Here is a 46,946-nt window from a genome sequence, read left to right as displayed (position 1 = left end):
TGTACCCAGGTGTATCAACGTGTACATGGTACAGTACAGTAATAACATTTAACGGGTATAGGTTTATTGCTGCATTTGCTTACTTCATGGGTGAACTAATTTTTATATCGAATTTAATCACTAAACGTGTTAACTTAGTGTATGAAAAAAATTATCATCCTTGTAGCTATCACCGCAAATTGCAGCATCGCATTTGCCCAGGAAACTGCCGTGGCTGCCGTTAAGCAAACCATTAATAATATGTTTGATGCTATGCGTAAAGGTGATAGTACGCTGCTGCGCTCAACATTTGCTACCGGCATTGCATTTCATGGGGTATCGAATAAAAAGGATGGCTCAGCTGTTTTGGTAGTAGATAACCCTAACGATTTTGTAAAAATGGTAGGTACACCGCATAAAGGGGTATATGATGAACGAATAGTTTTCCAGGATATAAAAATTGATGGCGATTTGGCCAGTGTTTGGGCGCCATACAAATTTTATTTAGACGATAAATTCAGTCATTGCGGGGTGGATGTTTTTCAATTAATGAAAACTGCAGCAGGATGGAAGATCATTTATATTGTTGATACCAGGCGGAAAGATAATTGTCCTGAATAAACCATGTTATAGTAATCAAAATAATATTTAGACTTGGCTTAAGCTAAATATTATCCGGCTCTAAAAGTCCACGTTGTCTGTTATAAAAGGCAATAAATAAGCCGATAATGCCTGCCGTAATACATACATCGGCAACATTAAAAATACCGGTACGTATATTTTTAATGCCCATATTCATAAAATCGGTTACGTGGCGGTCATAAATTATACGGTCTATAATATTACCTAATCCACCGGCTATTACTAACGAGAAGGAAAGCAGCTTTAACAAACTAAAATTGTTTAATTGCCGCACTACATAAGCAAATAAAAGAAGCAGTATTACTAAAGGCACTATACTTAACAGCCAAAAACTTACTTTTGGGGGCAGTGCATCGCCAACGCTTAAGGCGGCGCCGGTATTTTCTACCCGTTCAAAGCGGAAAGTATCATGAAAGTAAGAGATAGGCTCGCCAAATAACAATAAATGTTCTTTTGCCATTTGCTTGGTTATCCTGTCGCATCCTATAAATACCGTACAGCTAATACAGAATAACAATACTTTTGCCCAATTTTTCATAATAAGCTATACTAATCAGCGTAATCCATAATCAAAACAATCAGCGGTTCAAACAATTATCTTAACCTGTCTGCCGACTTTATCAGCTTCTCATCACGCTGTATAGATTTTTGCGCCAGCACAATCAATAATAAGCTAAGCGAAAGCAGAATGATACCAATGCCATAATTGCCCATATTTAAATAAGCATCGCCAATAGCGCTTTTTACCGTTTGTGATACCCAGTAACTATAAGCTATTACCACCAGCATGGCGCCATAACATAAGGCAACTTGCTGTTTGCGGTTTTTATACATAAATATAATTGCCAAGGGTATTAAAGCTACAAACGCCGTTGCCACAGTAAGTGCAGTGAAAGCCCCGGTATGGGTATGTTGGCCATTTACATCCTGGTAAATACCGGTAACCATAATAGTTACTGGTTTGCTGTTAACATATACATTATGAACCAGTGGGAAAAGAAATAGCGCAGCTATTACAAGCCCGGCAAATAATAAGTAAATACTTTGTATTCGTTGTAACATAAGTTGAATATTATGGAGCAAATATAATTGTTTTAGTACTGTTTATATAAATAACACTTTTTATTAAAGTGCAAATAATATTGTAGATTTATGTTGTTTTAATAATAACCACCCATGGCCGATACTCCTGATGCTGCTCTTTCTCCAAAGGATGTGAAGTTTGAAAATAACCATTTAAAAAAAATGTTCCTGGAACATTTAAACAGTGTTTATTTTGGCAAGCAACATTTGTTTGATTTTTTTAATGAGATTGAAACTATAGCTTCGCTGAAGCAATTAAAGCTGGCTATTGATGAACTTAGAACAGATACTAATAACCAGGTACTGCTAATGGATGAGATATATAAAGCTATCCAGAGCGTGCCAGCAAAAATTAGTATTTTAGGCATGAAAGCCATGACGTTGGAGGCTTATCTGTCGGTAATTAAAACCGGCAAAACACCTGTTGAGCGTGATGTATTTATATTGTTTTATCTTCAAATAATAGAAGGTATTGAAATAACCTACTTTAAAGTGCTTAAAAATCTGGCCAAATCAATTGGCTACAGCAATACTTTTTTAGATCAGCCTTTTGATACCGCGGTTGAGAATAAAATTTTGTTTGAGGCTATTTACAAGGAATATATTAGTTAGCGAAGATTGGGTATTAAAGATTGAAAATTGGGCTTATCATATTTGACACTAATCTTCAATCACTAATCTTTAATCTTCATTAGCTACCTTTGCCCTGTGGCAGCAAAACAACGCTATTTTATTGAACTGGCTTATGATGGTGGCAACTATCATGGCTGGCAATCGCAGCATAATGCTGTGAGTGTGCAGGAGGTGCTTAATAAAGCCTTGTCAACCATATTGCGAGAGCCAATTGAAGCGTTAGGTTGTGGGCGCACAGATACAGGCGTACATGCTAAAGAGTTTATCGCGCATTTTGATTGTAAGTCTATGGTACATCCTCCATCCTCTATCGTTAATAGTGTACGTAGTATTAATTCTGTTTTGCCGCATGACATCGCTGTAAAAAGCATCATCCCTGTTCATGCTGGTGCACATGCAAGGTTTGATGCTACTTTAAGATCTTACGAATATCATATCCACTTTAATAAAGACCCATTTAAAAATGGCTATTCGTGGTTATTGCGTGATGAGCCTGATCTGGAATTGATGAACAGAGCCGCAAAGATCATTATGGGATACATAGATTTTAGCTGTTTCAGTAAATCAAACACACAGGTTAAAACCAATAATTGTAAAATAGTTAACGCAGAGTGGGTACGCGAAGGTGATAGCATAATTTTCAAAATATCTGCCGATAGGTTTCTGCGCAATATGGTGCGCGCTATTGTAGGTACGCTGTTAATGGTGGGCCACAAAGAAATTGAGCCCGAAGCTATCCGGGATATCATTGAAAGTAAAAACCGCAGCAATGCGGGGGCATCTGTGCCGGCTTGCGGATTGTATTTAACGGAGGTGAAGTATCCTTTGCCCTACCCCCCTGAAGGGGGAACAATAGCGTAACCAGTTTTATTTTCGATCAATAATAAAGTAACTTTGAATTAGTGAGTACAGATAAAAATAACAGTCCCCAAAAAGACACTTCAAAGGCTCTCCCTTCAGGAGGCGGGGGGGGTGTAACCGGAAAAGCATTTGATTGGCAGCTGCTAAAGCGGGTAATGCATTATGTTAAGCCGTACAATACTACGTTTATCATATCGGTATTTTTAACTGTTTTTTTGGCTGTTAGCGCGTTGGGACTGCCCGTTCTTATCCAAAAAACACTCGATGAGCATATAATGCTTAATGATTATAACGGCCTGCTCTTTATGGTGGAGCTGATGATAGGATTGCTTCTTATTCAAACCATCGCCCAATATTATCAAACTTATCTTACCAATGCTTTAGGTCAATCAGTAATACGCGATCTGCGTATTGATATTTTTAACCATATCACCAAACTGCGCTTAAAGTATTTTGACCGTACGCCAATTGGGATGCTCATTACCCGTACGGTATCAGATCTGGAAACTATTGCCGATATATTTTCTGAAGGGTTAATATCTATCATGGGCGATATGTTATTAGTGGTTGCAATTGTAATAGCCATGTTGCTAAAAGATTGGAAATTGGCGCTTATTACATTAATCCCGATGCCCTTACTGTTTGCATCAACTTATGTATTTAAAGAAGCTATTAAATCATCATTCCAGGAAGTGCGCACACAGGTAGCACAGTTAAACACCTTTTTAGCCGAGCATATTTCGGGTATCAGCATAATACAAAACTTTGCACGCGAACACCAGGAAATGCGGAAGTTTAAGGCTGTTAACTTAAAATATCGCGATGCAAATATCCGGTCTAACTGGTATTATTCTATATTTTTCCCGGTTGTAGAAATTTTGTTTGCCGTTTGTATTGGTTTGCTTGTTTGGTATGGCTGCAAAAGAATACTTACCGATCAGCAATTAACAAGTATATCTGCTACAGGTAAGCCGGTAACACCGGGGGTTATATTGGCATTTATTGTGCTATTAAACTTACTCTTCCGCCCTATACGTCAATTGGCCGATAAATTTAATACGCTGCAAATGGGCATGGTAGGCGCCGATAGGATATTTAAGGTTTTAGATACTGATGAGGTAGCCGTAAACACCGGCACATTAAAACCAATTCGTTTAGCAGGCGAGCTTGAGTTTAAACATGTTTGGTTTGCTTATAATGATGAGAACTGGGTTTTAAGGGATATTAACTTCCACGTAAAACCCGGCGAAACATTGGCGCTGGTAGGAGCTACAGGCGCCGGCAAATCATCAACCATAAATATTCTGAACCGCTTTTATGAAATTGGCAAAGGCAAGGTTAGTGTTGATGGAAATGATATAAGGGAATATGATGTTGATTACCTGCGGTCGCAAATTGCTACGGTAATACAGGATGTGTTTTTGTTTACAGATACCATTGCCAACAATATCAGCCTTAATAACGAGCTGATAACCCGCGAACAAATCATTGCCGCAGCCAAAGATGTAGGCGCGCACGAGTTTATTGAACGTTTACCGGGCGGTTATGATTATAACGTAATGGAACGTGGCGCAACCCTATCAGCAGGGCAGGCGCAACTCATTTCATTTATCCGCGCCCTGGTTTATAATCCGGCTATTTTGGTATTGGACGAGGCTACGTCATCAGTTGATACAGAAACAGAGATATTGATACAAAATGCCATTAATAAGCTAATGCAGGGGCGTACGGCCATCGTTATTGCCCACCGCTTATCTACCATACAAAATGCCAATAAAATAATTGTACTTGATCACGGCGAAATAAAAGAGATTGGCACCCATCAAGAGCTGCTGCGTATTGATGATGGGTATTATCGTAAGTTGTACGATCTGCAGTTTAATTCTACCGGGATAGCGCGTTAGTCATGGGGTAAATCCACTAATGACCAATGACTATTTAACCGGATTAACCGGTTGCTCTTCCCGCTCATGTTTTTTAGCGATATCCCCGCCATGAGGCACATCAGCATTATACTGTTTGTCAGAATTGCGCACCTTGCTTTTGCCACCGTTATCATTTGGCCTGTGGGTAGGCGTATCTGCCGGTGATGGTTTGTTTGTTGAGTTTGCTGGCTTTGTCATGTTATAATAACAGTTGGAGAAAAAATTTGTTTATTATCTGAACCAGGATTTGTAAGACTTCTAAATTATAGGATGTAATACGGTGAAAATCTTATTATCCTTTAATCTTATTAATCTTAGTTAAATTCTGTTAAACAAAACTTAAAAGTCAATTAATAAAATATAAACTTTTACCTTTAGTAATGGTTTCTTAATTTCGCATAAACTAATAGTAAGCTATGGAAGAATTTGAAGCAAGCGAATCGGCACATAAAACAAAGACGATATATATATCTACTGTGTTTGGTATAGCTATGGTTTTGTTAATGATAGGTTTGCTGGGCCTTATATTAGTGCATGCTAATAATCTTTCGCGCTATGTAAAGGAAAATATTGTACTAAATATTTTTGTTGACGATGCAGCTCACGAAGCTGATGTGCGTCAGTTACAAAATCAATTGGAAACCAACCCGATGGTTAAACAAGCCATTTATGTAAGTAAAGAACTGGCCGCCCGTAACCTGCAAAAAGACCTTGGCGAAGATTTTGTGAAATTTTTGGGATACAATCCATTATCACAATCATTAGATGTTTACCTGAAAGCTGATTTTGCCAACAATACAGATATTTCAAAATTTAAAGATCAGTTGTTAAAAAACCCGCTGGTAAAAGAGGTTAAATATCAGCAATCGCTGGTCGACCAAATGAATCAGAATTTAACATCTATTACCTTAGTAATATTAGCCTTTACAGGTATATTTGTGGTAGTATCTGTAGCACTTATCAATAATACCATCAGGCTGGCTATTTACTCGCAAAGGTTTTTAATTAAATCAATGCAGCTGGTGGGTGCTACCAAAGCATTTATCCGCAAGCCATTTTTGCTATATGGTATGTGGCACGGTTTATTAGGCGGATTAATAGCTGTTATAATTTTGGTAGGTACCTTATACCTGGCTAATTTAGAAGTACCCGACCTTGTTATCCTGCAAAACAACGCAGAATTCGCGATCGTATTTTTATGCGTACTTGGTATTGGTATATTTATTTCGGCCTTTAGTACCTACCTTGCAGTAAATAAATTTTTACGTTTAAAATTATACGACCTTTATAGGTAAAAGGTGAAAGGAATAAAGGTAAAAGTGCCTTCATTCACCAATTCACTCAATCACTCATTCAATAATTAAAAAATAGATGGCAAAGACCACACAACCGGCGGCAAAAACAGCAGCTAAACCACAGGGAACTACACCTGTAAAATTTGTATTCGATAAAAGTAATTATACCTGGTTCATCATCAGTATTGCTGTAGTGGCATTTGGCTTTGTGCTTATGGCCGGCACTACTGATATTTACAGCACCACTAAAATTGTTATAGCACCTATAGTAGTTTTAGGCGGATTTGGAATTGGTTTTTACGCTATCCTTAAAAAGCCGGAAACAAAATAATTTTATACTGTAGCCAGTGTAGCGCTACATACAGTATATATTTGCTCCAATCTTTAAATCTACCCTCACCTCCATGAATATTATTCACGTTATTATACTGGCAATTATTGAAGGATTGACAGAGTTTTTACCGGTATCGTCAACCGGCCATATGGTTATTGCCAGCTCATTGATGGGCATAAGCAAGGATGAATTTGTTAAACTATTCGAGATCGTTATTCAGTTAGGTGCTATCCTCGCGGTGGTGGTGCTTTACTTTAAACGCTTTTTTCGCTCTATTGATTTCTATGTGAAATTGGTTATTGGTGTTATACCTGCGGTGATATTTGGTTTATTGTTAAAGAAAAAGATAGATATTCTTTTAGAAAGCCCGTTAGTTGTCGCAGTAGCTTTTGTACTGGGTGGCATTATTTTGCTTTTTGTTGATGAATGGTTTAACAAACCTACTGTTGATGACGAAAAGGAGATAACGCATCTTACCGCGCTTAAAATAGGTTTGTTTCAATGCCTGGCCATGATACCTGGCGTATCACGTTCGGCTGCTTCAATAGTAGGGGGTATGTCGCAAAAGCTAAGCCGCAAGGCAGCTGCCGAGTTCTCTTTCTTTTTAGCGGTGCCCACCATGTTTGGTGCAACCCTTAAGGACCTTTACGATTTTTATAAGCACGGCAACATAGCAGCAGTTGATTTGCACCAGGATATAAAATTCTTATTAATAGGCAGCGTTATCGCTTTTATTGTGGCGCTATTGGCCATAAAATCATTTATTACTTTTTTAGAGCAAAAAGGCTTTAGGCTATTTGGCTTTTACCGCATTTTGGCAGGTATAGTAATTATTGTATTGTACTATACAGGCAACGCTTTGCATACAGCTTAATACTTTTACATCATATTTTAAAAAGAGCGATGGGTTGTAAAAACCATCGCTCTTTTTATATATAAAGCCTGCGCGTGTAACAATAATGTTAAATAGTGTTAATAGTACAATAAGGTACAATTATTAATTAGGCATGGCGTTTGTATATTGTTATTAGAAACACGAATTAACGTAATGTGTTGTTTTGATGAATATTTCAAAATAGCATGTCTCTTCATATAATTGGTTTATAATTGGTTAGTTAGAGCTCCTGCCCATCAGGAGCTCTACTTGTTTATATCAGAACCATGATTTGGAGATTAAAGGATTTCATGCTTTTGCAATAATCAGGCTAATTTTAACCTAAGAATCAAGGTTCAGAGCTTTTATATTCTTAACAATCCTATTCTTCTCACCTTTGCTTTTAGCCAGCTTTAAAGCAGTTTGTAAATGCGCTGAAGCTTTTTCATTATCAATAGCAGTATATAACCACCCCAGCAAAGAATGATATATATGGCTATCGGCTAACTGTGTTAATTTCTCGGCTTCAATAATGGCTTTTTCTTTACCATCTGCTTTGGCCAAAGCATAAGTGCGGTTTAGGGCCGCCATGGGTGAGTATTCCAGTATTAGCAGTTTATTATAGAGCTGTAAAACATTTTCCCACTTTTCGGCGGTATCTGCCTTAATGGTATGCCAGTAGGCAATAGCAGCTTCCAGGTGATAGCGTGTTAACAGATCGCCATGGGCCGCCCTTATCAAATAGTTTTTGCCTCTCGAAATTAATTCCTCGTTCCACAAGCTACTGTCTTGCTCATCATAGATAATCATTTCGCCATTTTTATCTATCCTGGCCTCAAATCGCGAGGCATGAAAACACATGAGCGAAAATAACGCGTTTACAGGGGGTAAATTTGTTGGTTTGTTTTCTATCAACAAATAAGTTAAACGCATAGCTTCCAGGCAAAGATCTTTGCGCAGGTTAGTATTGCCACTGATGGAATAATAGCCTTCATTAAATAAAAGGTATAAAGTAAGCAGTACTGTTTCTAATCGTTGATTTATTTCATTAACGCCAGGGAATTCAATTTGTACATTATTTCCCCGCAATTTTTCTTTTGCGCGAAACAGGCGCTTGTTAATAGTTTCTTTATTGGTTAAAAAGGCATCGGCAATTTCGGCAATATTAAAACCGCAAAGGATACGCAATGCCAAACCTATCTGCGCTTCGGCCGGAATGATTGGCTGGCAAATAGCAAACATCATTTGCAGCTGGCTGTCATTAATGTTTTTTTCGGATAGGTCTATCTCAATTTCTTCTGCCGTGGGATTTTCGGCTTTAAGGTTTACAACAATTTTTTGTGTAAAAATTGCATTGTGTTTTAAATGGTCCTTCGCTTTATTTTTAGCTACAGTATAAAGCCATGCGGTTGGGTTTTCGGGCAGTTTGTTTTGACCCCATGTTTCTGAAGCCAACAGGAATGTATCACTTACTATATCCTCTGCTATTTGTATATGCTCAAAACCAAACAGTCTTGCCAGCACAGCCGTAAGCTTACGATACTCTGTGCGGAACAGATTAGATAAAAGCGGTTCTTCTTTCATGAAACAAAAGCCCCTCACATTAATGAGGGGCTTAATTTTACCTTACATAGATATAATTTGTCTTACCTCAACACTGCCGCCAACGGCAAGTATGGGGCAGCCTTTGGCAATTTCGGCCGCTTCATCTAATGATGTGGCTTTAATAATGGTATAGCCGCCTATTAGTTCTTTAACCTCAACATAGGCACCATTGGTAACTACATTGTTTGGTTTTACTACTTTGCCATCGCTGTTTAGACGATTGCCTTGGTTAACCAGTTTGTTTTGGGCCGCTAAACCGCCCATCCAATCCTGCCATGGTTTTGAAATTTCTTGTAACTGCTCTGGAGTTAACTGAGTGTCGAAAGAGGCTTCACGCCTGAAGATCAATAAGAAGTCGTTCATTTTAGTTGAGTTTTAATGGTTAAAAACTAATGACGATCCGGTATTTAAAAATTGGACATGCCACTGCGTTTTTTATACCTCTATTACTCAATGAAGGTAACTAAAAATGTCATTTCGACCATAGGGAGAAATGACATTGGATGTTTATTGTTACTAATTACTTCTCCAAATAATTCTTCAAGCTGGTGCCTGTAATATAGGTCCATCCACGGGCAAAGCTTTCTCTTGCAAATGAAGAGTTATCAGTTGGGAAGCTTTCTAAGCCCGTATGTGTTAGCTTAAGCCGTGTTTGTCCGCCTTCTGCAATAAGCTCAAAAGTTACCAGCGAATTGCCCGGAAAATCAAGATATCGCCAGGTATAAGCCAACTTTTTGCCGGTAATAACTTCTTTTACTACACACTCATGTACAAATTTCACGCCTTTATCCTCGCCACTAAAATAGAAGGTAAATCCTACTTCCGGTTTAAAATCATCAACGTCAAAGTACCAATCCTTCATTTTATTTTTATCGGTCAACGCGCTCCAGACCGAGTTAACGGGAGCGTTGTAAGTTTGTTCAATTATAAATGGTTCTGTATTCATAACATATGTTTTATGGTGATAGTAAATTTACTCTTTTTCCAGGAAATTTTTAAGCGTGCCGGTAAGATGGGTCCAGCCACCAACAAATTTTTCGCGCGCAAAAATAACGGACTGCCATTAAGCATATTTTCTAAATTGTTATGGGTTAACACCAGTTTGGTTCCTTCACCTTCTGCAAAAAGCTCATAAGTTACCAGATTTGACAACTTTTTAAAAGTTGTCAAATCTAAAGTGTTGCAGTTATTTTAAAATTTGTAAGTAAGTGTAGTTAAAAGTTGCCTTGGGGGTATAGGTGTAATGCTATAATTGTCATGTATAAGATAATTAAAAGTATTAGTTAAATTAGTTATGCTGGCCAGCAAAGAAATTTTTTGACAGGTATATCCTGCGGTTAAGTTAAGTGTTGCAAAACCACCTATTGGTAATAACCGGCTATAAGGTTGTGCTTGCCCAACGGTATTATTATAACCTGCCAGGCGTGACCCGGTATAAAATGCAGACGCGCCTAATTTAAAACCCTGTAATGCAGCCGAATTAAACGTATAAAACAGAGATGCATTAGCAGTATGCCTGGGGTTAATTACTACTTGCTCACCCTCAATGTTTGAACCTTTTAATCCTGATGTTTTAGTATACCGCATAAAATTATAGCCATATCCTGCTATAAAATAAAGATTTTTTGAAAGATTTCCTGTCAAATCAACATCCAGGCCATCACTTGTGGTTTGCCCGCTGAGTTGTTTTTTGGTAGCATCATTATTTATAGTAACTCCGTCGGCTAAAAACGGGGCCGTTACGGCAAGGTTATTATTAACTATACGGTAAATACTAAAATTTGCAGAGAGTTTACCATCAAAAAACTCATTCTTAATACCGGCTTCGTATTGATCAACAATGGATGGTTTAAGTCCCTGGCCAGTGTAAATATCAGTACCCGTATTAACCTGAAAATTATTGCTATAACTAACATAGATAGAACTTGTTGTTACCGGCTGATAGATCAATGCCAGCTTTGGCGTAAAAGCGCGATCATATCTGGTTATAGCTGTGCCCGTGACTATTGTATTTTTAAGCAGGTTTTGTATAGTAGTTTGATAAGTTTGCTGCCATGACCAACGTATACCCGCTAAAAATTTCAGTTTGTCGGTAAGGCTCATCATGTCTTGAATGTAAGCGCCGAAACGATATACCGGCGCGGTTGTTAAAGCGGTATCAACAGCGTTGGGTATATCTGTTCGCTGTGTATACTTGTTCAGATCAATAATATTTATTTTGTCATACGCATAACGGCTTATTGGCGAAGCACCATTATTAATTCCATAGGCCCGGCTTTTATTTAATATTTTAACAGCATCAGCTCCCACTAATAATTGATGTGTGATTGAGCCGGTTTTAAATTTCCCGTTTATATTAAGCTGTCCTGTATAATCACCTTCAAATGTATTTGCCCTGGCCAGGCCACGGTTCCAATCGCCTGTGGCGTTTACTGTATTGGGTAAATTTGAGCCGTAAGAATCAATCTTAGTGCCTTGTGAAGAAATTATGGCGTTTATGTGCCAGTTAGTATTAAATTGATGGTTTAATGTTGCCGTGCCCGAATATTGATTCATGTGGCTATACGCCCAAACTGTATTTATAAATTGCGAACGCGGGACCATGGAAGGTATAGCCTGTCCGTTATTTAATGAACCAACACCCCAATCAGGTGTTAAATTCAATTTTAAATAATCGCCCTCAATTAATAATGTTGTTTTTTTGTCGAGGTTAAAAAGCAGTGACGGATTAATATAAGCATGTTCGCTATAAACATGGTTACGGTAACTGCCGGCATTTTCATAAGTGCCCACTAATCTATACGCTACATCACCGCTCAGGGGGCCATATATATCAATTGAGGGTTTAAACAGGTTATAACTTCCATAGCGCATAGAAATTTCGCCGCCATTTTCAAATCTTGGCTTTTTAGTTATCAAATTAATAACCATGCCGCCTGATACATTGCCATAAAGCAATGCGGCGCTGCCTTTTAATATTTCTATAGATTCTAATGTACTTGCTTCAGGGAAACCTGCCGTGTTTATTAACACGCCATTTTTAAAAATACTGCCCGCGCCACCCCCGATGCCTATACTGTAACCCCGTGCCGAAAAAGTTTCGCTCACACCGCCACGGGTTTGGGTTAAAGAAACACCGCTTACATTTTTAACGGCATCGCCCAGGGTATTAATTTGCTGATCCTCAATTACCTTTCGCGGTACTATTCCAACACTCTGCGGAAGATCCAGCAAACTTATGCTTGATTTACCTATTGATGCCGGTTTGGTAAACGCGTTATCCGCATAAATATTAATTTCATTTAATTGTGAGGCATTTTGTGTGAAAGTAAAGTTAATAACTGTTGTTTTTCCTGAAATTACAATAACTGTTTTTTCATTGTTCCCGGCACCAACGAATGACGTTTTTAGCGTATAGGTACCGGGTTTTACATTTCCAAAAAAGTAAGTTCCATCATTGCCGGTGCTTGTGGCCCTGTTTAATTCAACAATAGTTACCGTTACAAATACAGCAGGTTTACCGTCAGAAGTAGTTACTGTGCCAGAAATTTTCCCATTAGGCGTATCTGCCCTAACCAGGTTACAGGTAAAAAATAGTAGAAACAGGAGTTTTTTAAGAAAGTGATAAGTATTCTGCATGTTATTTATATTAAGTCTAATTAAACGCAAAAATAAGAATGACTTTGGATTTTCAAAAATTATTTAGAATTAATTTAAATAAGGAAGGGTTAATAAGGAAACAGCCCTCTCAACAAACGTCTTCGCGGCAGTTTTCGGTAACGTATCCTGCCGCGATAGTAACGGTTATTACATTAAAAAAGGTGATGTAGTGTTTCATAAAATAATGAAACAGATGAAACACTCTTTTAGGTTAATATATTGATATATAGTTATTTGCAAAAATGAGTGAAACACTTTGAAACAGTACAAAAGCTTTAGGTTAAATATTGTAAATAGCTTATAATAAGTATTTTATACCATTTTATCGATTTTTTCAAATTTAGGGTGAAACACCTGATGTGAAACACTTTTTTGTGTAAACCTATTTTAGGACGAGTCATTGCGAGCGACCCCGCCGGGATAGTACTATGATGTAAACAATACGAATCCTTATAACCTCGTGTGGCTGGAACCTGATCTTGCATTTATGCGCAGGGACCTCTATCGGGAGCCCGTTGCTGGGACAGTGCTAATGAAGTAAATTGGTGTTATATCACTTACAGGCTATTATGCTTAAAAGGTATGTAACATTTATATACACAAGATATTTAATGTGGTATTTATTATGAATTGATTAATAAAATTTGTTTTTTTGATTGAGATATAAAATATTGCCCGGGCGGCTGTATTATAACCAATTTAAACTTGTTAAAAAAGATTATCCATAGCGCTTATATGTATAAGATTGCACCCCCTTGTGATAACTTTAACCTAATTAAACCCTAATTGATGATTCAGCAAAAACCTGCCTTTACCGAGAAGCAATTCGTAGTCACCCTTATTTTTGTTACTTCACTGTTCCTGATGTGGGGTGTATTGCATTCCATGAGCGATGTACTTAACAAGCATTTTCAAAATGTATTAAATCTTTCAAAATCGCAATCGGGGCTAATTCAGTTTTCGGTTTTTGGCGCCTATTTTATAATGAGTATCCCGGCCGGATATTTTATGAAGAAATTTGGCTATAAGCCGGGCGTAATATTAGGATTGGCTTTATTTGCAGGCGGCTTATTTTTGTTTGTACCCGCAGCAAATGCCGCAAGCTTTACCTTTTTCAGGATAGCTTTATTTATAATGGGCTGTGGTATGGCCACATTAGAAACCGTAGCACACCCTTTTGCAGCAGCCCTGGGCGACCAACGTACCAGCGATCTTAGGGTAAACTTTGCACAGGCATTTAACGCGGTTGGTACCATGATAGGCCCGGCCATTGGCACTTTCTTTTTGTTAAGTACAGATAATGTAAAATCAACCGACCTAACCTCTGTAAAAACCTTATATGTGGGTATAGGCTGTGTTATTGTATTGATAGCAATAGCCTTTTTATTTTTAAGGATACCTGCATTAACAGACCCGCATGTTGAAGCAGCAGCGGTTGACCCTGATGCGGTTAATGTTGACGTGGCGCCAACAAAGAAATTATACCAGCACAGACATTTTGTATGGGCCTGCGCCGCGCAGTTTTTTAACGTTGCCGCACAAGCCGGCACCTGGGCCTATTTTATTAATTATGGGGTTGATGTTATGCATTTTAGCAATGAAAAGGCTGGTAACCTGATGATTGTTTTTATGGGGATGATGGCATTGGGCCGTATTGTTGGCACCTACCTGATGAAGTTTATCGCACCAAATAAACTACTGGCCGCGTTTGCATGCGGCAGTATTTTGATGTGTGTAATAGTGGCACAAAATTTTGGCTGGCCATCGTACGTTGCTTTAATGATGATCAATTTCTTTTTCAGCATTATGTTCCCTACAATTTTTAGTTTGGGATTAAAGAACCTGGGCAGCCATACGCAACAAGCTTCATCATTTATAGCAATGGGTGTAGTGGGCGGCGCGGTTTTTCCGTTAATTATGGGGCAGGTAGCTAACCATAATGTAGCCCAGGCTTATTACATGCCAATTATTTGTTACGTGGTTATCTTTTTGTTTGGATATAAATTTTACAAGGTTAAAAAATCAGCATAATCATTTAACAATTAATTATGAGTAACTTAAAAAATCAACAAGGATTTGACCGCCGGGATGCTTTAAAAATGCTTGGCCTGGGTACAACAGCAGGGATACTTGGGCTGATAGGCACACCCATGAGCGCTGAGGCAAAGGAAGAAGAAAAAGCTAAAAATACCTATGCTAAAGGCATGGCGCCGGTTACCATTACAAAAGTAAGGGCAATTGGTACTGCACCAAATGGTTTAAATTTAGTAATAGTAAAGGTGGAAACTTCCGAACCTGGTTTATATGGTGTAGGTTGTGCAACTTTCACCCAGCGTGCCGAAGTGGTAGTTACCGCGATTAACGAATACCTTGATCCTTTTTGTCAAGGAAGGGATGTTGATAATATTGAGGATATGTGGCAGGCCGCCTATGTAAGCTCTTACTGGCGCAATGGCCCCGATCTAAACAATGCTTTAAGCGGGTTAAACGAAGCTATGTGGGATATAAAAGGCAAACGCGCAAATATGCCCGTATATGCGCTTTTAGGTGGTAAGGCCCGCTTCGCGGTTGATACCTATGCACATGCCGATGGAAAAGATGTTGCGCAGGTTATAGATCAGGTAAAAAAATTCCAGGCAGATGGTTTCCGCCATGTGCGTATACAGTTAGGTGGTTATGGCGCTACCACATTGGCAAAGAACCCTGATTTTAGGGATGCTAAATTTGGTAAACCAACCGATCAGTTTATTGATCCGCATGCTTATGTGCAGGCCATCCCTAAATTGTTTAACGAGGTTAGAAAAGCGTGCGGTACAGATTTGGAACTGTTGCATGATACCCATGAGCGTATACAGCCAATGGATATAATAAACATGTGCAAGCGGTTAGAGGAATATGATCCATTCTTTATTGAAGATCCATTATCGCCCGAAAACAGGAGCTGGTGGAAACAATTGCGTGCCAGCACAACAGTGCCATTTGCCATGGGCGAGCTGTTTAACAATCCTAATGAGTTTGTACAGGAAATGGCCGACCATTCTTTTGATTTTATCCGTTGCCACGTTTCACAAATAGGTGGTATAACCCCGGCCATGAAGATAGCTCACTTAGGCGAGCTGTTTAATGTGCGCTCGGCATGGCACGCCCCCGGCGATTGTTCGCCAATAGGTCATGCTGCACATTGCCATATCGATCTTAACATCTGGAACTTCGGCATACAGGAATCTGTATTTTTCTCAGAAAAAGAAAAAGCGGTATTCCCTGGCTGCCCTGAATTAAAGAATGGTTATTTGTTTGTAAATGAAGCGCCGGGTTTAGGTACTGATATTGACGAGAAAGAAGCTGCCAAATATCCTATAAGCAACCGCGCCGGTAACTGGACAATACGTAAAAGAGATGGTACTATTGTAAGACCGTAATTAAAAATAGTTATGAAAAAGAAGATCATTATTACCTGTCTGTTATTCGGTTTATATGCCGGTGCCGTTGAATTGGCAGATCCGCCGCAGGCTACTATTACAAATGGCCAGGTTACGGCAACTTTATACCTGCCCGATGCCGAAAAGGGACATTACCAGGCCACTCGTTTTGATTGGGCAGGTATCATTTCAAGTTTAGAATATAATGGACATAGTTTTTACGGTAAATGGTCGGATAACGAAGGGCCAAAAGTGCATGACGCGGTGATGGGGCCGGCTGAATCATACGGGCCAATAGGCTACAGCGATGCAACAGCAGGCGGCACCTTTATAAAAATTGGCGTAGGCGTTTTGCGCAAACCAAAAGAAAGAGCGTATGCAGAATTCAAGCTTTATGATATTGTTGATGGCGGAAAATGGAGCGTATCACCCAAAAAGGATCGTATTGAATTTACCCAGGAGCTGCATGACTCGACCGGGTATGCATTCATCTATAAAAAAACTGTACGGTTAGTAAAAGGGAAACCCCAAATGGTTTTAGAGCATAGCTTGAAAAACACAGGTACAAAAGCTATTGAAACCGATATGTTCAATCATAATTTCCCGGTTATTGATAAAGAGCCTACCGGGCCTAATATTAAATTTATTTTTCCGTTTGATGTAAATGAAGGTACAGGTGGCCGGGGCTGGGGAACGGTTGGAAAAACCAATGGTAAAGAAATAAATTTTTTACGCACCTTAAATAAAAACGAGCAATTATACAGCGCCGGCCTGCAAGGATTAGGAGGCACCTACAAGGATTATGATATTAAAATGCAGAACCAAAAAAGCGGTGCCGGTATACATGTAACCAGCGATCAGGCGTTAGAGAAATTAGTTTACTGGGCCTGCCCAACCACCGCCTGCCCCGAGCCTTATATAAAAATAAGCGTTGCACCGGGCAAAGAAATGAAATGGAATACCAATTACGAATACTATACGTTTACACCCGATACAAAATAGAATTTTTAAAAAATAAAAAAATGAACTATTCTAATCTGAAGTATATAACACCTATTATTTGCCTGCTATCAACAGGCGTTTTTGCACAACATGCAAAAACAAAACCGGTTACTGACCTTGATTATCGCGAATATGGTGGTAATAAGGCAGGTAACCGCTATACACCTTTAACCCAGATCAATAAAACAAATGTTAAGGACCTGCAAGTAAACTGGACCTACGACACGGGGGATAATATCGGTGGCCGCGGCAACGACTGGCAATACCAGCCTATTGTAGTAAAAGGCGTAATGTATGTAGTTACGCCACGGGCCAAATTGGTTGCATTGGATGCAGCTACAGGCAAGCAGATATGGATTTTTGACCCGGCAGTAACAGGTAAGCGCCCCGGGGGCCCTGTGCGGTGTGTTACCTATTGGGAAAATGGAGATGACAAGCGTGTAATTTATAATTACGGATATGTAATTCTTGAAGTTAACGCAACAACCGGCGAGCAGATAAAAACTTTTGGCGACGATGGTTTGGTTGATATCCATATTGGACTGAAAGATAATGAAGTATGGGGTGCTGACCCACAAAAATGGGGAATGCGTAATACTTCGCCGGGAGCGATTTATAAAGATGTTTATGTAGTTGGTTCCAGCATGTCCGAAGGGCAGGACGCCCCTCCAGGTTATATACAGGCATTTAATGTTGTAACCGGTAAACTTTTATGGGTTTTTCATACAATACCCCTTCCAGGCGAATATGGGTATGATACCTGGGGCAAAGATTCTTACAAAAAACTTGGCGCGGCTAATGATTGGACCGGTCTGGTTATTGACGATAAACGTGGCATAGCTTATGTGAGCACCGGTTCTTCGTCTGTTGATTTTTATGGAGGTATAAGGCCGGGTATGAACCTGTTTGCCAATTGTATTATAGCGCTCGATGCTAAAACAGGTAAAAGATTATGGCATTTCCAAACCATACACCATGATATGTGGGACCGTGATTTGCCTTGTCCGGGTAACCTTATCACTATAACCCGTAATGGAAAAAGAGTTGATGCAATTGCTCAACCTACCAAAGATGGATTGTTATTTGTATTAGACAGGGTTACCGGAAAGCCATTGTTCCCGGTAAAAGAGACAAAGGTGCCAACAACGCCTGCTTTACCCGGCGAGCATCCATGGCCAACACAGCCTATTCCAACCCTGCCTAAGCCATTTGCTATGCAGGAGCTTACCGAAAAAACAATTACAGACCGCACACCGGAGGCTCATGCTTATGTGTTAGAGAGGTATAAAAATAGCCTGCATGGCAGTAAATATATGCCGCCGAGCGAACAGGGTACGTTGTATTTTGGTTTTGGTGGTGGCGCCGAATGGGGTGGCACAGCTGTTGATCCTAAAGGTATTATGTACATCAACGCCAACAATATGTTATGGTGGCAAAAAATGACCGATGTAGCCAAACGTGACGCTTTAGCTTCGGTAACACCGGGCTCTACCTTGTTTAATGCTACCTGCGCGTCATGCCATGGGTCAAACGGTGGTGGTGCCAACGGCGGGGATGGGGCGCAGCCTTATCCTGTTTTAACCAATGTAGGCGACAGGCTTACCCGCGATCAGATAACTACCATATTAGAAACAGGTCGTGGCCGTATGCCGTCGTTCCAGAATATTCCTAAAGCCGATCGTGACCTGATAGTAGACTTTTTATTACATACCGAAAAGAATGTTCCGGCCCGTAACAATGCCGGAAGACAACGCCAAACTACGCCGTGGTCTACACCTTATCAAAATAACGGCACACAACAGTTCCGTGATAATGAAGGTTATCCGGCTATGAAAGCACCGTGGGGAACACTTAATGCTATTAACTTAAACACAGGAGCTTATTTATGGCAGGTGCCATTAGGCGAATACCCTGCTTTGATGGCCAAGGGCCTTCCGCCAACAGGTACAGAAAACCACGGCGGTGCTGTAGTTACCGGCGGCGGCTTATTATTTATAGCAGCAACATACGATGAAAATCTGCGCGCTTATGATACTAAAACCGGTAAAGTGATTTGGAAATATAAATTACCCGCAGGTGGCTTTGCAACACCTATAAGCTATATGGTTAATGGTAAACAATATGTAACCATTGTATGCGGCGGAACCCGCTATAATTTAAAACCGGGCGGCACCATGCTTACATTTGCTTTGCCTAATAAATAAGATTTGACGAGTTATAAATTAAAGAACAATAAATTGAAAAATACAACCCCATATAAAATTGCATTAGGCGTATCCTTGCTATGCATATTGGCCGCTTTGGTAATGGCTGTTACCGGTCACCTGGCAGATGCTGGCCCCCTGTTTGTAACGTTTTTCGTTGCCTTGGCTATTGGCTTCAGAGGATATGAGCATTTAAAAAGATTTGCCTATACCGTAATTATATTTGCCGCAGTGAGCCTGGCTATGTATTATCCTGCTCACTTTGTATCATATGGTGATTTTAAGTTTGCTGTATTGATAACCCCGTTAATACAACTGATTATGTTTGGTATGGGTACTTCCATGAGCATGCATGATTTTGTGGGCGTAGTTAAAACCCCTAAAGGTGTATTTATTGGTGTAACCAGTCACTTTATTATTATGCCATTGATAGGATTTACACTGGCCAGTGTAAGTCATTTCCCGCCAGAGATAGCTGCAGGTATTATCCTGATAGGCTGCTCGCCAAACGGTATGGCATCTAACGTAATATCGTACTTAGCAAAAGCTAATTTGGCATTGTCTATCACCATCACCGCGGTATCCACTATGCTTGCACCGCTACTAACACCGTTGTTGATGAAACTGTTGGCCGGGTCATTTATCCAGATAGATGCCTTTAAAATGATGTTTGATATCTTTAAAATGGTTATCGTTCCAATTGGCGCGGGCTTGATATTTAACCGCATATTTATTGGTAAGGTAAAATGGCTGGATACCGCCATGCCGCTCGTATCTATGTTTGGTATAACCTTTATCATTGTAATTATTACTGCCGCGGGCCGTGCCAGCCTTTTAACTATAGGGCCACTATTGTTATTATTGGTATTGGTTCATAATTTATTAGGTTATACGCTGGGCTATTGGTCGGGCCGTTTATTTAAGATGAACGAGCGCGATTGCCGAACCATGGCTATAGAGGTAGGTATGCAAAACGGCGGCCTTGCATCGGGCATTGCTAAAGAAATGGGTAAAATGGCAACCGTTGGTTTAGCACCAGCAGTGTTTGGCCCGTTAATGAATATTACCGGCTCTGTACTTGCCTCATGGTGGCATAAAAAACCAACCGGTGATGCAGCTGTTGATAACCCGAACGCTGTGCCGGAAGATGTTGAATTGACTTAATATAACTCACAATAAGTTTAAAGGCCCGGACTGTTTAAGTTCGGGCCTTTTTGCTTTAGTTGAGTTTAGGAGATAATGAATTTTCTTGCATCAATAGGAAACTAATACCTTACAAGAATCAGGTATAAACATATGAATGTTTATACATTACAGGATATATGGTATATTTGTTATATTTATATTATAGTGTAAACAATAAAATAATAAGTAATGGAAGCTGTTGGAAAACTAACTAATGTGCAAATAGAATTATTAAAACTGTTTCAATATAATTTACCGGAAAAGCAATTGGCTGAAATTAAAAATATACTGGCAAAATATTTTGCAAATACTGCGACTGCGGAAATGGATAAATTATGGAAGGAAAATAACTGGAACAATGATTTGATGAAGGAATGGACCAATGAAAATTTAAGAAAGAAATAATCGATGATAGTCGTATTGGATACGAACGTCCTGCTGGTTTCCATCCCCCTAAAATCAACTTATAGACCAATTTTTGATGCGCTAATCGATGGTAAATTCGATCTTGTTCTTAGTAATGATATCTTATCAGAATATACTGAAGTTATTGAACGAAAGGCGAATGCCGCAGTGTCAACTAATATAGCAGAAATGTTATTGAACCTTGATAATCTCAACAAGGTGGATGTATATTTTGAATGGAAATTAATTGATAAAGACCCCGATGATAACAAGTATGTAGATGCAGCTATTGTAGGGACTGCTGATTTTATTGTTAGCAATGATCAGCATTTTAAAATTCTGAAGTCTGTTGATTTTCCCAGGGTCAATGTTATCAGTATAGACGAGTTTCTGAACCTTATACTCAAGAAATAAGTCTTGGCATGGCTGTTGTGTTTGAAATAAAAATTTCCGGGATCAAATAGCTTACACTACTATTTCCTCAAATAAAATATAGCCTGGTCGCCCTGGTTTTGGCTGTTTAACTCTTCGGCACTTATTTCGTAACCGGCTATTTCATCGGCCGAAAAAAAGTCTTTAGCGGTAACATATTCTTTGGTATCCGGCTTAACCAATGCTATATCGCGCTTGTACAATTCGCTACCCCAAAACTGAAAGGCAGTAGAATCATAAATCACATCTTCAAGAGTAAAGCCAGTTTTATCAGCGAGTAGTTGTATGCTTTTAGTAGTATGCAAAAAGAAATGCCGTGGTGCATCTAACTGTACCCAGTCTTGTTTGTAAATTTCCCAGGCTTTGCCAGCAACAGGTATCCTCACTAAAAGATAGCCGCCTTTTTTTAGCAAATTATAGCTTTTGGAAAATTCTGTATAAGGATCGTCCATGTGTTCAAAAACATGGTGCATCATTAATAGATCGTAGCTATTAGGTCTCAGCTCGCTCAGATCCTTTTTAAAAACCTTTACGCCGTGGCCGTAATCGTATTCCTGGTGCACATATTTATCCACGCCTTGTATGTTGGTAAAGCCCAGGTTATACATTTCGCAAATAAGCTTGCCTTTGCCACAGCCTATATCCAGTATTTTTTGTGATGGGAGCGTGCCTAACGGTTTAAGATAGTTAAAGATATCCATTTTGCTTTTCCTATACTTCTTCTTTATTCTAAAGCTTCCAAACAATCTTTTTATAAACGGTAGGCGCACCAACGGCGGGATTTTATGCTGAAAAGAGTAATAGTAGTCAGGGTAGTAGCTTTCTATATGAGCAGGTATATCAATGATCTGTATGGTTTGGCAAGAGGGGCATTGTGCGTAGGCAAACTCATCGCGCAGACCCAGCATCATTTCGCGCACATTGAAAGTACTCCCTAATCCGGTATTACAAATCTTACAACTATTCATAGTAATCCTGCAGAATTTTTTTGCAATATAAGCTTTAATACAATTTACAAAGGCAGAGCCGGAGCTTTTACATGCCCAATATCCACATAAAAAGCACCTGATAGGCTTTGTTAATGTATTTAGTGATTGAAAATTAAGCGACAAGATCCTGTTTACGGGAAACAATGTGTTTAATATTTATTACGTCAAGTGTACCAGGGTGTATTCACCTGTACCTGGTACAGTACACTCACTACTTTGTGGTTGCTCCGGATATTGTATTACGCTTCTTAACCGGATAGCTAAATCGCTAAACACGTCTTTATTAATTTTATTACAAACAATTAATGACCTTTTAAAAAAAAATGTTGAAAAAAATTTATTAAAAAACATCAAAATCTATTCCGTTTATATGCACTCAAAAAAAGAAACACTAATACGGTTAAATCCTGATGATTTTTTTATGAACCCCTTATCAAAATAGATTTTATGATCCATATATAAATACGGTTAAATCCATATCAAAAAACAAATATTAGGGTACCGAAGTGCTTGAAATATAGCACCTAAACTCGTTTTCAAAGTAGCTTGCTATTGATTTGAACTATAAAAATTATATATCTTGCATGGCTAAAACAACGGTTTATAACGCGAGTTATAAGCGTTAGAATTAAGAGACAACAAGCCTTTGTTGTAGTATTTAAACCTGTATAAAATTATTATAACCATAACTCATGAAAAGATCTATCATTTTATTATTGATTACCTGCAGCGCTTATGTAGCCGGCGCGCAACAAAAACCAGCCGCAAAAATTGGCAATAAGCTAACTATATACACCGATGTTAAAGGCAGTAATGAACATTTTGCATCATCAGGAACAATAGCGCTTACTAAAAAAGGGCAGCCTGGCGAAACAGAATTGGCTGTGTTTGTTGATCCTGCTAAAACGTTTCAAACTATGGTAGGCATTGGGGGCGCCTTAACGGATGCCGCTGCCGAAACATTTTATAAACTGCCTGTTGATAAGCAAAAAGAGTTTTTAACGGCTTATTATGATAAGGACAAAGGCATAGGCTACACATTTGGCCGCACCAATATACAGAGCTGCGATTTTTCGAGCGACATTTATAGCTATGTGGGTAATAATGATCCGGGGTTAAAAACTTTCGATATCAGCCATGATAAAAAATACCGTATACCATTTATAAAAGAAGTTGCAAATGCTACAGGTGGTAAATTAAACTTGTTTGCAAGCCCATGGAGCCCGCCGGCCTGGATGAAAGATAATAACAATGTATTAAATGGTGGCAAGCTAAAGCCGGAGTACGACCAAAGCTGGGCCAATTTTTATGTGAAGTTTATTAATGCTTATGAAAAAGAAGGCATTAAAATATGGGGCCTTACCGTTCAGAATGAGCCTATGGCTAAACAAAGGTGGGAGTCATGCATATACACTGCCGAAGAAGAACGCGATTTTGTAAAGAACTTTTTAGGTCCGACTTTGAAAAAAGCAGGGTTAGCCGGTAAAAAATTAATTATCTGGGATCATAACCGCGATTTGCTATATCAGCGTGCCAGTACAGTATTAGAAGATCCGGCAGCTGCACAATATGTCTGGGGAATAGGTTTTCACTGGTACGAAACCTGGACAGGGGCCGGTATGAATTTAGAAAGCACTCGGCGTGTTCATGAAGCGTTTCCGGGTAAGAACCTTGTTTTTACAGAGGGTTGTATAGAGAAGTTTGATTTTAACCGGTTAAATGATTGGTCGTTAGGCGAAAAATATGGTACCTCAATGATAAATGATTTTAACAGCGGTACAGTTGCCTGGACAGATTGGAACGTATTGCTTGACGAAAAAGGCGGCCCTAACCATGTAGGTAATTTTTGCTTCGCGCCTGTACATGCCGATACCCGGAACGGCAGTTTAATTTATACCAGCGAGTATTATTATATAGGTCATTTTTCTAAATACATACAGCCCGGCGCAAAGCGCATTACAAGCATTGCCAGTCGCGATAAGCTATTAACCACAGCTTACCTTAATCCCGACGGTAAAATTGCCGTAGTGGTAATGAATGCTACCGATAGCGAGATACCTTACACCTTATGGATAAAAGGAAAAGGCGCGGCTACAAAAAGCCCGGCTCACTCTATTGCTACTTTAATAATTAATTAACCTGATTGACTCAATTTATATAACTAATCAAATGAAATATTACAGATCAGCCGCACGCTATTTTGGTGCATTTGTTTTAATAGTTTTATTTACAGCCAGCGCTTACAGTCAGGGCTTTTTAAAAGCCAATGGCCGCTTAATTGTGGATGGCAAGGGTAACAAAGTTATTTTAAGAGGCATGGGCATGGGTGGCTGGATGCTGCAGGAAGGTTATATGTTTAAGTTAAGCAATTTGGGCAGGCAATACATCATCAGGCAGCATATTGAGGATGTGGCCGGTGCAGAATATACCGCCAATTTTTATGATAAATGGCTCACTAATCATACCCGTAAAATTGATGTGGATTCTATGGCGGCATGGGGTTTTAATTCCATCAGGTTACCTATGCACTACAATTTGTATACGTTACCTGTTGATAAAGAACCGGTAGCCGGTAAAAATACCTGGGTTGAAAAAGGGTTTGCTATGACCGATAGCCTGGTAAAATGGTGCAAGGCAGCGCATATTTATTTAATACTCGATCTGCATGCTGCACCGGGCGGCCAGGGTAATGACCTGCCTATTTCAGATCGTGACCCTGATAAACCATCATTGTGGGAGAGTAAAGCTAACCAGGATAAAATGATAGCTTTATGGAAAAAACTGGCACAACGTTATGCCAATGAACCCGCTATAGGTGGTTATGACATTATAAACGAACCAAACTGGGGCTTTGAAAGTGCCGATGATAAACGCGGCACATCCGAAACTAAAAACGAACCGCTGCGCAAACTTATGATGGATATTACCACAGCCATACGCGAGGTTGATAAAAACCATATTGTTATTGTTGAAGGCAATGGCTTTGGCAACAACTACCGGGGCGTTTTCCCACTTTGGGATAATAATATGGTGGTAAGTTTTCATAAATACGGCAACTTTAATAACGTAAAAGCTATCCAAAGTTTCCTTACGCTGAGCGAGCAATACAATGTACCGCTTTGGTTGGGCGAATCGGGCGAAAACTCTGATACCTGGTTTACCGAAGCTATAAAACTGGCCGAAAGCAACAATATTGGCTGGGCCTGGTGGCAGTTAAAAAAGATGGGCATTGCCAATCCGCTCGAAATTAAAGTGCCTGCCGGGTACCAAAAACTGGTAGACTATTGGAGCGGCAAAGGCGCAAAGCCATCACAAGGCGAAGCTATAGCAACGCTTAATGAGCTGCTGGAGAATATAAAGCTTGAAAATAATATTTATCATAAAGATATTACAGATGCTATGTTCAGGCAGGTGAGGTCGGCTACAGCTATTCCGTTTAAAAGGAATTTTATTGGCAGCAACACAACCATTAACGCGGTTGATTATGATATGGGCAGCCAGCGCATAGCCTATTTTGATAAGGATACCGCAAGCTATCAGTACACCCCCGGTGTAAAAACAGTTGGCAACAAGGGGCACGCTTATAGAAATGAGGGCGTGGATATACAGGCTGATGAGAGCGGCTACCATATTTTCAGTATTGAGGATAGTGAATGGCTGCAATACACCGTACAGGCGGGCAAAGGCACTTATACGGTAAAGCTTTTAGTATCATCAGAAGGCGGCAAGGGTAAGGTTTCCTTATCAGTTAATAATAACCCTGCACAAGCAGTTAGTTTAGCTGCTGCAACACCAATAGCGGGATGGTACCCGGTTGAATTAAAGGACATTAAGCTTAATAAAGGCATTAACAAACTACGTGTACTTGCTGATGAAGGTGGTTTCAACCTTAAATCAATTCAGTTTATTAAAGATTGAGCTGAAGTTAATTTGCATGTGGCATACGTAATTTATGTATGCCACTGGCTTTGCTACTCTCCATTACTAATTTGCTCCACCCTTGGGTGTCGGTTTTTCGGCCATCCTTTTTGTGGTCCTCCATTACCTTTTTAATGCGTATAGCGTATTGCCAGCAAGTGCTTTGCCGTATCCCAATTTTTTCTGAAAGCTGGTAGGACGAGATCATTCCTTTTGTAGTATACATTAAATAAACAATATAAAAGGCTTTGTTAATAGGTATCCTGTTGTTTTGAAAAATGGTATGGTATAGTACAGATTCTTCATAATTGCATTTAGTGCACCGGCGGCTATAAGGTGCGCGGCCATTATGATGAGTAATATTGCTGCACTTTATACAAGTAAAGCCATTTGCCCATTTCAAATCAGACAGGAATTTATTACAGCTTTCCTGATCGGGATATTTAGCGCTAAACTCTTCAAAAGATAACTCGGTTGATAGCGCTCTTGCATCGGTTACCTTTTCAATATTATTTTTTAATTCGGTATTATCTTTTTCCAGCAAAATATTCATCAATGATATTTCTGCAGCCTGGCTTTCTAATTGTTTGTTAATATTTAATAATTCGTGGTTTTGAACTTCTATAATTTCTGCCTGCTCAAATATCTTTTTTGATTTTGCCGTTATCTCACGGGTACGGTCTCTAACTTTTATTTCCAGCTCTTGGTTAATAGAATCTTTTAGCTGGTTATTGATATCCATTTGCCTTATAGTTTCATTCATGGCCTCTTCTTTTTTGCGCCTTAAATGCCGCACTTGGTCAGATATAGCAAACGAAAGAAAAACCATCTCCAAAATAAAACTAAACCCTAAGCTATAAAAACCCAACAAGCCCGATAGTTGCGCTGCAAGGCCAAGCACGCTAATTACTTTACAAGTAAATCCAAGAAACAAAAAGGTGTAGCCAAGCACAAAGAATCTGGCTGGTTTAAAGCCTTTTTTTCTGATAGTTATACCGGCTATAAAAGCTATGGCTAATGGTATGATCTCTATGAATTTGTAAATGAATAAACGTTGATTAAACAAGCATACAATAAAGTATACCGTTCTTAATAATATAACATAATTTATAAAGCGATAAAGTTTATAATCTTTGGTGCGCACATGTAAAAGGTCCCTGGTAAATAATAAAGCAAATACACTTACGCAATAAAGAGCTATACCATAAGCATATTCGTTCCAGTTGGGTGCATTGGGCCATATATACTGAAAAGCAATACCATCGGTACTCATTTCATAAAATCCTACACTTAAAATATATAGTACATAAAATATATAATACCGCTTTCTAACTGCTATAAACATAAGCAGGTTGTTAAAGCAGAATATTAATATCATACCATAAAATATACCATAGGTAAAATATTCTGTAAGCGCATAATAAATAAAGTGGCTTATTTTACGGTAAACAATAATAATATTCACCGTGTTATTTGACCGCACTTTAAAGTAATAAATATGCTGTCCCTTTGCTTGCTGGTTTATTAAAAACTCGAAATTTTTATGACGGTATAGCCGCTTTTCAAACATTGATGCCGCGCCTGCTACGTTTTCTGTATAACCCCCGCTTGGGTTGGGTAAATAAGCTATAATGTTCCCGGTAGTTTGATCAAAAAATTCAAATATGGAATAGTAGTTTTCAAGTGGTTCGGTAAAGTTAATTTTTAGCTTATACCAATAGGTTGATTGTATATTTTGATTGGTTGGATAAAATTCTTTATTTGTTTTAAAACGATATTTTAAGGTATCAGACAATAAATTATTTAAGGTTAATTTATTAGAGCTATCTTCCAAATACTCAATTTCGCCGGCAGAAAATATGTGTTGTGGCAAACTATTATCAACCCTGACGGATTGTTGCGAAAATCCTGATTTTACTAATACAGATAATAAAAATAGAAATACTATTCTTCTGATCATTGACAAAAGATGATTATAACTGGTTTAATTGGCGTGCAAAAACACGAAGATAAGCGGGTTTCTTCGGTTAAGCAACAGGGTAAATTTACAATAAATCTTTAAAACTGTTTTTATAAGTTTTCGCAATCGTTTGCGGTTATTTTAATAAAAAAATTTGGCAATCGGTTGCCATTGTATTTTGTAACAATATTGGGATATACAATGTAAAAAAATGCAATTTTTTTTACAAGGATTTAAGCGTATTACTAAGGCTATTTATTTAAGCCAAAAAAACACTTATTATACTCATAATAAATTTTTTACAATAGTTCATTAAGCGTATTAAATTTTTTGTAAAAAATTAATTATCAGACAGTTACGATATTTTTTCTTGTTTTATTAATATTTGTTTGCATAAATTTGACCAAGTAAATAAAAACCGGCATATCCTTTATGCCAACCAATTAACCAATTAATACCTTTTAATAACAATGCACATACTAACTGCTTACGGCTAATTACAGCCACAAGAATTTTTGCGGGTATTTTCATATCGGCAAAATAAACAATGCCAATTCTTAACCATTTAACCATCAAATTATGACAAAAAAATTTCCTTTATTGATTATTATGCTTTTTGCATTTTTAAATATTGCATTAGCACAAAATTCCACCGTAAAAGGTAAAGTTAGTGACAGCAGGGGCGAGCCTCTTGCAGGCGTTACAATTAAAATAGCCAATATGCAAAGCGTAACTGCAACAGATGCAAATGGTAACTATACAATTGCTGTTCCGCCAAATGCTACACTAACTTTCTCATATGTAGGTTTTGCTACATTAGATGTACAAGTTGGAAGCAGCAATACGTTAAACGTAACACTTACCCAATCAGAAAACAATCTTAATGAGGTTGTAGTAGTTGGTTACGGTACGCAAAAGAAAAGCCTGGTTACAGGTTCTATTTCGAGCGTTAGCGCCAAGGATCTGGAAAACATGCCTATTAACCGCGTAGAGCAAGCCCTGCAAGGCCGTGCCTCTGGTATAAACGTTGTGTCATCTTCAGGTATACCAGGCTCTTCATCAACTGTACGCGTACGTGGTTATACTTCATTTTCATCGAGTGCTAATAATGATCCGTTATGGGTTATTGATGGTGTTATTGTTGATAATGGCGGTATTGGGTACCTTAACGAGGCCGATATAGAGTCGATTGAAGTATTGAAAGACGCGGCATCACAGGCTATATACGGTACACGTGCAGCTAACGGTGTAATTTTGATCACTACCAAAAAAGGTAAGGCTGGCCATTTACAAATTGATTACAATGGCTATTATGGTACTCAATCCACAGCTAAAAAACTTAACCTGCTAAATGCTACACAGTATGCAACAATCAGGGATGAGTCTTTCATGAATACAGTTTCCTATCAAAATGCTGTTACTAAACCGGCATTGCCTTTTGCAAACCCTGCATCATTGGGTGTTGGTACAGATTGGCAATCGTACGTGTTTGCCAATGCTCCTATACAAAACCACCAGGTTAGTATAAGTGGCGGTGGCGATAGATCAACATTCTTTACTTCGTTTGGTTATTTAGACCAAAAGGGTATTGTGGCAAAACCAATTTCTGGCTACAAACGTATTAACGTTCGTTTAAACTCAACCTATAATTTAGCAAAATGGCTAACATTAGGCGAGAATTTAGGCTATGATTTTGCTAAAACACAAAATAATGGCGGTAACAGCAATACAGAGTTTGGCGGTACCCTTAGTGATGCTGTGAATCTTGATCCTATTACACCAGCGTATCAAACAGATGCAGCTATTTTGGCAACAGCGCCTTATACAAATATATATGCCGGCAAAGATGCTAATGGAAATGTATTTGGTATATCACCATACGTTGGCCAGGAAATATCTAACCCATTAGCTTATATTCAAACCAAGCTGGGCAACTATAACTGGGAACATAATATTGTTGGTAACGTTTTTGCCGAAGTAAGCCCGATTAAAGGCCTGAAATTAAGATCAAGTTTAGGTACTAAATTGGCTTTTTATGGTAGTGAAAGTTTTAACCCTACCTATTACTTCACATCATCAAGCAATAATAGCAAGCCATCATTTTCCCGTTCAACAACTACAGGCTTAGCTTATAACCTGGAAAATACAGCAAGTTACCAACATAGTTTTGGTAAGCATGATTTATCTGTATTAGTTGGACAAGGTATTTATATGGATAACGATACCAAAAACGTTAACGTAAACTTTGCTAATGTTATAGCCACTAATTTTTACCAGGCTAATTTGAATTATAAACCGGTTGCCGGTGATATTACCGGTGGTGGCAGTGATGGTACAGAACACAGAATATCTTCATTATTTGCCCGTTTAAACTATAATTACGATGAGAAATACCTGGTAACAGGTACCGTACGTCGTGATGGTTCATCAAGGTTTGGTGCAAACAATCAATTTGGTGTGTTCCCTTCATTTTCATTAGGATGGGTTCCGTCACTGGAGAAATTCTGGCCTAAAAATGCTGTTGTTAGCTTCCTGAAATTAAAAGGTGGTTATGGGATAACCGGTAATGATGCGGGTATTGGCGATTTTGCTTTTAACGCGACAGTAGGTGGTGGCCGTAATTATACTTTTGGTACAGCTAATGCCAGTACTGTGGGCTTTAGCCCTAATGCACCGTCAAATCCTGATTTGAAATGGGAACAAACTCAATCTACAGATATTGGTTTTGACGCTATCTTGTTTAATAATTTCAACTTAAACGTTGATTTATTCACTAAAAAAACCGTTGGTATTTTGCAATCGCCTGCCGTGCCTAGCTATTTAGGTTATTTTGGTAATCCGGCTGCAAATTATGGAACTTCACAAAACAGAGGTATCGATATTGAGTTAGGCTATCATGATAAAATAGGCGATCTGTCGTTCGGTGTTAATGGTAATGTGTCATTCCTGCAAAACAAGATCCTTGCAATATCTCCGGGAATTTTGTTTACAGAGAACCAGGCTGCCAGCTTCCAAACCATGGGCAATATTTCCCGTTCATATGTTGGTGGCTCATATAACGCATTTAATGGCTACCAAATGTTAGGGATATTCCAAACCCAGGCAGAAGTTAACAGCTATGTAGGCTCGGCCGGTACCCCATTACAACCAAATGCAAAACCGGGCGATATTAAGTATGCCAACTTAAATGGTGACAACGTAATTGATGGTAATGACCGTACTATAATAGGTAATCCAATACCAACAGTTACTTATGGTTTAACTATTAATTTAGCATACAAAGCCTTTGATTTTGTTGCATTTGGTAATGGTGTAGGTGGTAATTCTTTATTCCAGGGCTTACGTCGTTTAGATATTGGTAACGCCAACTATCAAACAACGATATTAGACAGGTGGACACCAACTAACCCATCTAATACAAACCCGCGTTTGGCTGATGATGATCCGAATGGTAACTACACAAAGTTTAGTAAAATATACCTGCAAAGCGGCAACTATTTTAGGCTAAAAACAATGCAGCTTGGCTATACGTTACCAAAAGGTATAACAAAGAAACTCAGTATCAATAGATTACGTGTTTATGCAAGCGCGCTAAACCTATTTACCCTTACCAAGTATACCGGTTACGATCCTGAAGTTGGAAACGGCGGAGCTGGTGGCGGTGGTGTATTAGGCATTGATAAAGGCAATTACCCACAAGCGCGAACTTTTATGCTTGGCTTAAATCTTGGATTTTAAAAAACTTAAAAAAAATTAAAATGAGAAACAAAATTACATTAGTGGTTGCCCTGCTGGCAGGTTTGCAACTACTGGGATCCTGCAAGAAATTTCTTGCAGTGAACCCCGAAGAACGTATTCTGGAATCTGATTATTATACAACACAGGCCCAGGCGTTTTCAAGCTTAACTACTGTTTATGATATGGTTGGTAATCAAGGTGGTGGTTATTTAACAAAAACCAATATTATGAACGTAGCATCTGATGATCATTTGGCCGGTGGTGCAAACTCATCTGATATTGGCGATCTGCAGTCGATTGCTAAATACACTTACACCCAATCTGCGCAAAACGGTGGCCCGAGCTATTTATGGAGCAAAGGGTTTATTGGTGTGTACAGGGCGAATGTGTTTTTAAAGCATGTTGCTACTACACAAATGGATGCTACATTAAAAGCACGGTATATAGCCGAAGCTAAATTATTAAGGGCGTATTTTTATTTTGACCTGGTACGTTTCTTTAAGAACATCCCATTAACCCTGGAGCCTGTTGACCCTTCTGCTATATACACCATTACGCAGGTTCCTCCTGCTGATGTTTACAAACAGATAATTCAGGATCTGAAAGATGCCCAGGCATCATTACCTGCTACCGCACCGGCCGCGTCAGAAGGCGGACGTGTTACCCTTGGTGTTGATCATGCTTTATTAGCCAGGGTATATATGTGGCAAAAAGATTATACCAACGCGCTTACCGAATTTGCTTTAGTAAATGGGCCCGCACCTGGTGTATCTGCAAGTACATATGGTTATAAATTAATTCCAAATTTTGGTGACCTATGGAAAATAAATAACAAATTTAACAGCGAATCAATTTTCGAAATTGTATTTAACTCTACATCAAATGGTGGTTGGGGTAATGTTGGTGGTACAGAAGGTAATTTGGAATGTATTTTAGTTGGCCCGCGTAATTATACGCCATTAAAAACAACTGCACCGGATTATGTTTCCGGATGGAGCGGTCAACCTTTCACTGATGATTTCTGGAATTTAATACACTATGATCCGCGTAATGCGGCAACTGTTGCTAACTGCGATAGTTTAGAAACAAATGGTATCATCACTTATTTACATGCTTACCAAAATACAGGTCACTTTATTGAAAAATTTGCCGGCCGTGTTTCAACTAAAGCGACTACAGGTCAATTAGAATTAAATTTCCCGGTTGATATGTATGAAATACGTTTAGCTGATATGTACTTGTTAGAAGCCGAGGCTCAATTAGCAAGTGGTGGTGCAGTTGGTGTAGGTACCCGTGCTTATGCCTTGTTAAACGCGGTAAGGGCACGTGTTGGTGCCGGGCCGGTTCCGGTTACATTACCTAACATCAAAAAAGAAAGACGCTTAGAACTTGCCGGAGAAGGCCAGCGTTGGTTGGACCTTGTACGTTGGGGTGATGCCGGCACTAATGCGGTGTTACTTTCTAAAGGCTTTGTTGCAAACAAAATGGAAATTTTCCCTATACCGCAATCAGAGCTTAATAATACCAAATTACAACAAAGCAAAGAATGGGGTGGTACCCTTTAATAGTTAATTATATTGGTTGTTTAGTTTATATATACCTATCAGAGAGCGGTTGTACCCGCTTTCTGATAGTTTTGAATTAAACCTTGTGATTTTTGTTTACTAATTTCCTGTTTCTACTAATTTAATATATGAAGGGAAATATCCGCATATTAATTATTCTATCATCAGGAATACTATTTGCCGTAGCCATGTTCTTTTCAGAATGCAGAGATAAAGGTAAAAACCTTGAACCTGATAAAAGAGGCAGCGCTTACGCTAATCCGCAAACTTGTATAAGCTGTCATAAAGACACTTATAATTCTTACACTCATACCGCTCACTTTCATACCTCAAGCGCTATTAATGGCAATAAGCTGCAGGCCGAATCAATGGCTAATGCCCATACTTTTATTTTTAACGATAAACTAAAAATAACCATTGATAAACATAAGGATGGCATTTATCAAACAGCTATTTTTGAGGGCAGGCAAATAAGGAGCGAGCGCTTTGATATTGCATTTGGCGCCAATGAAAAAGCGCAAACCTATGGTTACTGGAAAGGTAACCGACTGTATGAATTGCCTTTATCTTTTTTTAAAATAATAAACAACTGGGCAAACAGCCCTGGCTTTCCGTCAGATTTGGTTTATTATGACAGGGCAATTGTTAGTCATTGCTTTGAATGCCATGGTTCATACCTGGAAAAAACTTTTGTACAAACCGGCCCTATCAAAGTAGCCGAAGAATACGATAAGAAATCAATTATGTATGGCATAGATTGCCAGCGCTGCCATGGGCCCGCTGCTAATCACGTACAATACCATTTTGATAACCCTACTGATAAAAAAGCAAAATATATTACAACTTATAACTCATTGAACCGCCAGCTAAAGGTTAATATGTGCGCCGTATGCCATGGCGGTAATGACCTTAAAACAGAAAAATCAACATTCGGCTATAAACCGGGCGATAACCTGGCCAGTTTTTACGACCCTGATTTTGGTTTCAATACCAGCACCGACGTTCATGGTAACCAGGCAAAATTATTAGCTATGAGCAAATGCTATTTAAATAGCCCAATGCTTACCTGTACTACCTGCCATAACGTGCATCAACAAGAAAAAAACGATCCTGTGTTATTGTCACAAAAATGCCTGGATTGCCATAAAGAGCAAACACATAACTTTTGTAAAATGGCGCCGCAATTAGGCAGTGCCATAACCGGTAAATGTATTGATTGCCATATGCCCACATTACCATCTAAATTAATTTCCTTTAAAATGTCGGCAACTAAGGAAGCGTCTCAATACCTTTTACACACGCACCGTATAGCTATTTATCCTGAGCAAACCAATCAAATATTATTATTAATAAAGAACGCCAAACACAGCAATTAACCTTGCTGCAATTTATATATACCTATCGCTATGAAAAGAAAAGGAAACAATGTTTATTCTTTTACTGTAATATTAATAGCTATACTGGCTATTAGCAGTTGTAAAAAGCAATTGCCGGTTAACGGCGGACAGTCAACAGGTACTCCTGTAATCCCTGTAATACCGGTTACCACGGTAAAAACAGACGTTACTATGTGGTTAACCCAATCAGATCAATCTGCCTTGCTGCAAAAACAGAATATAGGTTTGATCTTTAATACCACCACTAATCAAAATGCTACTATAACCGTTGATACTGCTAAAACCTATCAAACTATTGATGGATTTGGATATACACTTACAGGCGGAAGCGCGTCTTTGATAAATGCCCTCCCATCGGCACAAAAAGACGACCTTTTAAAAGAACTTTTTTTAACAGACACCACGCATATTGGTGTAAGCTACCTGCGGATAAGTTTAGGCGCGTCTGATTTAAGTGCAGCCCCTTTTACTTATGATGATTTGCCTGCGGGCCAAACAGCCGACCCAACACTGCAATATTTTAGTATTGCTCAGGAAATGACCGACCTGGTGCCGATACTTAAAAAGATAATCGCGCTTAACCCAACTATAAAAATATTTGCCTGCCCGTGGTCGGCACCTACGTGGATGAAAACTAACAACAGCTTTAAAGGGGGTAGTTTAAGCACCGCTTATTATGATGCCTACGCCAAATATTTTATAAAATACATACAAGCCATGAAGGCCCAGGGTATAACTATTGATGCGGTTACACCACAAAATGAGCCATTAAATCCTTACAATAATCCAAGCCTGGTTATGCAGGCCGGCGAGCAGGCTGCTTTTATAGGCGGTTATTTGGGCCCGCAGTTTAAAGCGGCCGGCATTACTACCAAAATTATTGCTTACGATCATAATACCGACCGGCCCGATTACCCAATAGCGGTTTTAGGCGATGCAACAGCTAACCAATATGTTGATGGTTCTGCGTTCCATTTATATGCCGGTAACATCAGTACGCTAACGGCTGTGCACAATGCCTATCCTGATAAAAATGTATATTTCACCGAGCAGTGGGTTGGAGCGCCCAGTAATTTTGGCGGTGATTTGTCATGGCACGTAAATAACTTAATAATAGGCGCCACACGTAACTGGAGCCGTAATGTATTAGAATGGAACCTGGCTGCTGACGCCAACTACGGCCCGCATACTACCGGTGGTTGCAGCACCTGTTTAGGTGCATTAACTATAGCCTCTACAGCGGTAACACGTAATGTTGCCTACTATATAATTGCGCACGCGTCAAAATTTGTAAGGCCCGGGTCTGTACGCATAGATTCTAACGTGCCCGATAATTTAACCAACGTGGCATTTAAAACTCCTGATGGTAAAAAGGTATTAATTGTTTTAAATACCTCTGCCGGCTTACAAACTTTTAATATAAAATTCAACAACAAAATACTAACCGCAACATTGGCTGGTGGTGCCGTTGCAACCTTTGTTTGGTAAACCATTATATAAAAATTAATATTTAAACAATAAACCTATCTAATGACTAAGTACATTAAAACGGCGTGTATGCAGTGCATAATGGTCTTTACCATGATGTTAATCACTGTTACAGCGTTTTCACAAAAAACAAAAACAGCCGATATCTGGCTAACCAATGCTGATAGATCGGCGTTATTTCAACAGCAAAAACCTATAGCTTTTTCAAGCAAGGCTGATGCGGGTAACCCAACTATACAGGTTGATGAAAAAGAGACCTTCCAGCCAATTGATGGTTTTGGATTCGCCCTAACCGGGGGCAGCGCCATGCACATGGTACGCATGAGTGCCGAAAGCAGGGCCGCTTTAATAAAAGACGTTTTTTCTACCGAAGACAATAGCATTGGCGTAAGTTATTTGCGCTTAACCATAGGCGCGTCTGATTTGAACGATCACGTGTTTTCATACGATGACCTGGCACCGGGCCAAACAGACATAGAGCTAAAGCGCTTTAACCTGGGGCCGGATAAAAATGATGTGATACCGGTGATGAAGGAGATATTAAAGATCGATCCTAAAATTAAAATATTGGGTTCGCCATGGTCCGCACCTGTGTGGATGAAAGATAATGGCGATACCCGCGGGGGTAGTTTAAAGCCCGAATATTTTGATGTTTATGCCAGATATTTAATAAAATACTTATTGGCCATGAAAGCCGAAGGCATAAACCTGGATGCCATAACCATTCAGAACGAGCCTTTGCATCCGGGCAATAACCCGAGTATGTTAATGCTTGCTGAAGATGAGGGCCGGTTTATAAAAGTATTTGGCCCGAAGCTAAAAGCGGCGGGTTTAAAAACAAAGATCATAGCGTATGACCATAATGCCGACAGACCCGATTATCCGCTTGCCATTTTAAATGACCCTGAAGCCGCAAAATATGTAGACGGGTCGGCTTTCCACTTATATGGGGGCAAGATCACCGCGCTTACGGATGTACATAACGCGCATCCCGAAAAGAACCTTTATTTCACCGAGCAAATGGTGGTAGAGCGTGGAAAAAACAATCCGAAATTAAATGTGGCAAACCCGGTTAGCCGGTTATTTATAGGTGCGACACGCAACTGGTGCCGCAATGTGCTGGAATGGAACCTGGCAGCAGATCCGCAGAATAAACCTTTTACAGACAGGGGCGGATGCCCTATGTGCCAGGGCGCGGTAACTATTGATAGTAATAAATTTACCCGCAACGTAGCCTATTATGCCATGGCCCATGCATCAAAATTTGTAAGGCCCGGTTCTGTTCGTGTTGGCTCTAACGACCTGGAGCTATTACCTAATGTGGCATTTAAAAGGCCCGATGGTAAAAAGGTATTAATTGTTGTAAACAATGGCACATCGGCACAAACATTTAATATACAAAATAATGGTAAAACAATAATTGCTTCTTTAAATAACGGGGCGGTTGGTACCTACATCTGGGATTAAGCATTTTTTAATAATTAATCGCCGCTAATAATTTATAATTTTTCTTACCTAATACCTTACACCCGTTATGCAAAAAAGAATTTTAACCATATTATGCCTTCTGCTTATTGCTTGCTGTGTTTTAGCACAACAAACACCACAACATACTGCTGATGCTATTGATCGTAAAGTGGATGCATTGCTTGCCAAAATGACCCTTGACGAAAAAATAGGTCAGTTAAACCAATATACCAGCGATCGTTTGGCAACGGGCCCGTTAACCGAAAACAGCAGCAAGTTTCAGGATATTAAAGACGGAAAACTGGGTTCCATGCTAAATGTTAAAGGCGCGAAAGAGACCCGTATGGTGCAGGAACTGGCCATGCAATCTCGCCTAAAAATACCATTGCTTTTTGGTTTGGATGTTATACATGGTTACCGGGTAACTTTCCCTGTGCCTTTGGCAGAAGCCGCCAGTTGGGATATGCAGGCCATACAGACTTCGGCACGTGTGGCAGGCAAAGAAGCTGCCGCCGCGGGTTTACACTGGACATTTGCCCCAATGGTTGATATTACACGCGATCCACGCTGGGGCCGTGTAATGGAAGGCGCCGGCGAGGACCCATACCTGGCATCGCTTATTGCAGGTGCAAGGGTAAAAGGGTTTCAGGGTAATGGCTTAGGCAGCCTGGATGCTATAATGGCCTGTGCCAAGCACTTTGCAGCTTATGGCGCCGCTATTGGCGGCCGGGATTATAATACCGCTGATATAAGCGACCGCACACTTTGGGAAACCTATTTGCCGCCCTTTAAAGCCGCCCTTGATGCAGGTGCTGCCACTTTTATGAATGGTTTTAACGAATTAAATGGCATCCCGGCAACAGGTAATAGCTATTTGCAAAAAGATATTTTAAAAGGTAAATGGAACTATAAGGGTTTTGTAGTAAGCGATTGGGGGTCTATTGGCGAAATGGTACAGCATGGCTACGCGCGCAATAGCAAACAGGCAGCAGAGTTAGCTATAACAGCCGGTAGTGATATGGATATGGAAAGCCATGCCTATATTAACAACATGGCCCAATTGGTAAAAGAGAATAAAGTGCCGATAGCGCTTATTGATGATGCTGTAAAACGCATTTTACAGAAAAAATTTGAAATGGGCCTTTTTGATGACCCTTATCGTTTTAGTAATGAAGAGCGCGAAAAAAAGGAGCTAAACTCGCCAGAGAACCGGGCCGCTGCCCGCGAAGTAGCTAAAAAAAGTATAGTGCTGTTAAAAAATGATAAGCAACTATTACCCTTATCAAAAAACCTGAAAACCATTGCGGTGATAGGCCCTTTGGCTAAATCAAATATTGATATGATGGGATTTTGGTCGGTTAAATGGGACGACGATCATTTAGTATCATTATATGAAGGTTTAGAAAATAAAGTTGGTAAAAACACCCGCCTGTTATATGCGCAAGGTTGTGATGTTACCGATACATCTAAAAGTAATTTTGCGCAAGCCGTAGCAACAGCTATGCAGGCTGATGTGGTGATACTGGCAATTGGCGAGCATTATGACATGACAGGCGAGGCTAAAAGCCGCGCCAATATACACCTGCCCGGGGTGCAGGAAGATCTGGTTAAAGCTATTAAAGCAACAGGTAAACCGGTTGTAGTATTAACTATGTCTGGCAGGCCCATGATATTTAACTGGACAGCAGACAATGCCGATGCTATTTTACAAACCTGGTGGTTGGGCAGCGAAGCCGGTAATGCCATTGCCGATGTTTTATTTGGCGATTATAATCCGGCAGGAAAGCTGCCTATATCTTTCCCACGGTCCGAGGGGCAGATACCGGTTTATTATAATTATAAAAGCACCGGCCGCCCATCGGCAAATGATATGGGCATCAATTACCGGTCGGGCTATAATGATATACAAAACAGCCCGCGCTACGCATTTGGTTACGGCCTAAGCTATACGCAATTTGCTTTAACTGATTTGAAGCTGGACAGGACAACACTAACTGCTAACGATAAATTGAATGTAAGCTGCACGTTAAAAAATACCGGTAATTATGCCGGCGAAGAAGTTGTACAATTATACCTGCGTGATGAATTTGCCAGCGTTACACGCCCGGTAAAAGAATTGAAGGGCTTTGAAAAAATATATTTAAAAGCGGGCGAAAGCAAAACCATCAATTTTGTTATAGATAAAGAAACCCTATCGTTTTACGATCAAAAGATGAACTGGGCCACAGAGCCGGGAACATTCCAGCTAATGATAGGCAATTCATCAGATCATATATTATTAAAGAGTAAATTTGAGTTGGTTAAATAAACCGTTCTTTACATAACAAACGAACTTCACCGCGACGAGGAACGCGTGTGGCGATTTCCGCACGACAGCTAACAGATGCGCCCGGCGTGCACAGATTGCCACGCTACGCCCGCAATGATGCTTCATTTAGTATTTCATTTTTAATAAACATCCACGATGAAAAAGCTATTTGTTTTAATGCTGGTTGTATCTGCTAAGCTATCGGTAAAAGCGCAATATGTAAGTTTAACTAATGCCGAGGTTAAAACGCTGCAAAAAGCTATCAGGGATGATGACCGCGTTAAAAAAACTTTTGAGCCATTTAAAACTGCTGCCGAAAAAGCCTTAGCCGACGCGCCAAACCCAATTGAGAAGGTTAGATCAGAAGGGTTATTGGAAGGTAACCCGGCAAAAACAGCAAGTGCAAAAGCAGTTATGGATTGTTTTAAAATTTACGCGCTGGCTATAAATTACCGGGTATATAATGATAAACAGTATTTAAATAAAGCCGGCGAATACCTGATGGCCTGGGCAAAGCTGAACCAACCAACCGACGACCCTATTGACGGGACAAAAATGGATGATATGATAGCCGGCTATGATCTGATAAGAAGCGCCATGCCTGCCAACCAGGTGAAGCAAATTGATGCCTGGTTTGATGTATTGGCCGATGAACACATGAATAGCAAATATGCTAAAGATGGACGTATAACCGGGATGAATAACTGGAACTCGCACCGTATAAAAGTTATAGCTATGGTAGCCTATACCATCCATACTAAAAAGTACGATCAGTTTATTTTTGATGAACTGGAGAAACAGATAGCCCAGAATTTATATGCCGATGGCTCGGGATTTGATTTTAAGCAACGGGACGCCTTGCACTATCATATTTATACGCTTGAGCCGTTGTTTAAAGCCATCATACCAATATATCGTGCAACCGGCAAAAACTACTACACTTTTGTATCTAAATCGCAATCATCTATAGAAAAATCTGTGCAATTTTTAGTGCCGTTTATAACCGGCGAGAAAACACATGGCGAGTTTGCAAACAGCACCGTACAGTTTGACCGCGACCGCGCCAAAAATGGCGAGAAGGGCTACGCAGCCGGGACAAAGTTTGTACCGGCTACAGGTATCATTGTGCTTTCATTGGCAGATTATTTTGATCATTCTTACCTTGATATCATTAAAAAAGTAAAAGGTAATGATTATTACGATTGGCAATTAGTACTTAATCAGGTAAGGAAAAAACTTTAATAATATGTTATCGTTTATTAGATATAAGATTATTGGAACGCTGTTGCTCACAATGGCCTTTTTAGTCCCAATGCAACAGGTTAATGATGTATCTATTATGCGGCAGGCCACAGCTACGTTACGACAGTCGGTTTTAAAAGAGGCAGCCTGGGCATTGCAGCAGGAGCCTGTTACTATTACTGCGCAAAGTTGTCCGCGCAGTACAGGTGGATTACATGATTTTTATTCGGAAGGAGATTACTGGTGGCCCGACCCCAAAAATCCAGACGGGCCATATATTCAAAAAGATGGTTTAACTAATCCTCAAAACTTTGTAGCTCACAGGCTGGCCATGATTCGTTTTAGCCGTATTATAGGCGCTCTTGCATCTGCTTATAAAATCAGCCATGATAAAAAATATGTGCAGCATGCACTTATACATTTAAAAGCGTGGTTTATAAATAGCGAAACTTTAATGAACCCTAACCTGCAATACGCGCAAGCTATAAAAGGTGTTGCTACCGGCAGGGGAATAGGTATTATTGATACCATACAATTAATGGAAGTGGTACAGGGTGTAGAGGTAATGGCAAATTCATCTGTAATTAGCAGTAAAGACCTGCAAAGTATTAAAAGTTGGTTTAGCCAATACCTTGCCTGGCTTACCATCCATCAATATGGCAAGGACGAAATGAACGCCAAAAATAATCATGGCACTTGTTGGGTAATGCAGGTGGCCTGCTTTGCAAAATTTACAAACAACCAGGCATTATTAAGTTTTTGCAGTAAGCGTTATAAAGAAATATTGCTGCCGGGCCAAATGGCTGCCGACGGAAGTTTTCCGTTAGAGTTAAAGCGCACCAAACCTTATGGGTATGCCATTTTTAATTTAGATGCCATGGCTGCCATTTGCCAGGTGTTAAGTAGCGCCAACGATAATTTATGGGCCTATAAAACTGCTGATGGGAAGTCGATTGAAAAAGGTATTACTTTTATGTACCCATATCTTAAAGATAAAAATCAATGGCCCTATCAGCACGATGTTATGCATTGGGATGATTGGCCCGTAGCCCAACCTGCATTACTATTTGGCGCGGCTGCCTATACTAATACCGCATGGTTAAACACCTGGGCCATATTGGAGCATAACCCCACTGATGAAGAAGTTATAAGAAACTTACCGGTAAGGCATCCGCTCATCTGGTTTAATTAAAATTATTTGAGATCAAAAGTAAACGTGCTCTGCTATAAATATGTGGTGTATACAGATGGGTGTAATTCACCATAGGATTTACGCACATTAATTCACAAAAATGGTGACACTGTTTTGTCAGTGTATATGGATGTATACAGTGTATACCATATACACCTACACTTTAATCAGGCTACATCACCAGGGAAACCCAACCTTCGGGATTGCCTTTTTTCTTGAGTGTTTTATGGTCCTGCATAGCCTTTTTAATCCGTATTGCGTATGACCAGCAAGTACTTTGCCTGATGCCCAGTTTCTGCGATAGCTGGTGCGATGAAATGGTGCCTTTGCTGCTGTATATCAAATAAACTATATAAAACGCCTTGTTAATAGGTATGCGGTTGTTCTCGAAAATAGTATTATGCATGGCAGACTCTTCATAGCTGCATTTAGTGCATCTGCGGCTATAAGGCGCCCTGCCCGCATTGTAAATACTATGACTACAACGTGTGCAGGTATAATCAGCTTTCCACTTTAACTCGGCAAGAAATTTATAACAACTTTCCTGATCGGGATATTTTGCACTAAACTCTTCAAAATTAAGTTCGGTAGATAAGGCGCGGGCCTCGGTAACTTTATCAATATCAGTTTTAAGCTGAACGTTGTCTTTTTCAAGCAGAATATTCATGCGGCTAATCTCGGCCGACTGTTCTTCTAATTGATGATTAATGTTTACCAACAGCTGGTTTTGCTCTTCAATTATTTTTGAATGATCCTCCAATTCTTCGGACTTCCTGATCAATTCTTTGGTGCGGGCGTTTACCTGCATTTCTAATTCTTTGTTTATTGAATCTTTAAGCTTATTATTAATATCCATCTGGCGGATGATCTCATCGCGTGCATTATCCTTCTCTTTACGTATTATACGCACCTGGTCGCCTATAGCAAATGAAAGAAACAACATCTCCAAAATGAAGCAAAATCCTATGCTATAATAGGTTAAAAATGCCGGTAAAAAGTTAGCATAGCCCAGGGCATCTATTGCCTTAACTATAAAACCTGTAAATAATACAGCATACGCCAATACAAAAAAACGGGCCGGCTTAAAACCATTTTTATAAATGTATATACCGGTAACAAAAGCCATTGATAACGGAACGATCTCAACAAATTTGTAAATGAATAAGCTTTTATCAATAAACAGGCAATACAAAAAGTAAACGCTTCTAAGTACAATGATTGCGTTAAGCAAACGGTAAAAGTTATAAGCTTTAAGCTTAACCTGCAAAAGCTCTTTAGTAAAAATTAAGGCACAAATACTCACTGCGTATAATGCAATGCCATAAACGTAATCGTTATAAGCCGGATGACCTGGCCAGATATATTGAAAGGCAATTCCGTCAACGCTCATTTCATAGAGCGCAACACTTAAAATGTAAAACACATAATATAGGTACTGTTTTTTTCGTACTGCTGTAAACATAAGCAGGTTATGAAAACAGAATATAAGTATCATGCCGTAGAATAGCCCAAATACCAAATATTCAGATAAGGCATATTGAATAAAATAACCCAGTGTACGATATACAATTATTACTTTAACAGGGTTGTTAGATTTTAATTTAAAGTAATAGGTATATTCTCCTTTTGATGTGTTTTGTATTAAAAACTCAAAATTTTTGTGGTGATATAGCCGGTCACTAAAATTAACCCTCGCCCCCGAATGATTTACAACATAATCGCCCTTTTCATTAGGGATGTAAGCGGTTATATTTTCTGTAGTTTGGTCAAAAAGTTCAAAAAGGCAACTTTTATTGGCAATTGCCTGAGTAAAACGAAGCCTTATTTTATACCAATATGTATACTGCCGGTTTTTATTTACAGGATAATAAATAAGGTTGCTTTTAAAACTGCTATTCAGAGCCCTTACCTGTTCAAAAGATAACTTATTGGTGCTATCTTCTAAATATTCAATCTCGTTTAATGTGAATTTATATTGCTGTACGCTATTATCAATAGGTATTGTTTTTTGCGCAAAAATGTTACTTGTTGAAACACATAAATAAATGAATAATAACAAGGTCCTTTTAAAAGCACACATATTTTAGATAGTACATTGGTTTTAAATACCGGAAAGTATTTTAGGGGTAATTTATGCAAAATCATCAAATAATACAACAAATTTTTCAGCCTAATTACAGTATTACTAAAATTATATTTGAATAATTATATAAAATATAATTCTTGAAAAAAGAATTACTGAATAAAAAAATCCGCGAAATTTTAAACTTCGCGGATCAAAGATATGGGTGGAGAATATCGGATTTTGCAGAGCCGAAATTGCAGCACCCAAACGCTCTTTTTGATGGTTTTTAAGCGGTTTTTTCATCATCGTTTTTTGCGTTTTGGCAGAGTTTTGCCACTGTAGTTAATTGTATTTTTTTATCAAAAAACGGCCTTATTTAGATCAAAAACGCCGTTTTTGTTGTTTTACTAATTTACGAAAAATTTAAAAAAACAACAAATTTATAATTTTAAAAAAAGACATTATAACATCTTTTGCCAGGGTTTTTTGGCAGAGTTTTGACTGAATTATGGCAGAGTTTTTTAACAATTTAGGGCAAAATATGGGTCTTAAAAATTTGCGTAAAAACCAAATAAGTCACTTATAATTAATCGTTTAAAAGAAAGCGAATCCTTTATTCTCCACAACCAAATAAAATTTCGGTTAAAATTTTATTGAATGTTTAACAGTAGTGTTTTGAAGCATATTTTAGTCAAAAAAGAAGTTGGCATAGTATAATGCTATATGGTATGCTTTGTAAATTGCTGATTATGAAAAAGGTATAAAATTTGGCGTGGTAATTCGTTTATTCTCCACTATTAGTCCCTTTTGCAACAGGATGGCGACCAGAAAGTAGCACTGATTGTTTATAAGATCGTTCGCTAACTATTTCAATAAATCAAACCTGCTCCTAATAATTAGAGAAATTCAGTTGAAGTCCATCCCTATTTGTCAGCTTGTGGTTATCGAAAAGAAGAAACGACGCCTACGGATGGTTGCCAGTATTAAAAATCACCTTTTGTGCTTTACTTGGCGGTACTGGTCAATCAAATGATGGACAATATCGCCTATAAAGATAAAAATGCTGTAGCCGGTCCATTCACCAATAGGATATAAATGAGAAACGGTTGCGCCGCTTATCTTGCCAAGCCAAATTCCTATCAGCCATGCAATGGTTATGGAAAGGATGCATATTAAAGCCTTAAGAAAACCGCTGATTGAAGCAGGTTGCAGCATAGCCCAAAGGATAATATATAATGTAGGTTGCCGGATTAGTTCGTGACCGCCCACCGCAGTGAGCCAATAAAAAAAAGGCTGTCCATTAAAACTTATGCCATCAATAAAAGAATGTATAAGATTCATCACAATAAATACAAATAGCGTTATTCCGATGCTCGTGTTCTGTAGATGTACGCTACAGGTAATTTTCCCGAGATAGTACCCGCAGCAAAGCAGTAGCAGGATTAAAACCGGGTAATAAAAATGCTGCTCACTCTTAAATAACAAAAAGAAGACTGCGACTGTAAGCAATACCGCTTTACCATAAAACAGTCTTTGACGGGAAAATAGCTGTGTCATCATTTTATGATTCAGTATGTAGAACAATATTCATTAACTCGGTGATTGAAAAAATGACTGACAATGAAATCAATCACCGCAACAAAAACCGCCATCAGAAAAATGGCCATTAACCATTGTTTATTTGATTTTTTTAAAGCCATTGATTGAATTTTTTAATGAACCACGTTTTAACCAGTTGTGTTAATAAGCAATAGGAAAGCAGTATTCCTATCAGCCACGGGAAAAATGCTAAAGACAATGCTTCCATCTTAAATGCCGTGGCGAACGGTGAAAAGGGAATAAATATCGCGATAGCCATAATTGCCGATGTCAGCGCAACAACCGGCGCAGTGGCCCAGCTTTGTATAAACGGTATTTTACGGGTACGAATCATATGTACAATTAAAGTTTGTGAAAGCAAACTCTCCACGAACCAGCCGGTTTGAAAAAGGCTTTGATGAGCGGGACTGTTGGCCTTGAACACGAACCACATTACCGCAAAAGTGGCGTAATCAAATATGGAACTGATCGGGCCGATGA

General features: G+C 39.1%; 38 protein-coding genes. 24 read left to right on the top strand and 14 right to left on the bottom strand.

The genetic code is table 11. The annotated features are described in order from the left end of the window. Positions 1–141 precede the first annotated feature (141 nt). Positions 142–600 (top strand): nuclear transport factor 2 family protein, encoded by a 459-nt coding sequence (locus tag JWR23_RS05715; RefSeq protein WP_299514029.1) that lies wholly within the window; start codon positions 142–144, stop codon positions 598–600. A 43-nt stretch (positions 601–643) separates the two neighbouring features. Here the strand turns inward: JWR23_RS05715 and lspA are convergent, their stop codons facing one another. Both lspA and JWR23_RS05705 read right to left on the bottom strand, forming a co-directional pair. Continuing rightward, positions 644–1,159, bottom strand: a complete 516-nt coding sequence (lspA, locus tag JWR23_RS05710; protein ID WP_299514027.1) for a signal peptidase II — start codon at positions 1,157–1,159, stop codon at positions 644–646. Between the two features lie 56 nt (positions 1,160–1,215). Then, entirely contained in the window at positions 1,216–1,683 is a 468-nt protein-coding gene (locus JWR23_RS05705) for a DUF4293 domain-containing protein (RefSeq protein WP_299514025.1), read from the bottom strand. 114 nt (positions 1,684–1,797) lie between these two features. On the opposite strand from JWR23_RS05705, the gene JWR23_RS05700 reads away from it, so the two are divergent. From JWR23_RS05700 to JWR23_RS05690, 3 genes are all read left to right on the top strand, one after another. After that, the gene (locus JWR23_RS05700) at positions 1,798–2,316 is read left to right on the top strand and encodes a DUF892 family protein (RefSeq protein ID WP_299514023.1); all 519 of its coding nucleotides are present in this window, start codon (positions 1,798–1,800) and stop codon (positions 2,314–2,316) included. A 96-nt stretch (positions 2,317–2,412) separates the two neighbouring features. Next, positions 2,413–3,198 (top strand): tRNA pseudouridine(38-40) synthase TruA, encoded by a 786-nt coding sequence (gene truA, locus JWR23_RS05695; RefSeq protein WP_299514021.1) that lies wholly within the window; start codon positions 2,413–2,415, stop codon positions 3,196–3,198. Positions 3,199–3,353: 155 nt separating this feature from the next. Continuing rightward, complete coding sequence (locus JWR23_RS05690; protein ID WP_299514031.1) at positions 3,354–5,102, top strand: ABC transporter ATP-binding protein; 1,749 nt, start codon at positions 3,354–3,356, stop codon at positions 5,100–5,102. Between the two features lie 30 nt (positions 5,103–5,132). Here JWR23_RS05690 and JWR23_RS05685 read toward each other — a convergent pair whose 3' ends face one another. Continuing rightward, the gene (locus JWR23_RS05685; protein WP_299514019.1) at positions 5,133–5,321 is read right to left on the bottom strand and encodes a hypothetical protein; all 189 of its coding nucleotides are present in this window, start codon (positions 5,319–5,321) and stop codon (positions 5,133–5,135) included. A gap of 218 nt (positions 5,322–5,539) precedes the next feature. On the opposite strand from JWR23_RS05685, the gene JWR23_RS05680 reads away from it, so the two are divergent. The 3 genes from JWR23_RS05680 (at position 5,540) to JWR23_RS05670 (ending at position 7,626) form a co-directional block, all read left to right on the top strand. After that, positions 5,540–6,418: an ABC transporter permease gene (locus JWR23_RS05680; RefSeq protein WP_299514017.1), complete on the top strand. Its 879-nt coding sequence runs from the start codon at positions 5,540–5,542 to the stop codon at positions 6,416–6,418. A 76-nt stretch (positions 6,419–6,494) separates the two neighbouring features. Then, positions 6,495–6,749, top strand: coding sequence for a DUF3098 domain-containing protein (locus JWR23_RS05675; RefSeq protein WP_299514015.1), 255 nt, complete (start codon positions 6,495–6,497; stop codon positions 6,747–6,749). 73 nt (positions 6,750–6,822) lie between these two features. Then, positions 6,823–7,626, top strand: a complete 804-nt coding sequence (locus tag JWR23_RS05670; protein WP_299514013.1) for an undecaprenyl-diphosphate phosphatase — start codon at positions 6,823–6,825, stop codon at positions 7,624–7,626. 342 nt (positions 7,627–7,968) lie between these two features. Here JWR23_RS05670 and JWR23_RS05665 read toward each other — a convergent pair whose 3' ends face one another. The 5 genes from JWR23_RS05665 to JWR23_RS05645 all read right to left on the bottom strand — a co-directional run bounded on the left by JWR23_RS05665 (position 7,969) and on the right by JWR23_RS05645 (position 12,870). Then, entirely contained in the window at positions 7,969–9,210 is a 1,242-nt protein-coding gene (locus JWR23_RS05665) for a sigma-70 family RNA polymerase sigma factor (RefSeq protein ID WP_299514011.1), read from the bottom strand. Positions 9,211–9,252: 42 nt separating this feature from the next. Next, positions 9,253–9,594, bottom strand: a complete 342-nt coding sequence (locus JWR23_RS05660; protein WP_299514009.1) for a YciI family protein — start codon at positions 9,592–9,594, stop codon at positions 9,253–9,255. 157 nt (positions 9,595–9,751) lie between these two features. Continuing rightward, positions 9,752–10,177, bottom strand: coding sequence for an SRPBCC domain-containing protein (locus JWR23_RS05655; RefSeq protein WP_299514006.1), 426 nt, complete (start codon positions 10,175–10,177; stop codon positions 9,752–9,754). After that, positions 10,174–10,383 carry a hypothetical protein gene (locus JWR23_RS05650; RefSeq protein WP_299514004.1) on the bottom strand — a complete coding sequence of 70 codons (210 nt, stop codon included), beginning with the start codon at positions 10,381–10,383 and terminating at the stop codon, positions 10,174–10,176. The genes JWR23_RS05655 and JWR23_RS05650 overlap by 4 nt, the downstream gene beginning before the upstream one ends. Before the next feature lie 39 nt (positions 10,384–10,422). Beyond that, positions 10,423–12,870: a TonB-dependent receptor gene (locus JWR23_RS05645; protein WP_299514001.1), complete on the bottom strand. Its 2,448-nt coding sequence runs from the start codon at positions 12,868–12,870 to the stop codon at positions 10,423–10,425. Between the two features lie 810 nt (positions 12,871–13,680). Between JWR23_RS05645 and fucP the strand changes: the two genes are divergently transcribed. The 7 genes from fucP (at position 13,681) to JWR23_RS05610 (ending at position 21,520) form a co-directional block, all read left to right on the top strand. Next, positions 13,681–14,922 (top strand): L-fucose:H+ symporter permease, encoded by a 1,242-nt coding sequence (gene fucP, locus JWR23_RS05640; RefSeq protein ID WP_299513999.1) that lies wholly within the window; start codon positions 13,681–13,683, stop codon positions 14,920–14,922. A gap of 17 nt (positions 14,923–14,939) precedes the next feature. Continuing rightward, entirely contained in the window at positions 14,940–16,310 is a 1,371-nt protein-coding gene (locus JWR23_RS05635; protein ID WP_299513996.1) for an enolase C-terminal domain-like protein, read from the top strand. 12 nt (positions 16,311–16,322) lie between these two features. Then, positions 16,323–17,312 (top strand): hypothetical protein, encoded by a 990-nt coding sequence (locus JWR23_RS05630; protein ID WP_299513994.1) that lies wholly within the window; start codon positions 16,323–16,325, stop codon positions 17,310–17,312. Positions 17,313–17,332: 20 nt separating this feature from the next. After that, on the top strand, positions 17,333–19,516 hold the full coding sequence (locus JWR23_RS05625) for a PQQ-binding-like beta-propeller repeat protein (protein ID WP_299513992.1): 2,184 nt from the start codon (positions 17,333–17,335) through the stop codon (positions 19,514–19,516). 33 nt (positions 19,517–19,549) lie between these two features. After that, positions 19,550–20,680 (top strand): bile acid:sodium symporter family protein, encoded by a 1,131-nt coding sequence (locus JWR23_RS05620; protein WP_299513990.1) that lies wholly within the window; start codon positions 19,550–19,552, stop codon positions 20,678–20,680. 210 nt (positions 20,681–20,890) lie between these two features. Continuing rightward, positions 20,891–21,106 carry a hypothetical protein gene (locus tag JWR23_RS05615; RefSeq protein WP_299513988.1) on the top strand — a complete coding sequence of 72 codons (216 nt, stop codon included), beginning with the start codon at positions 20,891–20,893 and terminating at the stop codon, positions 21,104–21,106. Positions 21,107–21,121: 15 nt separating this feature from the next. Then, the gene (locus JWR23_RS05610; RefSeq protein WP_299513986.1) at positions 21,122–21,520 is read left to right on the top strand and encodes a putative toxin-antitoxin system toxin component, PIN family; all 399 of its coding nucleotides are present in this window, start codon (positions 21,122–21,124) and stop codon (positions 21,518–21,520) included. A gap of 59 nt (positions 21,521–21,579) precedes the next feature. Here the strand turns inward: JWR23_RS05610 and JWR23_RS05605 are convergent, their stop codons facing one another. Beyond that, positions 21,580–22,506, bottom strand: coding sequence for a class I SAM-dependent methyltransferase (locus JWR23_RS05605; RefSeq protein ID WP_299513984.1), 927 nt, complete (start codon positions 22,504–22,506; stop codon positions 21,580–21,582). 713 nt (positions 22,507–23,219) lie between these two features. Between JWR23_RS05605 and JWR23_RS05600 the strand changes: the two genes are divergently transcribed. Beyond that, on the top strand, positions 23,220–24,665 hold the full coding sequence (locus JWR23_RS05600) for a glycoside hydrolase family 30 protein (RefSeq protein ID WP_299513982.1): 1,446 nt from the start codon (positions 23,220–23,222) through the stop codon (positions 24,663–24,665). Positions 24,666–24,696: 31 nt separating this feature from the next. Then, the gene (locus tag JWR23_RS05595; RefSeq protein WP_299513980.1) at positions 24,697–26,445 is read left to right on the top strand and encodes a cellulase family glycosylhydrolase; all 1,749 of its coding nucleotides are present in this window, start codon (positions 24,697–24,699) and stop codon (positions 26,443–26,445) included. Between the two features lie 7 nt (positions 26,446–26,452). On the opposite strand, the gene JWR23_RS05590 is transcribed toward JWR23_RS05595, so the two are convergent. Next, positions 26,453–28,405, bottom strand: coding sequence for a 7TM diverse intracellular signaling domain-containing protein (locus tag JWR23_RS05590; RefSeq protein WP_299513979.1), 1,953 nt, complete (start codon positions 28,403–28,405; stop codon positions 26,453–26,455). Positions 28,406–28,783: 378 nt separating this feature from the next. Continuing rightward, a complete protein-coding gene (locus JWR23_RS05585) occupies positions 28,784–28,978 on the bottom strand; it encodes a hypothetical protein (protein ID WP_299513977.1) in 195 nt (64 codons plus the stop codon). Between the two features lie 6 nt (positions 28,979–28,984). Here JWR23_RS05585 and JWR23_RS05580 point away from each other — a divergent pair, with 6 nt between their 5' ends. The 8 genes from JWR23_RS05580 (at position 28,985) to JWR23_RS05545 (ending at position 42,802) form a co-directional block, all read left to right on the top strand. Then, positions 28,985–32,143 (top strand): TonB-dependent receptor, encoded by a 3,159-nt coding sequence (locus tag JWR23_RS05580; RefSeq protein WP_299513975.1) that lies wholly within the window; start codon positions 28,985–28,987, stop codon positions 32,141–32,143. Between the two features lie 20 nt (positions 32,144–32,163). After that, a complete protein-coding gene (locus tag JWR23_RS05575; RefSeq protein WP_299513973.1) occupies positions 32,164–33,708 on the top strand; it encodes a RagB/SusD family nutrient uptake outer membrane protein in 1,545 nt (514 codons plus the stop codon). A gap of 128 nt (positions 33,709–33,836) precedes the next feature. Next, complete coding sequence (locus JWR23_RS05570; RefSeq protein WP_299513970.1) at positions 33,837–35,084, top strand: hypothetical protein; 1,248 nt, start codon at positions 33,837–33,839, stop codon at positions 35,082–35,084. A gap of 30 nt (positions 35,085–35,114) precedes the next feature. Then, entirely contained in the window at positions 35,115–36,593 is a 1,479-nt protein-coding gene (locus JWR23_RS05565) for a glycoside hydrolase family 30 beta sandwich domain-containing protein (RefSeq protein ID WP_299513968.1), read from the top strand. A gap of 93 nt (positions 36,594–36,686) precedes the next feature. After that, positions 36,687–38,060 carry a glycoside hydrolase family 30 beta sandwich domain-containing protein gene (locus JWR23_RS05560; RefSeq protein WP_299513965.1) on the top strand — a complete coding sequence of 458 codons (1,374 nt, stop codon included), beginning with the start codon at positions 36,687–36,689 and terminating at the stop codon, positions 38,058–38,060. 67 nt (positions 38,061–38,127) lie between these two features. Continuing rightward, the gene (locus tag JWR23_RS05555) at positions 38,128–40,368 is read left to right on the top strand and encodes a glycoside hydrolase family 3 N-terminal domain-containing protein (protein WP_299513962.1); all 2,241 of its coding nucleotides are present in this window, start codon (positions 38,128–38,130) and stop codon (positions 40,366–40,368) included. 156 nt (positions 40,369–40,524) lie between these two features. Next, positions 40,525–41,610 (top strand): alginate lyase family protein, encoded by a 1,086-nt coding sequence (locus JWR23_RS05550; RefSeq protein ID WP_299513959.1) that lies wholly within the window; start codon positions 40,525–40,527, stop codon positions 41,608–41,610. 70 nt (positions 41,611–41,680) lie between these two features. Next, positions 41,681–42,802 carry an alginate lyase family protein gene (locus JWR23_RS05545; protein WP_299513957.1) on the top strand — a complete coding sequence of 374 codons (1,122 nt, stop codon included), beginning with the start codon at positions 41,681–41,683 and terminating at the stop codon, positions 42,800–42,802. A gap of 172 nt (positions 42,803–42,974) precedes the next feature. On the opposite strand, the gene JWR23_RS05540 is transcribed toward JWR23_RS05545, so the two are convergent. The 3 genes from JWR23_RS05540 to JWR23_RS05530 all read right to left on the bottom strand — a co-directional run. Next, positions 42,975–44,861 (bottom strand): 7TM diverse intracellular signaling domain-containing protein, encoded by a 1,887-nt coding sequence (locus JWR23_RS05540; protein WP_299513955.1) that lies wholly within the window; start codon positions 44,859–44,861, stop codon positions 42,975–42,977. Between the two features lie 996 nt (positions 44,862–45,857). Beyond that, positions 45,858–46,208, bottom strand: a complete 351-nt coding sequence (locus JWR23_RS05535; RefSeq protein ID WP_299513953.1) for a hypothetical protein — start codon at positions 46,206–46,208, stop codon at positions 45,858–45,860. Positions 46,209–46,557: 349 nt separating this feature from the next. Beyond that, on the bottom strand, positions 46,558–46,946 hold a 389-nt coding region (locus JWR23_RS05530), incomplete at its 5' end, for a cation transporting ATPase C-terminal domain-containing protein (protein WP_299513951.1).

The sequence above is a fragment of the Mucilaginibacter sp. genome, from assembly GCF_028288205.1.
Lineage (GTDB): Bacteria > Bacteroidota > Bacteroidia > Sphingobacteriales > Sphingobacteriaceae > Mucilaginibacter.
Note: the sequence above shows the minus strand (reverse complement) of the source record. Positions and strands in the feature narration are given on the sequence as shown.

Coding starts and splice junctions, on each gene's coding strand:
- JWR23_RS05715 (WP_299514029.1), top strand. CDS start 142: ATGAAAAAAATTATCATCCTTGTAGCTATCACCGCAAATTGCAGCATC.
- lspA (WP_299514027.1), bottom strand. CDS start 1,159: ATGAAAAATTGGGCAAAAGTATTGTTATTCTGTATTAGCTGTACGGTA.
- JWR23_RS05705 (WP_299514025.1), bottom strand. CDS start 1,683: ATGTTACAACGAATACAAAGTATTTACTTATTATTTGCCGGGCTTGTA.
- JWR23_RS05700 (WP_299514023.1), top strand. CDS start 1,798: ATGGCCGATACTCCTGATGCTGCTCTTTCTCCAAAGGATGTGAAGTTT.
- JWR23_RS05690 (WP_299514031.1), top strand. CDS start 3,354: ATGCATTATGTTAAGCCGTACAATACTACGTTTATCATATCGGTATTT.
- JWR23_RS05685 (WP_299514019.1), bottom strand. CDS start 5,321: ATGACAAAGCCAGCAAACTCAACAAACAAACCATCACCGGCAGATACG.
- JWR23_RS05680 (WP_299514017.1), top strand. CDS start 5,540: ATGGAAGAATTTGAAGCAAGCGAATCGGCACATAAAACAAAGACGATA.
- JWR23_RS05675 (WP_299514015.1), top strand. CDS start 6,495: ATGGCAAAGACCACACAACCGGCGGCAAAAACAGCAGCTAAACCACAG.
- JWR23_RS05670 (WP_299514013.1), top strand. CDS start 6,823: ATGAATATTATTCACGTTATTATACTGGCAATTATTGAAGGATTGACA.
- JWR23_RS05665 (WP_299514011.1), bottom strand. CDS start 9,210: ATGAAAGAAGAACCGCTTTTATCTAATCTGTTCCGCACAGAGTATCGT.
- JWR23_RS05660 (WP_299514009.1), bottom strand. CDS start 9,594: ATGAACGACTTCTTATTGATCTTCAGGCGTGAAGCCTCTTTCGACACT.
- JWR23_RS05655 (WP_299514006.1), bottom strand. CDS start 10,177: ATGAATACAGAACCATTTATAATTGAACAAACTTACAACGCTCCCGTT.
- JWR23_RS05645 (WP_299514001.1), bottom strand. CDS start 12,870: ATGCAGAATACTTATCACTTTCTTAAAAAACTCCTGTTTCTACTATTT.
- fucP (WP_299513999.1), top strand. CDS start 13,681: ATGATTCAGCAAAAACCTGCCTTTACCGAGAAGCAATTCGTAGTCACC.
- JWR23_RS05635 (WP_299513996.1), top strand. CDS start 14,940: ATGAGTAACTTAAAAAATCAACAAGGATTTGACCGCCGGGATGCTTTA.
- JWR23_RS05630 (WP_299513994.1), top strand. CDS start 16,323: ATGAAAAAGAAGATCATTATTACCTGTCTGTTATTCGGTTTATATGCC.
- JWR23_RS05625 (WP_299513992.1), top strand. CDS start 17,333: ATGAACTATTCTAATCTGAAGTATATAACACCTATTATTTGCCTGCTA.
- JWR23_RS05615 (WP_299513988.1), top strand. CDS start 20,891: ATGGAAGCTGTTGGAAAACTAACTAATGTGCAAATAGAATTATTAAAA.
- JWR23_RS05605 (WP_299513984.1), bottom strand. CDS start 22,506: ATGAATAGTTGTAAGATTTGTAATACCGGATTAGGGAGTACTTTCAAT.
- JWR23_RS05600 (WP_299513982.1), top strand. CDS start 23,220: ATGAAAAGATCTATCATTTTATTATTGATTACCTGCAGCGCTTATGTA.
- JWR23_RS05595 (WP_299513980.1), top strand. CDS start 24,697: ATGAAATATTACAGATCAGCCGCACGCTATTTTGGTGCATTTGTTTTA.
- JWR23_RS05590 (WP_299513979.1), bottom strand. CDS start 28,405: ATGATCAGAAGAATAGTATTTCTATTTTTATTATCTGTATTAGTAAAA.
- JWR23_RS05585 (WP_299513977.1), bottom strand. CDS start 28,978: ATGGTTAAATGGTTAAGAATTGGCATTGTTTATTTTGCCGATATGAAA.
- JWR23_RS05580 (WP_299513975.1), top strand. CDS start 28,985: ATGACAAAAAAATTTCCTTTATTGATTATTATGCTTTTTGCATTTTTA.
- JWR23_RS05575 (WP_299513973.1), top strand. CDS start 32,164: ATGAGAAACAAAATTACATTAGTGGTTGCCCTGCTGGCAGGTTTGCAA.
- JWR23_RS05570 (WP_299513970.1), top strand. CDS start 33,837: ATGAAGGGAAATATCCGCATATTAATTATTCTATCATCAGGAATACTA.
- JWR23_RS05565 (WP_299513968.1), top strand. CDS start 35,115: ATGAAAAGAAAAGGAAACAATGTTTATTCTTTTACTGTAATATTAATA.
- JWR23_RS05560 (WP_299513965.1), top strand. CDS start 36,687: ATGATGTTAATCACTGTTACAGCGTTTTCACAAAAAACAAAAACAGCC.
- JWR23_RS05555 (WP_299513962.1), top strand. CDS start 38,128: ATGCAAAAAAGAATTTTAACCATATTATGCCTTCTGCTTATTGCTTGC.
- JWR23_RS05550 (WP_299513959.1), top strand. CDS start 40,525: ATGAAAAAGCTATTTGTTTTAATGCTGGTTGTATCTGCTAAGCTATCG.
- JWR23_RS05545 (WP_299513957.1), top strand. CDS start 41,681: ATGCAACAGGTTAATGATGTATCTATTATGCGGCAGGCCACAGCTACG.
- JWR23_RS05535 (WP_299513953.1), bottom strand. CDS start 46,208: ATGAATCTTATACATTCTTTTATTGATGGCATAAGTTTTAATGGACAG.